This is a genomic window from Olivibacter sp. CPCC 100613, assembly GCF_036959255.1.
Classification (GTDB): Bacteria; Bacteroidota; Bacteroidia; order Sphingobacteriales; family Sphingobacteriaceae; genus Olivibacter.
Genome location: NZ_JAWMTI010000005.1, coordinates 288,358 through 346,028 on the forward strand (window position 1 = coordinate 288,358; position 57,671 = coordinate 346,028).

Genomic DNA, 57,671 nt, shown 5'->3' on the forward strand with positions numbered 1-57,671 from the left:
ATAATCACATCATCCAACTGTTGTCTTCCAAGAACTACATCCGAGAACCCGGCAGTCGATTCTGTTATCCCCATCATTTGCGCCAATTTTGGCTTTCTTAAATCAAGTTCAACAAAAACAACCTTCTTTCCAGTTAAAGACAGTGCATTTCCGAGGTTTAACGACATGAACGTTTTGCCTTCACCATTCACACTAGAAGTAACCATCAGGGTCTTAGATGCCTTCGATTGTAATGCATAATAGAGATTGGTTCTCAAACTCCTGAATCCTTCTGATAAGACTGTGTTTGGCATTCCTCTACCGATCGCAAGTGTCTGAGGAGACGCATTATGAGCAATTTTTCCAATAATCTCAATGTCAGTATATCGCTCGATATCAGATTCAGAATTCAACTTGGTTCTAATAAGCTCTCTTCCATTTATAAAGCCAAATGGCACAATTAATCCTAACAAACCGGCCATTATATAGATAATACTAGGTACAGGTTTAACCGGACCATTTGTACTTTTTGCTGCATCAACGATTTTGGCGGATTGGGCATTAGCAGATTTTGCAATGGTTGCTTCCTCTCTTTTTTGCAGTAAGTAGACATACAACTGTTGTTTTAGCTCCTGTTGCCTGCTAAAATTGACGAATGCACGTTCGCGTGCCGGCACCTTGCTAATCTGACTATTATAACCACTGTTTTGTCTCCCTAGCTCAGAACTGGTCAACTGCAGCTCCTTTCTGTATGAGCTTATATTTTGAAGCAAATTAGTACGTTCAGATGCAATCTGACTTTTTAAATTTTGCAACACAGGGTTTGAGTCGGTATACGATAATTTCTTTTTCTCATAATCCTGAATTAGCGCATTATATTGATTTAAAGAAGATGCAAACGACGAATTCTGAATAACTGTTGAACTAGGAATACGTTGGTTCTGCGGATTTTTCACATAGGTTTCAAGTTCACCCATTACTTTAAGCTGCGCTTCTTGTTCCTTTAATCTATTATAATATTCATTCGCATTACCCACTAGCAATCTTGATTGCTCCGATAAATCAGTTATCCTATTGCTACTCCTGAAGCTTTCCAATTGCGCTTCAACATCGTTTAGTTCAGAAGCGACCAGCGCCAAGCGATCATCTATAAAGACAAGCAAACTATCAGCGATTCGAATTTTTTCATCTCGATTATCCACCAGATAACGCTCCATTAAGCTTTGAAGAATCTGTTCGCCACGCTTGGGATGCGGATAATAGAGTTGTAAGTTTACGGTTGTTGCTTGCTTATCACTTAGCTCAACAGTATAACTTGACAGTAGATTGCTGATTGCTGTGTTTTCGGACACCACATTGATCAAAAACTTTCGTCCCAATGGTAATTTTTGAATAGTTGGCTGCAGTGTTAAATCGTATTGAGAGGTTTGCACGGTCTCATTTAGCCCGACTGTCTTCTCCATTTGTTCTTCCTCGCTTGAAACACGAACTTTATTTCCCGGTAAAAATTCGATTTCAAAATTCCGTTCTTTGATCGAGTCCGTTTTAAAACTAGCAAGCGATGCATCAAAAGGGGCCCGATCATATAGTTCTACGAATTTCGGACCATCTTTCTCTCCGATTTTTATGTTAAGCTTTAACTCTTTGATAACTTCCCCAGCAAGTTTTCGTGAGGTAAGTACATCTAGCTCATTTAATACATTCTCACTCGGTTTCAATAATGCAGAAAGTCCATTATCATTAGCAAATGTAGTAACAGCCTTGCTCTCAGCCATGTTTTTTTGATCTTTCAACATGATAATACTCGAAACCAAATATTGAGGTGTTGTGTATTTCAGGTAAAGAAAAGCTAGACCTACAAAAATCACCACACTTAAAATGAAAGCTTTCCAATAACTTAATGTCCGTAAAATGAATGATTTTATACCTTTATCATTTTCCATGCCACTTGGGGTTTTAATATACATATTCATTATAGACTCAATACTTAGCGCCAGATCGCGATACCAAGGGAAATCAGCGAAATAAGAACACTTAGATACCTCGTAGAAGCTGTATCAGCATTTAAAAGTTTTGACTTAGCCGGCTCAACATAAACCACATCGTTTTGCTTCAAATAGAAATAAGGTGATTCAAAAATTTCTTTTGAAGTCAAGTCCATTTTTACAGCTACAGCTTTCCCCTGTTCATCTCGTCGTATGAGCATCACATTATTCCTTTTACCAAACATGGTTAAATCACCCGCGAATGCGACCGCATCTAAAACAGATGTTCTTTGATTAGGAATTACGAACATGCCAGGATTTTTGACTTCCCCCAGAACGGACATTCTGAAGTTGGCAAAACGCATACTAACAGTCGCACCTTTAAAAAATTCTTCTGCACGTTCTCTTACTTTGGCAATTGCCTCTGTCATTGTCAATCCAGCAACCTTGATATTCCCCAAAACCGGGATATCAACGGTTCCATCGTGCGCTACCATATAACCAGTTATCATCTGATTCGTTCCACTCGTGCTAATATTACGTGCAATTCCCGGGGTTACATTATTCCCGTTGTTGATAGCTTCCGAAGCTTCCAAATCAACCGTATTGATTCGAATATTTAACACATCGTCTGATTGGATCTTTACTTCTTCGAATTTTGTCATGTTAAACTCTGTTCCTGTCTTCACCTGCGGCATATCTTGAAAATATTTGAGTTTTTTAGAGCTGGAACACGATGCCACAAGAAAGGCACTTAATAAAACAAGTAGTTTTAACTTATTTGCTTTTGTTTTCATATAAGATTTCATTTTTATAGGTAGAATATATTAAACAGTTTCATGCTGCATGGATACTTCTTTGCTAAACAGTTGTAAGTACATTTTATTTATGCGCTTGTTAGAAAGGAATTCTGCGGCCAAATCAGCATTTTTTTTCAAGTCAATTGTCTTAAAAATTGAGTCGACCTTTTCAATCATTTCAATATCGAATATTTCAATTCCCATAGCTCTTAGATAGGGAAAGACCAAGTTCCTTCTGTTCATGAAAACGATCTTACCCATTAAGAGGGCCATCCAAATATTCCCCATTCCTACGGGCCGTATCGAATTGCTTATAAAAACATCATATTGATCAAAAATTTCGATGTACTCTATAAAGCTCACGTAGCTATCGAGATACTTTATGTTAGTAGCTGTGTGCTTTTTTTGAAGCGACTCTTTAAGAAGACCGATATATTTTTCGTTGCCATAGCTAATAGGGATAAGTATTTCCCTAAGTGGTAAGTCGAGCGTCTTTTGAATCGCATCGAGATGATTATTGGAGGCCACTCCTGAATTACCGAGAATGCACCGAAGTTCTGACACATTCTTTCGAAATGGTTGAATGTGTCGGAAGCGCGCTCTCAGAACCCTGGCATCCATCTCAAACATATACGCAAACTCTTGATGCTTAGCCCTTAATCCCTTGATGTTACGAATAGCATATTCATACTCTGGTTCTATCCAAGTGAGTACATTATCGAATTTGCTAAAAATCCGAGGCAAGTTTACACGTCTAATAACGTTTTTGGGACGCCAATATCCCAAATTCAGAGAAAATCGATGATTGCTTATTTTTTTCACGATTTCTTTCGTGTGAGCTTCATAAAGCGGATAACTCACCAAGTCTGAACTATAGAGTTCTTTTCCCCAAATCATCCAATTGAGTTCTTTAAACGAATGTTCAAGAACCCAATCGTACATCTCCGCGGTAAAACAATGGATGAATACTTTACCGTATTTCCGCGTATCTCCTATAAGATGTTTATCACACATTCTACCATGCACTAAATCTCGACGTCTAATAAATTTAAGAGGGCCGCATTCTTTAACTATGAAGATATTATTTTCGAGCAAATCAAGAGCTTCGAGCTTCTCGACAAATGGGTCGAAAAATTTTTCATCGTCTATTAGATGTAAATTCATAATATATTGTACCGTGAAGATGACTAGGTGCTATTTAAGCATTTACCTTAATTTGTTTTAGTATGAACGATGTCATGGACACAATGCGTCTTAATTAGTTATTCTGAACACGCAGCAATATGCGACAAACAAAATCCACTTCTTCAAACGACAAATTGTTATATAGCGGTAAGCATAATACCCGCTTTGACATATCATTAGCAATAGGACACGATGACGCATCCACATAACGGAGTGTATCTAATGACGGATAAAAATACCTCCGAGGATAAATTCTGTTGTTATTAAGTTCTTCAATGCTCATTAATAGCTTCTCTTCATTTGCAAATACAATGGGATAATAAGCATAATTAAATGTCGCTTTGGGATTTAATTTTAGTCGCCGAACTTCTAATGTCGAAAGACGTTCGTCATAGTAACTGTATAAGTCCTTCCGGTATTGACTAATGGAATCTAGATAAGGAAGGTTCGCCAAACCCATAGCTGCATGAAACTCTGAATTTTTGCCGTTAATTCCCAAATCACTAATTTGGTCAACATTGCTAAACCCAAAATTTCGCATATAAGCAATTTTCTTTAACAACTCCGCAGTTGACGCGAAAATTGCACCACCTTCAATCGTATGAAAAGTTTTGGTAGCATGTAAACTTAGGGTGCTTATATCACCATAACTAAACACCGACTGTCCCTTATAAAGAGTTCCGAAACAATGCGCGGCATCATAGATAACTTTGAGATTATGCTTATTAGCAATAGCCTGTATTTGATCTATTGCACAGGGATTACCGTATACATGCGTAGCCAAAATCCCAGTTGTTTCGTTCGTAATAGCAGCTTCAATTTTACTCGGGTCTATATTGAATGTTTCTGGATCTATGTCTACAAAAACCGGTTTGCACCCTTCCCAAACGAGTGAGCTCGTTGTTGCCACAAATGAAAACGGAGTTGTTATTACCTCTCCTGTAAGCTCTAAAGCCTTTATCGCAATCTGCAACGCTGTTGTGCCATTGTTTACAAACACCATATGCTTAACATCCAAGTGCTCCTTGAGTCTCAGCTCTAAATGGTTAACCAAAGGACCATTGTTTGTAAGCCATTGCCTATCCCATATGTCTCTAACATAGGCAAGATACTCTTCGATTGGTGGCAAGAAAGGTTTGGTAACTTGAATCATAATAGTGAATTTCAAATGGGGTATCTTATATTAACTGAATGTGATGAGATCACCTTCCAAGAATCAGTTTCTTTACATAATATTTTGATCGTTGAAATAACTGTGGCCTGCCAGAGGTTTTCAGGCCCAAATCATGCATCACAGCATGAACCTTGTCGATAGAAGCACCTTTACGGTTGAGCATCATTTCGTACAATTTTTCTGCGTACAAACTTTTAAGCTGTTCGTTCCATATATCCTTTTCCTTAAGATAAGAAGCTATTCTTATCCGCAGATCTACATAATTGTTAACGATACGCTCCATGCCTTCTTTGCTACGGGGCCGTGAGACAGAATCTGACTCCTCATAGATACGTGCTCCTAAACTCGAGTCATAGATCACTTCAGCACCTGTTTGAAGTATTCGAAATAGAAGATCATATTCTTGAGACGATGTCAAATTCACATCCCATCCGCCAACTCTTATCAAAGCCTCTCTTTTATACAGATTGGCGCTTGTAATTCCTGCATTCGAACGGAGAATCGCCTGCCAGATACTTACTTCGCTAGAAGTAAAAAAATCCTCTTCTTTATTCAAAGCTACATACACCCTCGTAAAAGCACCGATCACCACTTCTATGTCAGTTTTTACCAGGTGTAATTGTCTTTGCCACTTTCCTGCAAGTAGTTCGTCGTCAGCATCTAAAAACTGGATCCACTCACCTTTTGCTTCCTTCAATCCCTTATTTCTAGCATAGCAAGCACCTTTTCTTTCTTCCATCATAGAAGAAATCTTATCCGGATATTTCTTGGTGTACCGTTCAATAACTTGCTGCGTGTTATCCACAGAATTGTTATTAACTAAAATCATTTCCCAATCGTTAAACCCCTGCCCTATTACGCTTTCTATTGCTCTTGCAAGAAAACGTTCGCAATTATAACAAGGTATTATTACACTAATCATCGAGAATAATCTTAACTTTTAATTTTAAAACTAATGTTTATGCTTGCCCTATTTTCACCCTACTCGAGTAAATCAATGCAGAGCTTCGCCATTCCACTTACAGTGGTTACTTTCCGATAAAGCCAATTTCACATAAAACTTTACCGTTTTGTTGCGATGCAAAGATTATCAAATCATCAGTAAAAACCGCGCTCCCAAGGCATTATGATAACAAATAGCGCATATAAACGAAATAATGTAGACAGTTTCACAAAATAGCACGAAATAGCACAGAAGGCGTGAAATAGAGGAAAAACAGGGGTTAAACGAGTTCAAGTTCGTTTATGGGCTTGCTCATTAATAAAGCTTTATCAACGAGTTCAAATTCCAGTTTTTGTTGACTTATATAGCCAATGGAACTCAAACTTCTATTAGCCATTGCTGTCGCTAAAAGATTCAATTCTTTCAGCAGTTCCTGGTTTTTCACAATGAGTGTTTGACCTGCGAGTAAAGTACCTATATAGGTATCACCGTAATAAAGCTGTTCGAATCCAAAATCATCTGATTTGGTAAAAAAAGATAATGGGCCTACATCATCCGTAAAGATTGCATTTGCAACTGCAGATTTTAAATCATACCAATATGTGCAGTCAAGTGGTTCCATCCCAACGCTTAAATACCAACTAAGTGCCCGGCTATTTTTTTCAAAAACATGAAGTTGAAATAGGTGATTACTAATTGACAGGGTACTCTTGATATCAGCCATTGCACTGTTCAATAATATTGTCCCAATCTTATTCCCGCGAACGCGATTATCCACAACAATATGCTTAAGAAAAACAATTCCCTCTAAGAATTGGAAACAGGCAAAGCCACAAAGTTCGGTCGTAGCCGTGTCATACACATAGTAAGTAGCATACGAAGGATGATCAAGTACTGACTTAAAAAAATTAAAATAGCCCCTATCTTGATGAACAAAAAACCGCGACACGTTGGGATCATAGGCGGTTTTCAAAGATTCACATATCGCTTTAACCAAATTTCTGTCAGACCGTTTTAACCGACGAACCTCATACATAACTTTCAAGAATTATATCACTAGCATGGAAAGTAATAGTAGATTTCCAAACTAAGCAAGTATAGTGCAGCTTTTTCAAAAAAAGATATACATTTCTAAATATGTAGAAAAAACGTATACATCTGCACAGATAATCACGAATTTACGCCCTAATTCTAATAAAAATAAAACATCGAATCACACATGCACATTATTCCGTGACATCTCACACAGAATTAGGCCAAAGTACACACATTAACCATAAAATAGGCTACAAAACACCAAAAACCAGTTAAAACACGCCAATAACAGGCTAAATTTGGCTTAAATTCTTGTTTTACAGGTATCAGAATTCTGGTTCAAAAACACGGCAACATAAAAGTTAACATGAAAAATCAAAGGCAATGGATAGCCATTTATACCAGACCCAAATGGGAAAAGAAGGTTAATCAATTTCTGCAACAGCAGGGAATTGCGGCATTTTGTCCCTTGATAAAAACAAAGAGACAGTGGGCGGACAGAAAGAAAATTGTCGAAATACCCCTATTTTCCTCTTATGTTTTTGCTGAAGTTAATCAATTAGAGCAATACCAAGTAGAACAAGCGGCTGGAGTTGTTGGAGTGGTATATCATTGTGGAAAACCTGCAACAATTACAGAAAATGAGATTAATCGAATAAAAACCTTGCTTCGAGAGAACTATGAAGACTTAGAGTCCATTTCTTTTGATCATGTGAGTCCCGGAGACCGTATTAAAGTGAAAGCCGGCGTCTTGTCTGATTGGCAAGGTGAAGTAATAATGGTAAAAGGTAAGTCGGTTGTAATGGTTTTGGAACAATTTAATTGCGCATTAATTGCAAAAGTCGATGTTTCTCAACGAAACCTATTACTTACTTAAAACCCTACACTTAACTTAAAATATTAGAAATATAAGCAAATCTAACCTAATGCAAATCACAATGGAGAAACACTATGGCCATATCATAGAAAGAATTATCAGACGTAATGGTTATAGCATCAGTGAGTTAGCACGTCTAACGAATGTAAATAGACGATCTATTTACAATTGGTTCAATCAAAAAAATCTAAAACCGGAAATAATTTTCCGAATAGGTTGTGCATTGAAACACGATTTCTCAGAAGAATTTCCCGAATTATTTACTGAAGATGAATTCCAAAAAGTAATATCACCGGAGAAAACCTCAACGGATGAAACTTTGACCCTCAGCGAAGGTAGTAGCAATTATTGGAAAGACAAGTATATCAAGATCTTGGAAGAATATAACCGTCTGCTTGTCAATCAAGTAAAACAAGACCCTAAAGGCAACAAATAACCAAAAAATAAGATTTTATTGCTTTTTTTTTAACGATAATTAATTATTTTGCAGATTGATTATTATTTATATAAAGTTACTTAAAACGACGTTTTTTATGGCAATTAGCAGCTTAGATTCCTCCGTTAAACAAAAAATCGATGAGTGGTTAACAGGCAATTACAACCAGGAGACAAAAAAATCAATTCAGAATTTGCTTGAGACTGAGAAATGGGATGAATTGAGCGATTCATTTTATAAAGATCTTTCATTTGGAACTGGTGGTTTACGAGGCATCATAGGTCCGGGAACAAATAGAATCAACATTTATACTGTTGGAAAAGCGACACAAGGGTTATCAAACTATCTAAAAAAGACATACCCAGGGAAAAAAATCAAGGTAGCAGTTAGCTACGATAGTCGAAATATGTCGTCTACGTTTGCTCAAACTGTTGCTGATGTATTTTCAGCGAACGATATAACAGTTTATTTATTCAGTTCTTTACGTCCAACACCCGAATTATCCTTCGCTATCCGCGAGCTTGGCTGCCAAAGCGGTGTAATGATAACTGCATCCCATAATCCAAAAGAATACAATGGCTATAAAGCATACTGGTACGATGGCGGACAACTTGTTTCACCTCACGATAAAAATGTGATTGATGAAGTGAACATATTAACCATCGATCAGGTATTGTTCTCAAAGAAGACAGAGCTAATTAAGGTGATCGATCAAGAAATAGATAATCTCTACATTGATAAACTAGTAAGCCTATCCTTAAAGCCAGATGCTGTCAAACAAGAGAAGGATCTTAAGATTGTGTATTCTTCTATCCACGGCACTGGTATCACAATAGTTCCGGAAGTGTTAAAAAAATGGGGCTTTGAAAACATTCATATTGTTGCGTCTCAGGCCGAGCCAGATGGGAATTTTCCAACGGTGGTTTACCCAAACCCAGAGGAAGAAGAGGCCATGTCCATTGGATTAAAAGAAGCAGAAAAGATACATGCTGACCTTTTATTGGCTACAGATCCTGATTCGGATCGTGTTGGCGTAGCAGTCAGAAACTTAGAAGGAAAGTTTATTCTATTAAATGGCAACCAAATCGGTTCCCTTTTAGTAGATTATGTATTAAGTTCAAGAAAAGAACTAGGCCTTCTTAAAAGTAACGACTATACTTGCAAAACAATTGTTACCACCAACCTAATAAGTGATATTTCAAGCAACTATAAAGTTAATTGTTACGAGGTTTTAACGGGTTTCAAATATATAGGTGAACTCATGACAAACCTTTTGGAAAAAGAAACCTTCCTTGTCGGTGGAGAGGAAAGTTACGGCTTTTTGGTAGGTGATCTTGTCCGCGATAAAGATGCTGTTGTTTCCTGTGCTTTTGTAGCTGAGATGACGGCATATTATAAAGCCAAGGGCAAAACGCTCTTCGAAGCCTTGGTTTCGTTGTATATTAAATATGGTTTTTATAAGGAAAAACTTGTATCACTAACAAAAACAGGTCAGCAGGGTGCAGAGGAAATTAAAGCTATTATGTTTCGGTTACGAACAGCAACACCTAAAACTTTAGGGACGAATACCGTCACATTACTACAGGATTATGAAAATCGAATTACAACAGATCTAAAAACGGGAACACAAATATCGATTTCGTTACCTAAATCGGATGTACTTCAGTTCATATTGGAAGACGGCAGCGTAGTGTCCGTTCGGCCGTCTGGAACCGAGCCTAAGATTAAGTTCTATTGTAGTGCTAAATTGCCAATAAGTTCCGTTGAAGATTTTGATATGGTTAATCATGCTTTAGACCAAAAAATTGAAAGCATGATGAGCGATTTATTGAAATAAACTATAAGGAATGAATTATTGGATAGCTTACTTTGTAGGCTATCCAACTTAGTTTTTAAGTGGTGGTGAATAGATAAGCTATGCTCTATTAGCTACTTTTCCGAATACGACTTTCAATTTCTCGAAATTCATTGTGTGCCTGATATAGAATCGCAAAAAAAATACTTTGAACTTTTGATAAGTAGACAAACTATTTCCATATGCTTTAATCATATGGAGTGTATAAGAATCTGGTTCAAAGGTTTTTAAATAGTCTTTGATTGCAGCAATCTTGTTGCCTCGCAACATATGAGCTGTTCCCCCACCAACACGTTTAGCTTTCTTCACCAATTCCTGCATGGTCTTACGAGCTGGATGAAAGATTTTTACGGACTCGCCGTATTCAATATTAAATCCCCCCTCAGACGCACGCCTAGCCCATTCATAGTCTCCTCCGGAAAATAGCGTGTCATTAAACACACCTACCTTGTCAAAAACATCTCGCTTAGTAAACATATTTCCTGTGACACAAGCGCCAATCGAGTTCACTGTTTCAGCCTGTTTAAAGGCAAACACTTTCTCGTAAAGTTCTGCATTAGTAGGACTTGTTTCATCCTCATAAAAAATTTGTATATCCCCCCCGATGCGATCACATTTCTTCTCGTCAAACAGGTGGACAGCATTGTAAATCCAGTCTTTATCAGGCAAACAATCCGAATCGGTAAATCCTAAAATTGGTCCTTTCGCCAACTGTAATCCCTTATTTCTTGCAGCATAAGATCCCGATTTTTTTTCATCTATTATCTGCCAGTTTTCAGGTAATGAAATGAAAGATGGTACCGCATCTTCCGGGTCATTGTTTACAACAATAACTTCGAAGTTCTCGCCTGGAAACGTTTGTTTTGATAACGCATCCAAACACAAGGAAAGCCTTTGCCAGTCTTTATAAGTTGGGATAATAATCGAAACGAATGGCTCTGTAAAATTCATGCGTCCTAATTAATTGTTGAAAACACCAGGCTCCACATTTCGTTTGCCAACTCCTTTTGTTGCATAGCATTTTTGGCTAGCTTTTCATGTATATTGGCGGCTGATGCTTTATTTACTACCATGTTTATCTTGTTCTGCAACATGGTGTCATTTTTTAATTCATCATCTAATAGCAATCCTTCACTATAGTCGTAGTCTTCCATCAGTGCCAAATATTTATGACTCCAACCGACACAGAGACAAGGTACAGCTTGCGCTAAAGCACTGACCAAGCCATGAAAGCGCGAGGTGATCACCGCCTCAACACTTCCAATAATCCCTTTAACATGCAAGGGATTATCCTCTTTAAGAATTGGAATATCGAAGGAAAGAAGTTTATTTACCTCCTCTGCAATACGTAAATCCTTTACTCCTTCATGAATTAGAAAAAATGGCGTTTTTCCATGAAGCGTTATCAAATTACACACATTTACCAAAAAGTCTATATATTCACTTCTATCCTTAAAAACGTTTGATTCTAGTAGTTTATTATTGGGAATTATTGCCACTTGGTACTTATTCGAATCGAAAGATTCAGGTACTTTACCTTTGATAAGATTTGTAAAATCCGGGCGTAACCCTATACTTGTTTTCTTCCCGTCCAGATCATGTAGATACTCATAAGAGTATTTATCTCTAGCAAAAACGAGATCAGCATGATCTAAAATTAGCTGCATTTTATTCCGAAGCTTTAAATCGCTAAAGGCACCGAAGGCTTGTGGTAATAAAACAATTTTCTTTCCTTCCTGTTTCCACTTAACAATATGGTCGGCCAGCCGATCTCCGGCTTTCTTTGCTCCCCAAAAATCACCAAATGCAAAACCCGACCCATCAAATACCGTGTTAATTTCTTTTTCTAGCACGAATCCCATATTGCGCCTTATTGATTTTGGCAAGAAGCCTCCCCATATAGCCGAATTTATTCCAAATTTCTTATGATTCATTTTGGTATATATACCCAATTCGCGCTGTTTATGAACAGGAGCTGTTTCGCGTGCTTCCATTACAAAAATTGCATCAGGAGCAACCTGCCGCACCTTATCAAGAATCGCGTGCAACATCAGTTCGGCTCCTTTATTGTGGAATTCAACTCCTCTTAATTCGATAATCAATTGACTCATATTATTTCGCTAAGCTATATTTTAGTTAAATTTTCTAATTTGAGATAAGGGTCTTTTTTCCGAATAAGCAACCAACCCTTGTGGATCAGGATACCCCACTCCTATACACATAATTGGTCTTTGAAACTTTTCCAGTTTTAGAAAAGACTCCATTTTTTTTTCTTTTTCTTCAATATCAGGCCAATTGATGGAACAACTACTCAATCCCATCGTTTCCAATGCTAACATAAACGACATAGATGCTAGAGACGCATCTATATATATAATATGCCTATCTCGTTCATCAAAGTAGGCATCTAAATTCCCTACCATGACAATTAACATAGGAATAGAATGCCCATACCCCTTAGTTCCCATAGGAATCTGTACCACTTGGTTAACTAATTCAGGGTTGTCAAAAATGCGGAATTCATAGGGCTGTCGGTTGCAGGCGCTCGGCGACTGATTAGCTGCCAAAATAGCCTGATCAATTAACTCTCTTGGTACTTTACGATTTAAAAACCACCTAACAGATCGCCGCTGTCTACATAGTCGATAAAATTCATCATAACTAATTGCAGTCTTATTTTCTTCTACCCGATGATAGGGTATAGATGGAACTTGGGCCTGACCGTCCATCGATTTAGTGTCACCATTGATAATATGATTAAATCGAGCCTTTTCCTTACGTATAAAGTCATCTTTGTCATTAACAACCTGAAAATACTCGACTAACACATCATAAAACCACTTCATTTGCGGATTGCTCTTATCATTTTTAGAAGCGTTCCATACCCCTTCAAAATTATCGACCGTTTCGCGAAGGTATTCTTTACCGAATATTTCTTTCCGAGGACGCATCAAAAGTCCTTTCTCAATCCGATGTGTATTTCGCACCAGTAGAAAATAATTTGATTTCAATCGCTGTGATTCTTCGAGATGTTTTACCCGACCAGTTAAAACAGTCTGCAGTTCGCGTGAAAAGGAACGATCAAAAAGAAAGTAATAAATGGAAGTTAAAATTCTCGATTTGTAACATTTTTTGGGAAGGACTTCACGTATAAAATGTCGATTAATAGCCTTTAACCTATTCATATTAAAAAGTATATATTCTTACTATCTTATAACCTATCAACAATATCCAGGGTAACATCGAAGGTCATTTTTTGCTTTCAAAGGAGTTATGATGCTCGCTTACTCTTTATAAAATGAACATGGGCCATTAGTTCTGCTCCCATGAATTTATAAATTGACAATGCAAACACCAGCAGGACAACCGGTCCAACAATTAAAAAATTAACATGAAAGTAATTCAGGAGTACGCTACCGATGATATAGGAAAATAAAGTAGCCAACACCGGTCCCTTAATCTCACGAAAAAGCTCGGCGCTTGATACTTTCACAGTGATCAAGTAGTTAAAAGTATATTGAGCGATTAGCACATTGAAAATTCTACTAAAAAGAACTGCCCATGAGGCACCAACGATACCGTACTTATATATACCAAAAGCCAATGCAGGTAGATAAACCGCCGCCTTTATCAGCTGAAGCTTGAGTTCCAAACCAGGTCTTCCTAAAGCTCTTATCAGAACTGTATTGCTATTAACTAACATCTGAATCATTATAGACGCCGATAGTATTTTTAAAGGGAGGATAGAATTCTCCCATTTACTCCCAAAAATGTTAAGAACAAAAGGTTCGGCTAGTATAAATAAGAGAAGCATAACAGGAAAAACAATTACACAGTTATAACTAACTACTTTCAAATAATATCTCTTCATGGCGTCTGGATCGCCCTGCTTTTTACCATAAAGGGGATACATCACGTTGTTGATAACCGCCATCAATCTACTTCTAAAAGTATCTGTCAAAACAAAAGCAAACGAATAAGACCCGAGTAATTGGGCAGACAATAGTTTTCCGATTAAAAGATAATCGACATTATTAACAAAATAATTAATCACATTCGTTCCAGTAGCAAAAATTCCGAATCCAAAAATATCTTTAAACGCTTTACGACTCCAAGAAAACTTAGGAAGCCAATTGGTGGCTTTAAAGTAAAAGGGGATAGCAAATACAATGATTGCTGTTGAGTTAAAAGCCAAAGACCAAACACCCGCACCCCATAAAGCAAGTAAGATAGCTATAACACCTGCAACGATATTACTCGCACTTTCAATACGAGCTATCTTTTTAAAGTTCATTTGCTTAGATAGCTGAGCACGGTTGACCAAATTAATAGGACTTAACAGGATACCTAAACTGATAACAGGTATCAGTTGCTTAAGAATATCTTCATTGTAAAATTTAGCCGCCAATGGTGCCACAACAAATCCCATAATTAAATAAAGCAAGGCCGACCAAGCAATACCTGTCCAGAAAGCCGTATTATAATGCGCGGGGGTCAGCTCCTCTTCTTTCTTTTGGATGAGTGCAGCCCCAATTCCAAGCTCAGTCAAAACAGAGACAAATCCGGTAAATACAGTTGCCATCCCAACCAATCCAAATTGCTCTGGTAATAATATCTTCGCTAGAACTAATTTGACGATAAAAGCAAATCCCTGGTTAACAATTAACTGTATTGCATTCCAAAAAACTCCCTTTAAAACCAAACCTTTTGAACTATCCATTCTTGCTTCCTTTTGTATCTCAATTTCGGGGTAAAACTAAGCGTTAAATTTGGAAATAAACACAGTGAGAAATGAACGTTCTATTTACGAGAAAAACGATTGGTTATAGGGTACAAAAGTGTATAAAATACACACAATATCATCAGTTAAGATTTAGCATTCAGGTGTCAAATTGGAGCAAAAACCATCTTTTAAAAGCTATTAGCACCCTTATAGGAAACCTACACATCATTTTTTCACCTGCGACAAGAAAAAAAGTTATTAAAAAATTTAAATCCAGATGTGAAAACTAAAACCGAAGCGCATGCAAACCATATCTTGGCATTTTCAAGCGTATAATAGCGTCATTCGATCGCTTAAAGTGAAATTATAATTAAAAAACCCCAATATTGCTCACACGATACCCATTAATTAGACAACTTAAGTACAAGTTATGACTCTGCCCCTCAAAAAAGTTATGTTTGCAATGTAATTGAATAATGAAGTACGCTCTATCACAGAGCCAATTAATGATCTCATTGTAAAAATTAGCTCTCTTTAAGGCTATAAGTTAAGATTAAACATGGAAAAGAACAGTAACAGACTTCAATTTCTAGATTGCTTGCGTTTCCTTGCCGCTTTATCAGTTATAATTCAACATGTATTTGAACGCTCGTCAGCACAATTCGGTTGGATTAGCTCAAATTATTTTCAATTTGGAGTTTTTGGTGTGAGTCTATTTTTTATAACCAGTGGTTTCATCATTCCGGTTTCAATAGAAAAACACCAATCAATAAAGAAATTTGCGATAAGTCGTATTTATAGATTATATCCCTTATTTCTTGCAAGTCTGATATTAAAAACGGCGCTCATTTTAAATGGGAACATCCATGGTGTAGACCCTAATTTCATGGTCATCTTAGCGAATGTTACCATGCTGGCAAAGTTTATTGGACAGCCGCTTATCGAGATGTCTTATTGGACGTTAAATCTCGAAATGGCATTCTACATTATTGTGGCGGTGCTATTTAAATTAAACATGCTTCAACATAGCGTTAAATTAGCTCTTATTGCTCTTTTCGGCAACCTTTCTATTGGTGTGATAGCAATACATTTCTTACATCTGTTTAACGGGGGCATGTTGTTAACCTACTACCTTGCTACTATGTTTGTTGGAACGGTATATTACCGCAATATGAAGGGTTTGGTGTCAAACAAAACGCTTTCGTTAACAATTATTTTTTCGCTATTTGTTCTGTTTACAAATGCCTACCTAACATTTGGTGATCACCCATCCAACCCAAAGCTTTTTGGAGGTGATAGTTTTTGGCCAGTAGTTAATGCCATCGCATTAGCATATCTTTTGTTCACTTTAGGCTTTATCTTTAGATCGAAATCGTATCCGAGAATATTGACCCACTTTGGGACAATCAGCTATTCTCTTTATTTGAATCAAGGGATCATCATCAGACTAGTAATGCCAGCTATTGCAAGCGCTATGTTATCCAGCATTGCCGCAATTGCTGTTACTTTTTTTATTTCTAATTACACCTATAAATTCATTGAACTTCCTTTTATCAATCGTAGTCGAAGAATCATTAAACGGATGGGCCAACAAGAAGAATCCAGTGCGGCAAGCACTGATACCGGCAACATATTGAATACTGAACCTAACAGAGTAGTTACTGAGCCCGCTGAGGTCATAAAATAAAAAAACCCCGTTATTTCTTGTCTTCAAAATAACGGGGTTACAAGGTTAGTACCCAAATTAACGCTCAGCTAGCATTTCAGCATGCAAAAAATCATCATACGCTAAAGCAATTCCCTCTTTTAGTTCGATACGATGTTTCCAACCTAAGTGATGTAATTTAGCAACATCCATCAATTTTCGTGGTGTTCCATCAGGTTTAGAGGCGTCATAAGTAATTTCTCCTTCAAATCCAACAACCTCTTTCACTAATTGAGCCAGTTCTTGAATACTTAAATCCTCCCCGGTACCTACATTTATCAGTTCCTTATCCGAATATGTATTCATTAAAAAAATACAAGCATCCGCTAGATCATCTGCATACAAGAATTCACGTTTTGGCGTCCCTGTTCCCCATATCGTTACAGAAGAAGCATTGGCTACTTTTGCTTCATGGAATCGTCGGATAAGTGCCGGCAACACGTGCGAGTTTTGGGGGTGATAGTTGTCCCCTATTCCATATAAATTCGTCGGCATTACACTTATAAAATCGCATCCATATTGATCCCTATAGGTCTCGCATAATTTTATACCCGCTATCTTAGCAATTGCATACGGTTCGTTGGTCTGTTCTAAAGCACCTGTTAAAAGATAACTTTCCTTTAACGGTTGCTGCGCCATTTTTGGATAAATACAACTACTTCCCAAAAACATAAGCTTTTGAACATTATGTTGATATGCGGCATGTATGATATTACATTCCATTATCAAATTATCGTAGAGAAAGTCTGCTCTATAGGTATTATTGGCAATAATACCGCCAACTTTGGCAGCAGCCAGAAACACATAATCTGGTTTTTCATCTTGAAAAAAGGCATGAACGGCGTCCTGATTGCGAAGATCTAATTCCGAAGAAGTTCTTGTGATTAAATTAGTATGACCTGTTGATTTTAGATGACGGGTGATAGCTCCACCAACCATACCACGATGGCCTGCGATATAAATTCTTGAATCTTTTTCCATATAAATCAATTTTATTAAAAGACTAAACGAGATACCGTTCTTCCTATTAAACCTGCTCTAATTAGCAGATAACGCAACAGCATTCAACTGTCTTGGAGAACCGTCCGGTCCGACAGCAATAATATTATCAAAAATGACTCTTGTTCCCGGCCCAATTCCATTCAAAGCTGATTTCATTGCAGCACTTAAGGAATTACCACTCGTTGATAAAACGACCGCGTCTGCCCGTGGTTTTGCTAATATCATTGTAAATTTGGTAATATTGAACTTGGCATCAAAATCGAAATTCTCCAGACTCGCAAAGAGCGCATTTTGCGCCTTCAATGCAACCGACGCCATCGTACCACCGGACTTTCCTCCAAATTTTGCAACAGGATCGGGAATTCGCTTCACTCTAAAATCTGTAGAACTTAAAGTCTGCACTTTACCCGGTGCAACCTCCGCTGATACGGATATTTTTGCTGTTCCGGGAGACGAAACGCGCGCAACATACTTTCCATTCGATCCCGATAGGCTACCGCCACTCATATTTACCTTAATTTTATCCGCTGGAGTGCCAGGTGCCGATACCGATAATGGATTATCTACACCGATATATAATACGTTCATCTTATCAGGAGATACAACTGCTGACGGTCGGGAAACCTGATACCGCTGTTCAGGGGTTCTGTATTCCTTTATCGTCCCGTCTGTCTGTTTCACTTTAATAATACCTGTCCAGGTATGAATCCCTTCCTGAGAAGTATTTACAGTATACACTCCTTTACCATTGCTTACCTGTAAAGCGCTTCCATTGACGGAAATCGAAGGGTCAGACTTTGAATCATAGGCGGTTAAAAACACTTCGGCCGTATATGGTTGCCCCTGAATCAAGTAAGAAGAAGGGGCCACGGCGACTGCAGCAAACTGATCTAAATTGACCACAGCTTGGTCCATTTTGCCTAAAATACGCTTAACTACATCTGATTCGGCATTTTGCGCGTCTGTTTGAATTTTAGTTAAAATGGTCATCGCGGCTGTTAGCGGGGTACCATCTCCAAAATTGATCTCCTCCCATTTTTTCTTCCCATTGACTCGCTTCTCCGGATCACCGGCCTCCAAAGAGAAGGTCACCGCTCCTCGATCCTTTTCATCCAACAAGGCCAATAATCGCTCCCTCGTATTATTTATTTTTTCTTTTAATTCGGCCCCTTTTTTCTTATTGATCATTAAACCGGGTGCTATATCCATATTATCACGCTGCGACAGATCTCCCGTATCCTCTTCATACCCACCTCCTTGCTTTTCAAATTCTTTCTTCAGCGAATTGATGTATTCATTCAATTCGCCTACAATTGCTCTTGCCTGTTTTGCTTTTTCGTAAATAGGTCTTGCCCGTTCGGGTTCCTCTTTTAGTTTTGTATTCTCAAAAGCCATGAATAACTGTTCGACGGAGTTATTTACATTTGACCTGGAGGTTTCCAAACTATCGTTGATATTTTTAAAGGCATCCAATATAGTATCTGATACATTTAAAGCCAACATGGCTAATAATACCAGATACATGATATTGATCATCCGTTGCCTTGGGGTCTCTTTTCCTAAAGCCATTAATTACGTATTTAAATGTCAATGAATAATACCTGGAAAACTTACATGCGTGGCTGATTCATAGCACTTAGCATATTGCCGTAAACAGCATTGAGCGCTGCCAGATTTTTAGCTAATTTGTTAACTTCATCCTTAAACATTTTTGAATCGTCCAACGATTCGTTGAAGTTCTGCATAGTAGCGCTAAGTTGCTCGTAGAATCTATTCATTGATTGTAAATGCGCATTTGAGTCTTTCAATTCACGCTCATACATTGCATTTAGAGAACTCAGATTTTGGGTGAGTTGTTGTACCTGATCATGATAACCGCGCGTATCCGAATCAGCCGAAGACATTGCAACCAGATTGGCTGATGCTTTTTCGAAAGCGGCACTTAAACCATCAAATTTTGATGACGCCAAGCGTAGTTTTTCCGTAAACTCATTGGCAGCAAAAGAAGCATCGGAAATGTTGCTGATAGCCGTCACTTTATCATTAAAAGATCGTAATCCTTTTCCCAGACTGGCAATGGTTTCAGGTCCGACCTGTGCATCGGCAAAGATCTTATCTAAAGCAGCCGTCGTTGAAGTACCCGGGTTTTGTACCATCTGTCGTGCAGAAGTTTTGGGTAATTCACCGCTATAATTTTCCGCTAGCTCCGGATAGACCCTTTCCCATTCGGGATCTTTCGGCGGGGGATTAAATCCCATTAAAAAAAACAAAAGTGCTTCTACACCTAAACCTGCACCGATCATGTAATTTGCCATGGCTCCTCCGATGTGGAGTATCTTAAATAGCGCCCCTAAGATTACCACACTTGCACCCCAAGAGATCGCGACGTGCAGCCAATTTGAATTGTCTTTCTTCTTCATAATTAATTATTGGAAATATTTATTATAACTGTTTTTAAAAAAGATATAGGATATTCCAACTTGTACATTTACCCCAGGTGCCATATTGTATGGGAAAGAATCTAAATCGTCACGTAATTTTGGTATATCAACTGGATCTTTTTCATAAATTTTTATCACTGTTGATTCCAATGGGATATAATACCCAACATTTACCGCCATATTCAATCGCTGTGAAAGCCTTATCCCATTTATTCCCGTTCCAATATAAGGTCGTACCTTTCCCCATTCAACCCCGTAATCCTTCTTTTGGTCCGGCTCCTTCTGACTCCCCACATAACGTTCAAATTTATTCTCAAAAAAGTACCCAATACCCGCGCTGACGATCCATTTCCGAGCTATCCAACTATCTTTACCCAAAAGAGGTTGCCAGTCCGCTAATAAGGTTACATCCGAACGGTTTATTTCAAAAACCCGTCTACGATATTTCATCTTGGATGAAGGGAAAAAACTGGCCCCTAAACGTATATTAAATGCCTCGGACACCGGGTAAGCTCCTTCAATCCCTAATCCTCTCGTCCCTACATGAATGCCAACAGAAGGATAAAAGCTAGAATATTCTTCCCAAATCTGCGCTTTTACTTGCAGACTAGCAAGTGCTATAATAAAAAATATGAAGATTTTTTTCATCTGTTTAATCTGTTCTTCAATAGTGATGAAACCCTGCCTACCGTCAGTAGGTGTCATGATGTAATCATTTTACTGCAATGTGATTTTTGAAAATCATGACGGTTTCACTAATAAATGTTTATCTGTATCGACTATACCAATCGTTTGGTATTATATACTTCAGTTTATCGCAAAAATATTTATAAATGACTTAATGCTCTTTTCTAATTATTCGATCAAAAAAGATGTTCAAAGAAATTACTGACTGCTTTCCGCTCCCTCTTCTTTTGTTTCCTTCAAACTTGCCTTTTCCTTCCTTTTACTACTTTCTTGCTTCTTATTTCGTAAATAATCCTCATCTTTCGAAACCAGCTCATCTGGATTAACTCCTTTCGGATTTTGCCATAGACGTGTTTTATATTGCTGGATTTTATCTTCAATTTCCACGGCAGAGGTGTCCTCTTCCCCTTGTGCATATTGCATTTGTTGACTTGGGGACGATTGTCTCACAATTTTGCTAGCGAACTTACGCTGAACGAACAAATCATCCATTGTCATGTCATAGAGCTCTTTGTCCGGATCGGAAACATCCATTTGTACCAGGGTGTATCGCAACTGCGGGAAATAAAGCCAAAATGCCGGTGTTTCTCCTACAGACTCGGCCAATTCAGCTGAAGAATTTATCGTCATTAAAGGTGCCACCCCTATAATTCTACTTTCTAATTTACCTCTTTGCTTATCGAAAAAGATATCCTCTTTTATCCGAAACTTCGTCACCTTTTCTGGATTGAATTCATTGAGGGTCATCTTTGCATCAATCTGATTACCCTCATTATCAAAAATAGGCACCAAAACGCTGTCTGTGAATCGAGCCTCTCCTTCTTTAGCGGTTAATCTTGTTTTGAAACCATCATCTTCCGGATTATACGGAGTCAATTTGCCTTCCTTTATACCTTTCATGATAGCCTCCATGAGCGAAGCTCCAGGGATTGCGAAGATATAATTCTCTTTATCTTTTAAGTCAATATCTCTCCACACCCGTTTATAAAATCGAATGTTTTTTGGATTGACTTTTGGGTAAGCAAATGGTACAGCATCATGTAAATCATTTACTTGATAATATCCGTCCATTTGAGGAACAGTGTCAACCAACAATGTATTACTTTTACCTAACATGGAATCGGAAGCAACCCGTCCCAATCGTTCATCGGCCATGGTCGTATCTGGTATTTCTTGTGCCAGCAATGTAGTAAAGCTGAAGAAACTTAATATTGCGATCAAAAACGTTTTCATATGATAATCCTTTTTCAACAAAATAGTTTTAAATTTCGGTATATACATCGTCATATAACCGGAAATCATTTAATTTTTATACTTCCTGGTTTTTACCTGCGGTGTTGTCATTTCAAAAGCCGACATCACGCACCTGAAGCCTATATAGGAGTGTGCATCTTGCTGTTGCTCGTAACTTCTTGCATCGCTGTTCAACATACTTCCATTATCTTTCCAAGAACCTCCTCTTACAACCTTACGCTTCAAGGCATAACTAGCGTTATCATCTGCATCGTACAATAGAACTGGATTTAGATCGTTCACGAATTCAATTGCAGACGGACTGAAAGCATCCAATGTCCATTCTGATACATTCCCCGCCATATTGTAAACGCCAAAAGCATTCGGTGTATACGCTTTCACCGGAACCGTAAAAGTTGATCCATCTCTTGAATAGGTTCCTTCTTCTTGCTTGAAGTTAACAGCTAATCTTTTTTTGTCAGATTTCCGATCACTTATTGTCAGCCTAGTTCGTTGGATAGTATCTATAGGATCGAGTTTCCCTTCGGCGGCATACTGCCATTGAGCTTCAGTCGGCAAGCTAAACGTTAACTGGTAACCTTTCAAGTAAGAATTTTTCTGCAAACTCGCCATAATTTCTTTTCCTCGCCAATCAGCATATGCTCTCGCCTGCTTCCAGCTTACACCAACTACGGGATTGTGATCAAATGATTTATGGGAAAAATAATTCGCATCCATAGCATTCATCTGTGCATTCGGAAAATCTTTCGACCATATATCTTCTATTGGCATTACGCCCACCGTATCGGTCACATATTCATCGTTTCTCCTGCCGTCCATCTTCAAATACGAGAAACGATATTTAAGTAATTCACTATTCAGCACCCTTTTACCAGCTTTCATCGTTAGCATAGGTCGTATTTTTTCTTGGATTTCGGCATTTTTACTCTGCCACAGAGGGGATTCTTTTTTTATCTTTTTCCAATCTATTAGCCTTTCCGCATCTATATTACCAGCTTCATTTGCATCGTTATTCGGCTGTTCAAGGAAATACTGATCATCTTTTATGTAATCAACTACAGCAACCGAATCGGCAACCCAATTTACAAATTCTCGATACTGCTTGTTAGTAACTTCTGTCTCATCAATAAAAAAAGCACTTAAGCTTACATTCTTTCCAACATTGCTACTATCCTGAGAACTCTTATAAAAAATAGTTCCAGAAGGGATGTATACCATTCCGGGAGGCGCCGGCAACCTGTTTCCTCGAAACGAGGAAACTCGTGGAGAATCATATAATTTATTCGATTTACATGCGGCCATGAATAATATCACTGTTATTAACCCGCCAAACGTAGCACCCTTAGCGATCCAACTAAACCTGTTTAAAACTCTCATTTCAATTATCATTTTTTAATGGCGACGGAGAACGTTCAATAAAGAACATCCCCATTTATTTTATACTTTTTCTATTTGTCACTAGGTGATTTTACATTTTTTTTGATGACTCCTATGCAAATACCGCCATAAGCCATCAAAATAAATTGATCTTTCTTTAAATGCACTATTTTCTCTATAAAATGTGTATAAACTCACATTTTTATATGATAAATAATAAGCCATATCGTGTCGATGCAATTGCACTCATAAACTATTACCAGCTGAATCAGGCCATTAACTGATGGTTTTTTATCGTAATCCGGCTCCCTTTATTGTTCTTCCTGTGGGAACTACTATGCAAAAGTAGGTATTCAATTAAAAGGTACCATACTCGTTTTCTGATCTATTTATTCACACGTATAGACAGGATTACACATTAGTTTAACAAACAAATTCGGGAAATGATTGAATATAGGTCTGCTAAAAACTCTTCCGATGGAGTTGTATACTTGAAATATAATAGAGCGCAGCCCTATTAAGTTAGTTTTATAAGCTGGTTAACTTATGTTTACAAATTTGTGTCTAATGGCTTGCAAAACAAGACCGGTTCTGCTTTTCACTTTGAACTTAGCAAAAAGACTAGCTCGATAGCCATCGATTGTTTTGATTGATAAAAACATCCGTTTTGCAATTTCATGATAATTCAAATCCGAACAGGCTAAATAAAGAAACTCCTTTTCCCTATCGGTAAGTTCTATTTGAAACGCTATATTCTCCACACTCTTCTCTGTTAAAAATGAATTATAATAACCTTTGGCCCAAATTTCCGTTAAGGCCAAATTAAGTTCTAAAACGTTCATATTTTTTGTGAGATAAGCACAACAACCTGCACGAATCATTTGAAGCACGCTTATCGAATCACTTAAAACAGAAAGTGCAACTAATTTAATATCTGGATAATCGAACTTAATTTTACTTGTAAGCTCTGCTCCACTCATGCTAGGCATTAACACATCAATTAATAAAATATCCGGATAACTTTCCTGGCGTCTTAGCTTATTCAACAAATCATGGCCGTCGGTAGCATGCATTGTCACTTGAAAATCGGCCAGATTATTAATAAGCATAATTAATGATTCCAAAACAAGCGCATGGTCATCTACGATACCTATAGTTGCTTTCATAGTAAACTACTTATAAATCAGTTTCTCATCTATCTCCAGAAATCCACGTTATTTTCATGTATGATTATCTCCACAGAAAACAGAATGCATGTTCAATATATCTACCTAACACCAGGGATTTTCAGGCCTTTAACAAAGATGATGAAAAAAAATTTTATACTCTTTTTTCCATCCGTAAAATACTGTATAATAAAGACACAATCACTTCACATCATAAAAAAAATACAGAGACACATATTTAGACACACCAAAATAAACAACTATTTAACAATGAGTTAAAGCAGAAGATCAGCAGGGATGACAAATGATCAAAAAACCTTTTCTTGAGAAAACGGCAGATTAAAATGTGAAAAAATTGTTAGTCAAATCATTTATATAAAAACGGAATGGCCGAATTATCTTCGGCCATTTTAATCACTTAATTTTGTATTCGATAAAAGAAATCCACTTATTACTTATCTCTAAGTGTAATAGCTAGCTCCCAATCGGACATACTTTGAAACCAATGCTTTCGAGCTGGGCTCTATCCAAAATATTTCTCCCATCGAAAATATGAGCTGGTTTCAACATATTATCATAGATTCGCTTCCAGTCATAGTGCTTAAATTCATCCCACTCCGTAAGTACAGCCACCGCATGCGCACCCTTACATGCTTCGTAGGGATCATTATGTATTTGCACGAGTTTACCATTTTCTTCGGATGATCTCGTTGCCAGGTAATCCAAATCCACATAAACTTGTTGTGCGGGTACTTTTGGATCGTATACAGCAACTTGTGCTTGCTCATACAATAAATGATCAGCCACATAAATTGCTGCAGACTCGCGCGTATCATTCGTATCTTTCTTAAATGCCCACCCTAAAAACGCAATTTTCTTTCCATTTACCGTATTGTAGAGGGTTTTAATAATTTTATTTGCAAACCGCTTTTTCTGGTGATCGTTCATAATGATTACCTGCTCCCAGTAATCCGCAACTTCTGTTAGACCGTAGCTACGAGCGATATAAACCAAATTCAAAATATCTTTTTGAAAGCAGGATCCACCGAAGCCTACCGAAGCCTTCAAAAATTTTGGTCCAATCCGACTATCTGTTCCGATTGCGCGTGCTACCTCATTGATATTAGCCTCCGTATGTTCACATAGTTCCGATAAAGAATTAATCGATGAAACACGCTGTGCTAAAAAGGCATTTGCAGTTAGTTTAGACAGCTCAGAAGACCATACATTGGTCGTTAGAATTCTTTCTCTTGGCACCCATCGAGCATATACAGATACTAAAGCTTCGATCGCCTTCTTACCCTCTTCGTTTTGATCTCCACCAATCAATACCCTGTCAGGTGCTAACAAATCTTCTACAGCGGTACCTTCCGCCAAAAATTCAGGATTAGAAAGAATTTGAAATTTAACTCCATTTCCAGTGTGCTGCAAAATATCTTTCAAGGTACTTGCAGTCCGAACCGGAAGTGTTGATTTTTCGACTACTATTTTATCCGTTTTGCTAACACGTGCGATTTGACGAGCACATAATTCAATCCATTTCAAATCAGCTGCTTGTCCTTTCCCCGCACCATAAGTTTTTGTCGGTGTATTTACAGAGATAAAAATCATATCCGCGTCATCAATCGCTTTATCGACATCTGTGGAAAAGAATAAATTTCTTCCACGTGCTTCTGAAACCACTTCACTCAATCCAGGTTCATAAACCGGAATCTTATTAACATCTTGATCATTCCATGCAGCAATACGTGCTTCATTGAGATCGACTACCGTAACTTGTATGTCTGGACATTGTTTGGCAATTACCGCCATCGTTGGACCACCTACATAGCCTGCACCGATGCAGCAGATTTTTTTTACAGTCATTTTGCTAGAAGAGATTTTAATATTATTAAACTAAATTTTACATTTAAGAGCTTTCAGCAAAGATAGAGAAAGAATATTCGCCCGCTACGTACAACTCGTTACAATTATTACACGAAAATTGATCAAGGCACGCGTCCCTACAATTACCTTTGACTATTCGGTTCATTGATAAGCCTTATACCATGTATTATCAAAACACCTAAAATAGTCCCTATTGTATTAAATATCCAATCGTCTATATCCGGAATGCCAACCCCAAAAAAATATTGGCAGGCTTCGATACAAAAACTGGACAGAAAACCTAAACCGATCATCCAGCCATAGTGCTTAAAACCAAAGACAATATATAAGAACAAAGGAAGCGGAGTAAACATCACAATGTTACCAATTATATCCAGATAAACACTGCTTACATCACTTGCATGCCTATAAAGATACCATTTTAAACGGAAAGGTTGAAAAATTGGGCCCGTACGATGTTCTCCCCATGCCGGATTTGGCCTTCTTCCCGAAAAAAAAAACCACGTAAAATAAAATAACAAAGTATAGAAAGCACCAAACTTTCCATACTAATTTCATTATAGCATTCAAAAAACGTTTAGATATAATTTTCGCCAAACTGTTTCGCTGCGTCAGCAACTACTTGCTTTACCTCCTGTTCACTATCAATTGGGCATATAAGAAGTGTATCATTGGCTTCTACGACGATATAATTATGCAAATTTTTTAAGACGACCTTCTTATAACTCGGAACATTGACCATACAATTACTACTATTGTACAAAATTACGTTTTTCGCATCGGGTATTAATACATTACCCTCTGTATCCCGCGGGCTTAATCCATACACGGAGGTCCAAGTACCTAAGTCCGACCATCCAAAATCAACGGGTAAAACATACACGAGTTCACTCTTCTCCATAATTGCATAATCGATAGAGATATTCTCGCAAGTAGGATAGTAGGTTTGCAGAAACTCATCTTCATCTTGCGTATTATACTTACCTTTACCCGCTAAAAATACGGCGTTCAATGCGCTTTCATATTGCTGCAATTCGCTGAGAATTGCTTTTACATTCCAAACAAAAATCCCGGCGTTCCAAAGATAGTTCCCGCTTCTTACATATTCCTGAGCAACCTGTAATACGGGTTTTTCCCTAAAAGAAATAACTTTTTTAAAATCAGAGAAATTTGCCAAATCATCGTCACCTTTCTGAATATAACCATAGCCTGTATCTGGTCTTGATGGTTTGATACCTAGGGTAATCAGTACATCGCTATTTTCCGCAGCTTCCAATGAAGCTTTAATATCTGCCAAAAAGCGTTCCGTATCCTGTATAAGATGATCGGATGGTGCAATAACAAGTGTTGCATTCGGATTTAAAGACTCCAATTTGTGGCAAGCATAAGCAATACACGGGGCGGTATTTCGCATAGCAGGCTCACCAATTATTCTATTGTCATCATTAATACCTAACTGCTCCTTCACCAGTCCCACATATTTATGGTTGGTTAATACATAAATATTTTCTTCAGGTACAATCTGCTTAAATCGATCGTAGGTACTTTGAATCAGTGTTTTTCCTAAGCCAAGGACATCAATAAATTGTTTGGGGAGTGATGTTCTACTAACCGGCCAAAAACGGCTTCCTACACCACCCGCCATAATTACAACATAATGGTCTTTATTCATATATAATTTTTTTAAACCCACGTAAGGTTAAACCGCCACCCCATTCCACAAATTCTTCGGATAAACCCCTTTCTCCACAAGTTCGGAAAGTTCATTTTTCACTAAAGGCTTATCCTCTTGATAAGTCACTCCAAAACAGGGTGCGTCAATAGGGATTACCTTAAAAGCAGCTTTCCCTTGCTGCAACAAAATCTGTGCAGCCTCCGGTATTAAAAATTCGGCTTTGGGATCCTGTTTATTTTGTTGAACAAAGGTAACAAACAGCGGCTCAAGCAACGAAAATATTGCAGGAGTAAAACCCCAGAAATTCATCGAAACCAAGTCTCCATCATTCAACAAGCCTGGTGTCCCATCCGGTTGAACAAATTCAATTCCACTTTCAGCATTTCTATAAACCTTTGCCCGCTCGTCTAACCTTTTCAGTTCGCCTGTATCCGAAACTGCGCAAACTCCCCGTGTTACCGGCCCACTGTCTGACAGGGTTTTACCTATTTTGTACCCCAATAATGCAAAATAATCATCATTTGCGTCATTTGCTAAAAAATTTGCCATTTGCTGAAAAGCAGTTAGGCTATAAAAATCATCTGCGTTAATTACGGAAAAATTCTCCTTTACGGCTCCTTTTGCTGCCAAAAGTGCATGTCCCGTTCCCCAAGGCTTACTTCTTTCAATATATTCGTCAAAACCGTATTCGGTTAATTGCGGTTCTTGAAATGCGTACTCAACTTCTACTTGCCCATTTATTGATTTAGCAAATTTTTCTTCAAATACAACTTGATGTTCTTTTCTAATAATAAAACATACCTTTCCAAAGCCTGCACGAATTGCATCGAAGATAGAATATTCCAATATCGTCTCGTTGTTCGGTCCAAAACCATCAATTTGTTTGTTTCCACCATAGCGGCTCGCCATTCCAGCGGCCAAGATTACTAGAGTCGGTTTCATTTGCTATTAATTTATCAACTATAAAAAGAAACTAATAAAGTACCTCACCATTAGGTGATTTTACTATTGAACTTAATGTCGGGATGAATATCGGATAAATAATATTGTTTCTGAGCGGAATGTCCTTAAATTGTATACAAACGGAACGCTTTTGAGTATTATTATCCATTCATAATCACCCTGTAGTGAAAATAGCGTTTCAACAACTACAACAGCTCTGTATTTTTTATAGTAAGATGGCCTAAGTCCTTGTAAGCTTGTCCACTTTTTATATATTTAGTTATTTTACTTAGCTGCTGAATATGGTGCAGATCCGTCCCTAAAAAATCATACATGTTATTTTTTACAAGATAATGTGTTACAATAGCGACCTGCTTACCATAATATCCAGTAGGTGAGAGTAAATTTAATTGCAATAAACACCCCATCTCTTTCAACTCATGATACTTTTTCATTTGTGACGAATAGAAATTATACCGTTCGGGGTGTGCCATAATTGGTTTATAACCCTTTGATATAATACGTTCTATTGTCTGTTCTAATTGAAAAGGTTCCGCTAACCAAGGCATTTCAACTAACAAATAATTGGAGGGAAAAGGTCGCAAATCTTCCTGTTCTAGTAAAGAGTCAAACTTTTCACCTAACATATACTCCGCTGATGAATGTGTATAAACGTCTGCAAGACCGGTTTGTTCCATCTCCAAGTATAATCTGTCATGTGCACGATCAATCGTTTGATGTGTATTAGGAAACACTTCATCGTATATATGCGGAGTTAAAATAAACTCTTTCAAGCCAAGTGACAATAACTTTGTTAAAAGCAAAAGAGATGTTGTAACGTCAGCAGCACCATCATCTATTCCAGGTAAAAGATGCGAGTGTATATCCGCCCCAACCCATTCTAAATTTGTATATCCACTTTTTCTAAACAAATTAAACATCACCAATATCCTCTCAACATAAACGATTTTCATCGTATATATATTGCGTCAACGTATTACACCGATTTGATATATATCTTTTGGAAAATCCCTGACAACGATGATCAACTATTCCCAATCTTTCGTGTAATTACTCATTTTTATATCAGTTCCTATCCATTACCACAATTAATTAAAAACCCCAACTTAACTTTGTACTACCATGACCGATACCTCTTTTAAAATCGACTCCTCAAGAATCTCTATCCTCGATATACTTCGAGGTTTTGCTTTGTACGGAATTTTATTAGCCCATGCCGCAACCATATATCTTCTTGAGCTACCGATAGAAGGAAAAGACATACAAAATGAAACAGATCTTATAATTAAAACAGTCTTAAATTTATTTATTGAAAGAAAGTTTTACTTAATATTCTCCTTTCTATTTGGGCTCAGCTTCTATATCCAGTTTAGAAACGCAGAAAAAAGAGGACATCCTTTTACAATAAAATTCATCTGGAGGCTGTTTATTTTGTTTGTTATCGGAATATTACATCACCAATTTTATCCGTTCGATATCTTACATATTTATGCCATTATGGGTTTGCTTCTAATCCCTATCAGACGATTGGAAAAAAAGTATCTTTTAATCGTAACAGTAATTATAATTAGCGCTGCCACCGTATTTTCAGAGTTTGGTCATCAGATCAAAAGTTCTTCATCTATGACACTGATGGCTGATTTGGGATTTCCTCAACGTATTATTCATCAATTATCATCGGGTCATTTTCTCATGATTTTAGGATTATTCTATTTTGGCTACTGGGTGGGACTCACAGGCATATTTGACACCAATGATATACACCCCGATTTAGCTCTGAAAATTACGCTTTTTTGTACAATTACGCTTTTCTTAACTGTGCTCATTGGTAGCAGCATATACAATGATATAACACTTGGTCCATTGAAAAGCCTAAGCCTCTCATTTTGTTATATAGGGATTATTTGCTTGCTATACGCTCACGGGGGGAAAAAGAAATTTATCTGGATTGCGTTAGAAAACTTGGGTCGCATGGGCCTAACAAATTATGTATTACAGACACTTTTTTTCTTCGCTCTTTTTGAGTTTGCATACGAAAACATAAGAAATGGCCAACTACTTTCGATTGTATTAATAGCGAACCTCTTTTATTTTATTCAAATCGCTTTTTCTATATTTTGGTTCAAGAAGTTTAAATTTGGACCGTTGGAGTGGCTCTGGCGTAGCACTACGAATTTATATAAGACAGCAACACCTGCAAACAAAGGACTTCGAACAATTGTAGAACAGGATGTCCCATTTCACCAATAGACAGGACGTTGATTGTTCCGTGTCTATTGTGTAGTTTTGTCCTACATGTCATCTATAATAAACGGGACAGCCTTACCGATTAAGCAAATCATTCCGCAAACCCGGGATTTACTAACGCAATATCCCAATTTACTAGTTAGTGCCCAGCCTGGAGCAGGAAAAAGCACAATCCTTCCTTTATCATTACTGAATGAATCCTGGCTCAATGGCAAAAAGATCTTACTATTAGAGCCACGCCGATTAGCGGCAATTACTATCGCTAAGCGGATGGCGTCCCTCTTAGGTGAAGAAATAGGAAAAACCGTAGGCTATCGCATCCGCTTTGAACATAAAGTAAGCAATAGCACACGAATAGAGGTGGTAACAGAGGGTATATTAACACGTATTATTCAAGATGATAACGCACTAGAAGACTTCGGGTTAATTATTTTTGACGAATTTCATGAAAGAAGTATCCATGCAGATACTGCGCTAACACTTTGTCTGGAATCACAAGCGATTCTGCGCCCAGATCTACGATTGATGATTATGTCAGCAACACTTGATCTACCTAATCTAGCTCAGTTTTTAAAGGCCCAAACGATTGAGTGCCCGATGAGAATTCATCCAGTCGATATCATTTATACCACTGAACAAAATTTGGAAAAACTTCCTTCTTTATGCGTTCAAACCATACTTCGTGCGCTCAACGAAACGGTTGGAGATATATTGGTATTCTTACCGGGACAGGCAACGATTAATTACGTCAAGGATTTATTAGGTACTAAGAAAATAGCGGCACTTGTCCATTGTTTGTATGGACAGCTTTCATTAGAAGCGCAACAACAGGCTATTTTTCCTGATGCGAATGGTTACCGGAAAGTCATATTAGCAACTTCTATTGCAGAAACAAGCCTTACTATAGAAGGCGTTCGTGTGGTAATAGACAGCGGCTTCACGCGCCAATCCATCTTCGATCCTAAAACAAATCTATCAAGTTTACAAACGGTTAACATCAGTCTCGATTCAGCGACTCAACGAAGTGGCAGAGCCGGTAGAACTGGTCATGGAACCTGTTATCGCATGTGGTCCAAAATGCAAGAAGCTAAGATGAAAGTCTATCGCAATCCCGAAATTGTTGACGCCGATTTAATGCCCTTAGCTTTGGAACTACTCAAGTGGGGAGCTTCAAGCGTAGACCAGTTAAAATGGCTAACACCTCCACCCTCAGAACGGTACTTGCAAGCGCAAAACATGTTAGTTCGCTTTGGCGCCATCATAGATGGTAAGATAAGTCCTTATGGCAAAGCTCTACATTGTTTGCCCAGCCACCCGCGATTGGCTCAGCTGCTATCCAAGGCAGCGATAGAAAAGACATACTTGCATTTAGCGACTGATATCGCGGCTCTATTAGAGGAACGTGATCCTTTAAGTCATCAAGATGAGACGGATTTCAATTTGCGAATAGAAGGCTTGAGAAGGGCAAGAAAAAATCACATGCCCTATAACCCCTTCTCCAAAGTCATTAAAATTGCTACTCACTACAGAAAAATATTCGGTATTGAAGAAAATAATGAACCTTTTGATCCTTACCTAAGTGGCCGTCTTTTGGCCTATGCCTATCCCGATCGCATTGCGGGTCGTGTTACGTCAGGCAGCAATCGCTTTATGATGACTATTGGACGAAAAGCGGGACTTCCTCTTACAGATAGCCTATGCAATGAGGATTTTCTAGTAATTGCCCATGTTGATCTTCGACGAGGAGAAGGTAAGATTTTTCTTGCAGCACCTCTGAAAAAGGAGGATATTCTAGATTCCACAATAACTAATACAACCATTCAGTGGGACTCAAGTAAAGGTATTCTTCTTGCCAGAGAAGAATGGAAAATCGACAATTTAATTATTCAAACAAAACCGCTGCAAGAAATTCCCACCGACCTAGCAATCGACGTTCTACTAAAGGTCATAAAAAAAGAAGGATGGCATTTATTTAATTACAGTGCAGAGGTCGAACAATGGCAGAATCGGGTTACGACTTTAAGCGTTTGGGATCCGGAAACAAACTGGCCTAACGTGGATACGGACAACTTACTTAATTGTATGGAAGAATGGTTAGTTCCTTATCTCACCTCATGCCGAAAAGCAGATGATTTAAAGAAACTAGACCTCGCCTCAATATTAATTCATTGGCTCCCCTTTGAGTTACAAAACAGGCTGGAAGAACGGGCTCCAAGGAAGCTTACCGTACCCAGCGGATCTCAAATTACGCTTCATTACTTATCTAATGGCGAACCGCCCATTTTAGCCGTGCGCTTGCAAGAAGTTTTTGGTTTGCTGGAAACACCCACCATTAATCAAGGAAAAACCCCGGTATCTCTTCATCTACTTTCCCCTGGTTTTAAACTTGTTCAAATAACCGCTGATTTAAAAAATTTTTGGAACAATACTTACTTTGAGGTTCGAAAAGAGCTTAAAAGACGATACCCTAAGCATGCTTGGCCCGAAAACCCTTTAGACGCAATGGCCGTTCGCGGAGTTGTTAAACACAGACTTTCTTAACTATCAATCATTCAAGTCACAATAAATCGCTTAAGCATTTGAAACAGATTTCCAAATAGCACCACCGCCCAAGGTTATCATTGCTCCTACAATCACCGCTATCAACCCATCATCTGCCACTATACCTAACAAAGCAATTCCTATCCCAACAAGTGCAATTGAAAAGCCAATAACTTTTACACCAAACACATTTTGTTTCATGGAATCTTCCCGTTCTATATATTCATCCATGGATACTTCATTTTTCAAAAATGTTGCATCATGTTGCTTTCTGTTAATCAGCTCAAATAATGCCAAAATAACTAACGGTAAACCTACCCCCAAGCAGGTTTCCAAAAAACGATCCAACTTTAGCCCCATGACAGATGGTGCACCGATTTTCATCCATATACTTACTACCAAACTAACAATAGATGCACAAACAATCGATTTTGCCGTTTGCCTTTTAGAAAACAAGGACCAAATCAAGGGAGCGAAAAGAGAGCCACCTGCTATTGCCGCAGTACTTAGTACCATTTCAACAATTCCGCCTACTTTCGGTATTAATATCGCAATGATCATCGTTAGTACACCAAAAACCGCGGTAAAGATACGTGCAACCCATACCAGTGTTTTCTCTGATGCTGTTGGAAACAGTAATTTTTTATACACATCATTGGCGAATACGACAGCCACTAAATTTAACGTTGTATTGGCTTTACTGGCGGTAGCAGAGATCATACCCGACAAAACCAATCCTATCAAACCAGCTGGTAAAACGCGTTGGGCCATCATCATGTAGGCCCCCTCTGCCTCTATTCCTTGCAAACCAGGATTAATAACGCGGTATAACATCGGAGGCAGCATCCATATAAAAGGACATACCAAATAAAGAGCAGCAAAAAGAAATGCCACTTTACGAGCATTCTTTTCATCTGATACGCTTGTATATCGTTGCACATAAGGCCAGTTCCCACCAATGTAAATAGTTTGATAAAGCAAGAATGCAAAGAAGAACCCGACACTGTATTCACCGTCAAAGAAATCGAAAAAATGAGGTGGCACCTTGTCAATAAACATTGCTATCCCTCCTGCGTCTTTCAAAGCAAGTGGAATAACGATCATAACAGCGGCAGATAAAACGACGAACTGTACAACATCTGTAACCAAAACTGCCCATAGCCCACCGGCTGCTGTATATAAAATGATAATTCCTCCAATAATGAAGACGCTGAGTTCAATGGAAATACCCGACGCAACGTTCACCATTTTACCTACTGGATATAAAACCGCCGCTACCGAAAACAAACTATACAAAAGTGTTAATGTGGTATAAAACTGTTGGGTTTTGACACCAAAGCGAACACCAATATATTCGGCTGCTGTCAAGGCACCGGTTTTCTTCCATCTATGTGCAATAAAAATAGCCGTAATTACACCTCCAAGCATCATGGTGAGCTGTATACCATTCGCTACAAAGCCAGCCTGATAGGCAATAGATCCCCATACAACGAACGTACCCGCTGAAAAGTAACTAATAAATAAAGACAGGCCGTTGATCCACCATGGTGTATTACCACCAGCTTCAAAGAAGGTAGATGTATTTTTACTCCCGGTATACGTAAATACCATTCCTATACATAAAATCAGAAAGGCAAAAATGCCCATTACCAAGTAGTCAATTGTACTCATTTTTTTGAGGGTTAAATCTGAATATAGCTAGATGGAGTACTATAGCAACGAACCGCAAATAGGGCAGCCGGAATATAGACTGAAGGATGTTCCATTTTTATAATCAATCTATTGGTTTCTATTGGTTTTTCAAACGTAATTCGATTGATGGTTTGATAATTTCCCTTTTTCGTATAGCAGACCTCTTCCTTATCGTCAAGTAACTCATAATTCTTCACGCAAAAAGGCATTTCGCGTTCTGGATGCGTCATTAAAACCGACTCCATAGGATGGTCAAAATCGGTATCAAAAAACAAAACGATACTGCTTAGTCGCTGTTTTTTCGGCCACGACAATTCAATTGTTGGTGTTGTATCGGCAGGATCAGCTACCCAGGCATTACTCTGTATAGTTGGTCGCTCTATCCCGTTACGAAGGAATGTGGTGTCAAATATAGAAATAGGCTTTGATAGACTAAAGCATATATTTTGTCCTGCTGGTCTTCGTTGAGGACACCAAAATTCAAAAGCCTCTACCCCCATATTGGGTGGCGGTTCTTGTCTCCCAAAATTAGATACTGCCCTATTTTCACCGTTAAAAACAGATACAAGCCCCGTAACCCGTTGCTCTGTGTAAGGTATAGACACATTTTCATTTTCTCTAAATATAAGAAATACATAACCTGGCTGATCAAAACTGACGTTGAAGCCTATATTTACCTGCTGTCTCCCGTCTGGCAACGCCAGCACTTGCCGTTCTAATAAAACATCAGGCGTAAAGTTGCCCGCTAAACTACTTTGAAACAGGTCAACAGTTATAGAAGTTGGTTTACTTGCTTTTATCGATAAACTAAAAGAAGGGCAAGGGCCCACTGGCATTGGCAACAACTGTCCTGAAGCAATTGTCAAAGGCTTCCATTGAACATCGATGGCTTCGAAACCTTTAAAACTCCATGTTGAAGATGTTTTAATGTTAGCAACCTGTGCCAAATCTGCAGCATCACGATATATCATATTTGGTATATGGTGTCCAACCTTCATCAAATGTTGCTGCAGAAGTAAGATTCTCTTTTCCTCAAGAAGTTCCTTTGGTTGCAAGTCGAGTTGTTTGCATAAAGCAGCGGCCATACCAACAGCTTCACCCACATAACCACTTGTGGCCATAACGCGAGTTGCCCCAAAGGCCACGTGACTTACACTAATGATACGGCCGGTTAAAAAGAGATTCTTTATATTTTTGCTATACAAGCAACGGTAAGGAATTTGGAAAACCCCCTTGCTATGCCACTGGTCACAGCCCCCCTGCTCACTGAAAACGCCATCAGCGGGATGTAAATCAATCGACCACCCTCCATACGCCACCGCATCTGTATGTTGTCGCTGCTCAACGATGTCTTGCTGCGTTAACATATAATCACCCTCAAAGCGCCGGCTCTCCCGTTTACCTGGAATGGTACCTACCCATTCTAGGGTCATTGTTTCTGCTTCAGGAAACTTACCTGAATTCTTAATGTAATCCCATACACCATAAACAATTCGCCACAAATCCCATTTAATTTTTTCGCTATCATATACGGTGTCCATACGCCCCCCGTGTTCTACCCACCACAATTTGCAACCAAACTCACGAGCATTGAAATTGCGGAATCGTGGAATTTCTTTCGTAATATCCATCGCAAACGAAGGAGGAATAAACTGAACCGGTTTACCGACATCTTTACTATAAAAATATAAACTATGTCCCAGGAGCTCTCCATAAACAGCATCCGGAGCCATCAATTCACCGAACTCATCTTTACTCTCTGCTCCCATTCTAAATGCCGCTCCGGCAAGAAAAGCGATAATGCCATCACCCGACGCATCACAAAATCGAGGCGCTTGCAAATGATAGGCCGTTGAATTTTGGCTGCAAAAAGCCTTTATAAACTTAATACGATCTTTTCCTTCCTTCACTAAATCATATACCACTGTATTGAGAAGCAAAGTAATATTCGATTCATTATAGACTTTCTCCAATAAGATCATATCTAATATGAGTGGATTCCCCTCTGGGTTCCGAAACGTATTCTCCACTAAAATTTCATCCACTACTCCCCCCTCTCTGCTCCATCGATTATTATTACCCATATGAGAAGTAGCACCCAAGATCCACAACCTAATTTCGCTGGAGGCATTCCCTCCTAGTATCGGCCGATCCTGAACAAGGATCACACTAATGCCTTCACGCGCCGCTGTAACAGCCGCACAAACACCAGAAAGCCCTCCACCTGTAACAACGAGATCAGCCTGCAAAACCGCTGTACGTTCTCGTCTTCCACCTGCTACAAATTCTTCTTTAAACTTCATCTGATAATATTTATTGATTTCTTATTCATTAATCGGTTTCCAATCCCATCAAAGATTCCTTTTTATAGCTATCGATAAGTCGTGATTGTTATCCTGTTATCTATTTATTTTCATTCTCAATTTCATATTGATGCCCAGGCATCAATCGGAAACTGTTACATTTATCGCCTTTTTTTAATTTTAGTTTAAATTCTTCATTTGTATTGAGATCTGTTACTTTAATATGCTCATGGAGAACACCTTCCGTTTTTTTATGAATAATGGTTTTTTCATCACTAGCTGGAAAATAACATTCATAGGTAAATGGATCCTTGCTTACAGGATAGATATCTGCATAAAATTCCTGATTCTGTTCCCTGACGAGAACTCCTTTTCCACCTATAAACAAGGGCAGTTTATCAACAGGGAGTTCATAGTTCGGTAAGATACAGGGGCCATTAAAAGCCGTTCCCTTTTCATAGTCTATCCATCTTCCTGCGGGCAGGTAAACATTTCTTGAAGTTGCCGTAGCATAATCATTTCCATATAAAGGCGCAGCCAATAAAGATTCGCCCAACATCCAGCTATATTGCTTATGCATCTTCCCAGCTAAATAGTAGGTATTTGTATCCTGCGAAAAGGCAATCGGTAATGGTGTCATTGTATAGGGGAAGCCTTCATGAAAACTTTTAATCGCAGCGTTATAGAGATAAATTGCATATTCAGCATGCCAATCGGCCGCTTTCTTCACTGCTTCCCGATAATGTGATTTCGTTATGTGCCACGGTCCAAGCCCCATCGCCATTACAGGGCTCACAGCTGCCAGCATGGCATTTCTTACAAAATAAATTTCTTGATCGTCTGTAAGAGGCAGTTTTAGATACTTACCGGCCACAATATCTAAGTAGACCGCAGCTACGCCGCTTGCCGCATAATTCAATCCATTAATAATAGGCCTATCCTGATCATAACCATATTGGGTATCCTCCAAACGTAAAATGTCTCCCGGTACAGCATAAGCCCCATTCCGAGCCATGATTAAATACCCTTTCTTCATCAAAGACCTATTCACATCGTCAGCCTTTGCATCGTTGTTAAGTTTAGCACCATCGAGTAACATGAGGTCCTCCTTAAATCCTTTCACACCCCATTTATCTACACCCCTCACATACCAGTCGATTGCCTTTTTATTCTCACTATTCAATAGGAATACATTACCTTGTGGAAAATTCACTCGAAACGTACTCGGTTTCTTAGCATCATCTACGGCCACAAAATAGTTTGAATCCAGTCCCTGACGGGTATATAGGCCATCATTTCTTTCGCAATAATTACCATGAAATTCCTGAGTAGCTTTGAAGTTAATACGTAACCCTAGCAACAAATCAATATTACGCTTATTGAAAAATTCTTTAAACCCGCTTACATAGGGATATCGTGGAGAAGGCAAACCATCCCTTCTTCCCGCCTGTGGTTCGTTATCCCATATACCAAAACTCGTGGTACTGCCTTCATTCGGACCCCTTCGTTCACCTTTCCAAAATCCGGAACCAACCACCCCCCATTTTAATTCGAATCCATGCTGCAAATAATGATCAATATCCTCTTGTACCGATTGTTGAAAAGTATTCCATCCTAAGGAGCCGAAAGCTTCGTATCCAAGTTTAAAAAACCGGTATTTCGGTTTAACATCAGGATATCCCTCCCGAATTTTTATCTGCTTATAATTGCTATAGATTAATTTGGTCTCTCCAAGGAAGTAATAAACGGTGGCTTTCTGAACACCTGTGGCTCCTAACCGATTTTCCCTATCAGTGATCGCTATTCGTTTTGTACGCTTTTCAAAGAGGACCTGTGCAAATTTATTTGATGGAAAAAAAGTGAACGTGGATATGAAACGATGCTCGTTATCTCGATTACCAAAATCATTATCTATAAAATGATCGATAGCGGTAGATTCACCATAACCTCCGTGATCCCCCAACCCATAACCGGGCTTTGTGGCAGCGGTGCAAAAATCAATTGTAAACAAGGTATCAGTGCTCTTGCCTTCGCATGAGTCCAATTTTATAGAAATATAATCCGGGAACAAAAGCACGCTTAGCCTCGCTCTTGTTCCCTCTTCATTTTCAACTTCCAGTTGACACTCATTCTCGTTCTGTTTTAATACAACAATCGCATTGCTGATAAGTGGTGATTTGTTGACACCCTTAACAAAACAAACACCGCTAAGAGGGTGGGGTGATATACTTGATTCTCCCCTTAATTGAACACCGTAACGCAGTCCTTTTGATAGGAGAAAAAAAGTATACTGATTTTTTTTAATAAATAGTGTATCCGGTAGATCCGTTGCTTCAACATAGCAATAAATACAACAAAACAACAAAGCAAAAATTTTACTTTTCATTCGATAGATTTCCCTTTACTAAAACTTTTCCTATGTAGATTTGAGAACGGGCGTATTTTTCAGGGTGTTCGGTAATATCCTTCAATTGATTTGCACCTAAAATCAGTCGTTTATCAGGTATTTCTTTATCGATGCTAAAAATTACCTCATGCTTTCCAGGTGTCGTTTGTATTATAAAAAACTGTCCCCGATAACGGTTATTACAGTTTATGTTAAATCGATTAATAGCGATATCGCCGTCTTCTACAATTTTATAACGGGTTCCTTTATCGACAAGTAAATGCACATTCTTCCCATCTAACTCAACCGCAAGCTGTCCAACTTCAGGTCCGCCGATATCAAATAAACCAATAGCTTCTCCTTCAAAGCGGATTTTACAGAACGCACCTGGTTTATCGGCAGTCATTACAGTAGGAAACCAGGCCGAGAATTGTTGCAGGGGTCCTGAAGTCGGAATCTCCTTCCAATCATCCGAGAATATTGCTCCTTCTTTCGGATCCAGCCATCGCGCGTTTTCCCATTGATCTTTGTACAATGCCATTGGCAAACCGGTCACGCCGGTTTCGTCTGAAACGGGGCACTTAAGTGCCGCAGTAAACATTCTTGCGATCGCTGCTCCATATAAATTGCCCCCACTTTGTAATGGGTGAACCCCATCTTCGGTAAAAACCGGTCTTCCAAATTTATCCTTAGCATCACCTTTTGCTATTAGCTTTTTCTGTTGTACCATCCAAGCTGGATATACCGCCATATGTACTGAAGGTAATTGATAATGATCAGCTAGCTGTTCCAACAAAGCAATATGAAGCAATAAGTTCCCTCTTTGATAATCGGCTAATTGACTTGCCGTCGCGACATACAACAAGCATATGTCTGTGTGAGGGCTGGCTTTTTTAACTTGCCTAATAATTCCTTCCATACCCTGAGGGAATCCACCATTGGCTGCAAACTCTATAAAAACTAAATCCGGTCGTTGTGACAATAATTGTTCCGCGACTCTACAAGCTCCGAGATCGGCATCTGTTCCCGGTATGCCAAATCCCAGTTCAACAATTTTATTATTGGGCAATAATTCGCTTATATATTTTGTTGTCTGCTTACGATATCCCAGATCCGCTTGTGTAATACTTCCCCCTAAATAACCCACACGTATCTCTTTATTCTCTTTCGCTCTTTTAAAGAAATTGGACAATCCCTTTCGCAGTTTAAACTCTTCAATGCCCGCGATCCGCATGGCTTCCGACATAGGCAATGTTCGTTTAGGTAAGTGAAGTGTATGAATAATTTTAAATGCTAAAGAATCGCCTATTTCATTCAACCCATCTTGATTATAATGAATATCATCTATCATCAATCCTCTCCGTGCAAATAGATCCGTCCCTTCAAATGCAATGTACACGCCATTCATTTGTTTTGCCACCCGATCTTGACAAGCTCGTACTTTATCAAACCCTTCCCTAGTATGATTTTGATAATAGCCTGTTTTTACGATGAAAAATGCGGTACGCGTTTTTAATTCAAATCTAAATCGTTCGATCAGATTACTAAGACTACGCTCGTAGTTTTGTTGATTTAACTGTCCCTGGTTAATGGCATTGGCATCGCGCTCTCCTTGCATCCAAAGAATACCACTAAGTGGTAGACCCGTCTTTTTCATAGCAGCTCTCACCTTCAAGAGTGCATTATTGAACAAGGTGCCGGTTGGAGCCCATGTATCGTAGTTACGCAGCTCGGCTTTTTCATTGCAGGAACTGCCTCCTCTTGCAGCAGACACTAATATGATCGTATCGCCCGTGTATTTGTAAAAAGTATGAACGAGAGCAGGCCACGCGCTTCCAGACTTGGCCGACTCGAAATTCAATTCACTAACACCAACGGGATCGATAACAGGTTCTATAGTATCTGATTGATAGCTATATTCATAGGCTGTACCAGGTATTACAGCAGGAGCTAAAGTGGCTTCACCCTTTCCAACGCCATTGCTCTGCCCAGCCACCAAAAACAAATATTTTGCTGCTTGCGCCTTCCAAACATAGCAAGCCAAGAATAACAAAATATAATAACCTTTAAATCGCATTTTTTAATGAATAGTGATTGTTTCCATTTTACTAAAATGTCCAAAACCATAAGAAAAGCGGAGTACATCTCCCTTCTTTAATTGATAGGATAATTCCTCTAGCTTTAATATCTTTCCAAAGAACAACGCATCCGGCCCTTCCTCCTCTAGGACGATCGTTCTTTCGTCTTTGCCATTTTTAGTCACATGCAATTTGGCCTTCTCCTTTAACAACGGGTTCATATTCAACGGGGCAGCGAGTTGTAATTCAATTTCTTTATCCTTTAATTTACCAAGCACACGCAGTTCAGTTAAATCATAATTTCTATAGGCAATACCTTCCATCCAAGCGGTGTTAAAGGTCACCCACCCTTCTGTATGGCCAGGATCTCCCCCATAGGGATTGTAAGGATACACATCTTCTTTTGGTGAGCCATCCAATACCCCCCTTACCGTTTGTAGCATGCCCGCCCCACCTTCGTACTCCTGAAACCAACCAAGGTCTGCACCCTCAAAATCCAGACAGGCATCATAGCTGTAATGTCTGCCTGTAGGATTTCTTCCAAACACATTATCAATATGTCCTACTGCCAGTTCATCTAATCTTTGATTTAGCTTTTTCTCAAGTAACACTTGCTTTGCCGCCAAGGCAGCTGCCGGAAACCCAGCAATATTACCTGGCTCGTTAAAGCTGCCGTTCGGATTAAACGTTGGATCATTGGATGGTTTAATATCAGGTATTACCCACTTATCCCCTTTATATTTTCTAAAATCCCATAGATTATCAGATCGCTCGACTACAACTTCTGCCCAAGACTTTATCTTTTCAAGCAGCCCTTTCGGTGCTTTATCAGGATACTGTTGCAGAAAATAGCTCAGCGATTGTAGGGTTACATATTCGTTCATACGTTGCCCCTTTGTAGTAGCAGGGTCCTCCCAGTCTAAATTGTCAATGAGCCAACGTACTTGTTTATCTGCAGCGTCCCAATAACGGTTGATGTCCTTTCTCCCTTCCCTTTTTGCAACCTCATACAACATCAGATTTGGCACAATGGAGTGTCCTGGAGGAAACTGACCTTTTCCTGTTCCTATAACGGTATACGTCTGAAAAAGATCTGCATTATGTTCAATATCATGCCAAGCCCACCGACCATTGTCAGGATTAGCCCACATGGCAAACACGTAGTCACGCGCTTTTTCATACACTTCTTGAGGGATGTATTTACTCAAATAGGGATAAGCATATAAAAAATAGGCCAGCTGTTCCTTCAATAGGGTGTGATTCACCTTACCCCTCATATAAATATCTACCGCATAATATATGAGGCGAACAATTTCTGGTGTATTTGCAGGAAGCTCTTTCGTCAGGCCCAAGTATTGACCTTCAATAGGCATCCGTTCTATTTCAAACGCATCCGGATTAGAAAAGTAAAGATTAATTAAGGCCTGCAATTCAAAAGAAAATTGATGGCTATCTCGCCAAGCTACTCCTAAAAAGGGACAACCGGCGTTTTCTGCAGTTGGGGTATAAGCGCTGGTATTTCCGTACCAGCACCTATCATCTATCATAAACCGCAATGCGGGTTTATATGAAACTCGTTCAATTAAATAGGGAGCTATAATAAAAGGAAAAGATTGGCCTGTATGCTGACCTTTAACGACTACCTTATAACTGAAAGTCCCTGTCGGATTAAATGCAGTAAAATCGCCTATTTTATCTTTTATTATACCTTTAAACAAAATCTTCTCACCTTCTGCTTCCACAATATAGAAAGGTGTTCCGTCCTCAGCAAGCGGTGCCGTAAACCGTTTTACAGCTCCCGTATTGTAACCGCTCTGATTCACCATCACGGGTTGTAGTTCCTTCGCAAAGACCTCCAGCTCTCCCATTAGTGTTTTATCCTTCGGCTTGTATTCAATAATTAGCTTATTAGCGCTAACAGGCGTAAAGCTAATCAGCTTTCTTTCCGGCAACACCCCAACAAAAGCTTTCTTTTTTTCAGTCCCGTTAATGGTATAAATACGGAGTGTGTCGGTTCCCCTGAAACCCCTTAGCAGCACTCGATCGATATCAAATACCCCTTGTAAGTCTACCTCAACCCTATTAATCGGTGCAGCTGGATAGGCATAAAACTGGGTAGCATCATCTCCGTCAACAAAGTACTTTCCAAGATTATCGGAAATTCCAGGAGTGACTAAAACAGGCTTTCCTTTTACTAGATTAAGCATTTGGGCTTCAAGTTTACCGTAAAACAATACGCTTAAAGACAAGAGACTTATTATTAACTTTGTGTTCATCATTGGCTTCATCAATCAAATTTTATAACGCGCAAACCACAGGCAGGAATACGTATACTTACTTTCTTTTCAATGGGTGCGCGCGCTAGTAAGACAGCTCCACGTTGATCTAGCAAAACGGCGTTCTCAATTGACTTCTTTCGGTTGAATTCATCGAAATGGTTAATCGTTAAATGAGCGTTTTGTTCAGTAACGCTATTATTCATCAACACAATATAATAGCTATTTTTGGTCAAACCTTTGGCGCAGAAAAAATCAATTTTTTCATTATCTAAAAAAATCCTGTTTTTAGGAAAATCCAATTCCACCTCATCATTAAACAGCTTACCAGGTGCAAAACCATAAGGTTGATGTGGCCCAACCTTTGGGGTTAAAAATCCCCTCGGAAAATTGATCAAATGATTTGTTCTTAAGGATGCTTCAGAGAGAAGGTAATCCATGATCCACCCGATTTGCCACCAAGCATGATGCGGAAACGGCCCGGGACCTGCGTTCATTGTACTCCAATAATAAGAAGCGACATGGCTGGCGGGATCTATGAAGGCATCTCTTCCCCAAGCTGCAGCACGAGCCATATCAATAAAAATTGAATCCTTCGTAAGGTCAAACATCCGAACAAACATGCCGGCATGACTAGCTAGCAAAATTGGCCCGGAGACATTAGCAGAACCAAAAATCCCCCCATGTTCAAAACTTAAACCCACTTGGCTAATCTGCCAGTCCTGCCATTCAATTTCTCCCACGTGTTTTTTGATCGTCGAGGGGATGGGATGTGTGTAAATGGATGTAGTATATAAACGAGCGGTTTCAATAGCCGCTTTAAGATAGGTTTCTTTTTTTGTGATATCATACAAATCAAGAAATGCTTGTGCCGTCTGTCCCGTAGCAAAGTCAGGTGCAAAACGAACATCTCCGCAAACTCCTAAAAATGAGCCCCTATTAACTGCCTCCTGCATCAACCACTTAGCACCTTTTTCAGCACCATCCAAATACCTTTTGTCTCCTAGTAAACGATAGGCTACCACCAATCCATAGAAAGTAGGTCGTCGGTCTGTCAATTCCTTAAACACCGGATGTGTTGTCTTACGATCATAAGCAACTTCCCATCTTCCATCTGCCTTCTGCCAGCTCAACAACTTATCGCCACCTACTCGCAATCGTTTTAAAAGTGCTGAATCTTGCGGTTCATATAATAAAATATTACCAAGATCAATCATCGTATAATACGTAAGCGCGATCGGTTCTACGTAATTCCCCCATTCTTCTGTAAACTGCTTTCCTTTCCATAAATAATACTGGCCAATTGCGGCACCTTGAAAAAAACCCGGATCCTTTTGCTGTTGAACCAATTTGAAATTACGTGCATAAGGAAGTCTTTCTTTTTGAAGTACGCTATCAGCACTTAATTTAGCGGTCATCCACATCGCACCATAGTCAGAATTTTTAACCGCATCATGATCGGATCCGGCAATAGGCCCCAAATAAGCTTGAGCACCAATTTTTAATCCTTGATAATCGTATACATCCCACAGAGATGTTGAGTCGTTCTTCAGATAGTCGACCATGGCACTAATACGATGTGTAAGTGATTCTTTCGTGGTCTTTAATCCCAGAAAATCTTTGAACCGATAAATATCATATACAGCATGTTTGTAGAGATCGAACCAGTTAACAGCATTTAACACATATCTAAAATGAAAAACGCGTTGTTCACCAGGCTGCATATACGAACCCTCCTGTCCTAAAACAGGGTGATATAAGGTTGGTGAAAGTTGACCTTTACGATCCATTAACGACAAACCCAACTTCCACTGTTGCTGTGTAATCGTAGTAGATTCCCAAGGATCCCTACCTGTCCCAGGTGCAGGTATCACAGCGAGGCTTAATCCGTTTTGATGCTGAACAATCGGTGCTAAAGTACTAGCTACACGCTCACGTACAACAACTGGCTGAGCCGGTATCCCCTGTCCATATCCATAAGCTAGCATTAAGTTTGGTTCCAATTTTCTCCCTTGGAAATAACCTGGAAGAATTGCCCATTTTAGTTGATTCTCTTCTACGGGATATAGGGTTGGGCTAGCTATCGCGTAATATCCAGCTTCTTTTGCTGTAACACGTATCTCTACCAAGATATCGCCAGGGTAATGATCATCCAATTGCCATCGTGATTCAAGAGAAAGTACATCGATATTTTGCTTAAAATGCAATTCTCCATCACGCTCATCAACTTCTTTAGGAAAAAAAGAGAACGACTTACCTGCAGTATTTAAAGGAACGGGCAGAAGTGCTTCTTTCCACATCTTCAGATTATGGGGATAAGCTTTTAATAGATCCATCTGATAAGCCCGCTCGGAGACATTGTTTGTATCCGGTATATTCTTGCTGAATAATATGGTGTATTCCCCCAGCGGTTTAGGCACCGATTTCATGCTTTGTTCGCCCTTCAAAATGAGTTGATTCAAACGATAGCCTTGTGCTGTTTCTTTCCACTGCAGCTTAAGATGCTTATTTTCCAAATCTACATCCGATTGCGCAAAGCCAACTAGACTTATAAAAAGTGAGCTAATACAAACAAATAAGCGATATTTCATGCAAACTTCTTTTTTCTCCATGTCAACATACCTTAATTCCAGTCAGGGTTTTGTACTAATTCTCTATTGGCATTTATTTCATCCTGTGGAATTGGAAAATACCGATATTTTGCCTGTATGTTTCGTTGTGGATATACGTCGTTCGTTGCCGTTGGGATAACCGTCATAAATTTACCTGTTCGCGTCAAATCATACCAACGATCCCCTTCGGCAAAAAACTCCCATGCTCTCTCTTGTATTACCGCATCAATAAAGTCTTCATTTCCTAAACCAGTTGCCAACTCCTTTAGACCGGCACGTGTACGAACAGTATTTAGGTAGGAATAAGCCAGTGACGTCGGCCCATTTAGCCTCGCCTCCGCTTCCGCTGCAATCAAATACACATCAGCTAAACGTAAAATGGGGATATTCCGAATTGTACCGGTCGTAGATACTGGATCCTGATACTTTTTAATTAAAACCGCTTGTGGTGTAAAGGGAGAAATATTTTTTTGTGGAACCCATTCTCCATCTCTATTCAAGTAGGTCGTATCTAATAACTGTCTCCTTTTATCTGTAGAGTCAAATGACTCAAAAAACGACATATACGCAAACATAGAACCAAAGGATGTGCGAGCATATTCCACCCCTGCGCTCCCTGAAGGACCGCAAAGTCCAACTAATTGATGTCCATTTCCCGGTGAAATAGGATCACATTCGTAAGACCAGATCATTTCTTTTCGCGCCTCATCTTCCTTTGTGTAAGCGTATAAATCCACTACATCCGGTATTAGTGAATAGGTTCCTGAACTTATTACCGATTGTGCTTTTTCCAGTGCGGTCGACCAGTCTTCATTATATAGGGCTACTTTAGCATAAAGAGCATGAACGGCTTCCCGTGAAGGCCTTCCAGCCTCTATAGAAGGGTAAGAAGGTAAATTAGCGGCATAAGCATTATCCAAATCACTATATATCTGACTGTACACATCGGGTACTGCGCTTTTAGGTGTATAAGCATCTGCCTCCGTTACACTGGGGCTAATTTTTACTGGAATTTCGCCGAAATTTTTTGTGAGCATCCAAAGATAAAAAGCCCGCAAAAAGTAAGCTTCACCTAAAATTTGTTGTTTCCTAGCTTCATCCATAGTAACTTCCGGCACTTTCGTAAGCACCCAATTTGCTTGTTCAATACCGCTATAGCAAGACGTCCAGATTTGCTGTGGCGATTCATTTAATCTACCCTGACTTCGCTGGATTGTATACGTTGGATCGAGCGTGAAAAGTGTCAATGAATTTCGCCCAACCACAGCACGTGGAAAAACCTGATCACTGCTCAGATCAGGTACCAAGGTCGCAGCAGGACCTCCATATAAAGGCCCCATCGCACCGTACACAGCTAAAAGACCTTTCTCAGCGTCTGCCGCTGTTTTATAAAACGTTTCCGTTATAATGGAAGAATAGACATCCTCATCCATGGAACATGAAGTATAAGCGGCACATAAAACCAGCGCCGAAAACAACTTCGCAATATTTTTATATTCAAAAGTTTTCATCTTATTATTTTCTTTTTTATTGCTGATGAGAGCTCGAGTAAATAATAATTGTCAATATTATTTACATCTCGGTTTCATCTATTTAATTTTTCAAATAACCATAACATAAGCCCATTCTGCTTAAAAATTCACCTGCACACCCGCAATAAACGAACGTGCTTGCGGATAAACCAAATTATCAACACCAATTTCCTTATTCGAACCCGCAAAAGTGTTAACCTCCGGATCATAGCCCGAATAATTAGTAATTGTAAAAAGATTATTGCCGCTTACATATACCCTAACATCACTCAACACGCCCTTTAATCCCGATAAGCGATATCCCAAGGTTACATTTCGTAACCGTAAATAAGAACCATCTTCCATAGCGTAATCGCTTATAGGCAATCTCCCTCCTATAAATGGACTGGAATATTGATTATTGTGATTCTCCGGCGTCCAACGATTCACTACGCCTTTAAATAAATTCCGTTGCCCGATGGGGTTCTCAAATGACAACCTACTGATATTATAGATATCGTTTCCTTGCGTTCCCGACAAAAACATACTCAGATCAAATTTCTTGTAACTCAGATTTGTTGAGAATCCATAAATAAATTTAGGATTAGGGTTTCCGGTAATGATCTGGTCGTTCGCATTGATAATCCCATCATTGTTAATATCCTTCACTTTATGTCCACCCACTCGACCGTCATAACCCGGAACAATTTCGTCTACACTTTGGTTGATCCCATCAAACACATAGGTTTTAAAAACACCCAAAGGTTCTCCCACTTTAAGGAGTGTGTAATTCGTAATAAACCTTTCATTCGTAACACCCCCATCTAAATCCAGTACCTTATTTCTGTTTATTGTCATATTGGCCGCCACTGACCATTTAAAATCACCTTCAAAAATTATCGCATTCGCCGCTATTTCTACCCCTTTATTCTCCAAAGACGCAAAGTTTCCTATCATCGTCGAGTATCCGGAAGAAAGAGGAAGTGCTTGCACATATAGCAAATCATCGGTACGTTTATGATAATAATCGGCTACAAACGATAATCTATTACTGAATAGGCTTACATCCAATCCGATATCCAATTGCTTGGATTTTTCCCAGCGCAAATCCGGATTCGCGATACCCGTCGGTCCAATAGCTGTCAGCCATGTATGATTGATATTATAGCCGCCATTAGAGGCCACCGTTGCGAGCGACTGATAAGGAATAATACCACCGGCGTTGCCGCTGACTCCATAGCTGGCTCGGAGTTTTAAGTCAGATATTGTTTTTATGTCCTTTAAAAAGGGCTCTTCAATAATTCTCCAGGCACCAGAGACTGCTGGGAAAAAACCATATTTATTATTTGCTCCAAACTTACTCGACCCATCTATCCTTGCCGTTACATCCAAAAAATACTTGTCTCTAAACCCATAATTAATCCGCCCCATGTAAGAATCCAATCGTTGAGAAGTTTTTTCGCTTGAAACCGTCCGGTTTAAGGCTAACTGCAAGGCTTCATTTGCAGTCGCATCATTCGGAAATCCCGTTGCACTGATCCTGTTCATTTTATAATTTTCCATCTGCGTGGCAAATAAACCGGTAAATTTCAATGAATGATCGTCTCCAATTTTGGTCGTATAGGTCAATAAACTTTCATGGAGCAAATTTAGATAGTCACGATTCTCCTTTGATGCCGAACCGGAATTCTCATTAACATCTGCCGCATTCAGAATGGATAGGGGAGAATAATTGTCATACAAACGGTTCTCAATATCCGAATTAAATGAGGCCCGATAAACCAGCCCTGGCAAAATAGTATATTCGCCAAATAAATTGATTAAGGTCCTTTTAATGTTATTTCGCTGTAATATCTCCGTAAAGTTAAGCGGGTTTACCACCTCTCGATATCGACCATTCCCTTGTTCACCGAAGGGAAAAACAGAACCATCTGTCTTATAGGGCTGTAAAGTCGGTGGAGCACCAACCGCGGCTCCCAAAACACTTCCGGTTACCACCCCACCACCGTCTAGTGTTTCAGCGCCGGCATTAACGCCGTTATTTGTAGAATAACTGCCTAAAATGCTCGTTCCTATTTTAAGACGATCGTTAATCTTATGATCAACGTTTAGACGATAAGAATAACGTGTGAAATCAGAATTTACAATAATCCCATCTTGCTTAAAATAATTTAAGGATAATGATAACTGCGTCTTTTCATTTCCTCCATTTATAGCCAGTTGTTGGTTATTAATGGGTGCACTTTGAAAGATTAGATCCTGCCAATCGACCCCTTCTCCGAGAGATGCAGGATCAGCATAGTAATTATCTTTAAAGACTTCATTCTCCAAGGTCGCAAATTCAGCTGCATTTAGTAAATCGAGCTTTTTACCCACCTTCTGTATCCCATAGTAACTTTCCAGCGCAACACGGGTAGCGCCTTCCTTACCTCTTTTTGTAGTAATCAGCACTACACCATTTGCGGCCCTTGCACCATATATAGCAGAAGCAGAAGCATCTTTTAGTACTTCCACCGATTCAATATCGTTTGGATTAATTGTCGAAAGCGGACTAACATCGTTAATGCCTCCACTGTTTGAAATCTGAATTCCGTCTACGATATAAAGTGGTTCGGAGTTTCCATTAATAGAATTCGTTCCACGTATCCGCACACTCACATTTCCACCTGGTGAACCGGAGTTTTGATTGATCTGAACTCCCGAAACCCGAGATTGGAGCCCCTGTGCTACGTTCACAACTGGCATTTGTGTCAACTCATCCGCTTTTACAGATGCAATAGAGCCGGTAGTTTCAATTCTTCGCTGCGTTCCATACCCCACTACAACAACCTCATCTAATGCCTCCTTTTTTTCATTCAAAGCGACTTCAAGTATCTTTTGATTCTCTTCAAGTGCATGGGTATGTGTCTCATAGCCCACTAAAGAAAATTGCACTGATTTGTCGGATGGATCTAGTTCGAGCACATACTTCCCGGCTGCGTCTGTTTTCGTTCGCTGCTTGCCAACTACTGATACAGTAACACCTGGTAGTGTTTGTCCAGTTACTTCATCACGCACGAGGCCCGAAATTGTTCGTTTTTTTTGCGCCGAAACGGTTCCCACCCCGATCAGGACGCAGAGAAAGGTTAAAAAAAGCTTATACATGGTTACATTAATTAGTTTTAATTGGTATGGTCTGGTCTGGTAAACAAATCACGAGACAATAATAGGAAATACATTTCAATTTCCAAACATTTTTTTATAATTTCGCTTATTGCCATCTATTTACGGACAAAAAATCCCTACATAAACTGGTCTGCTTTGGTAAGAAAACAACATACTATGTCTATTGAAACGAAAAATCCTGAGGAGAACAAAGAAGCTTCTGCACAACGCATGAAATACCTACAGCTTGTGGATTATATATTACAATTGATAGAAAAAGGCGAGCTGCAGTTAAACGATCGCCTGCCTTCGCTCAAACAATTTGAGCAACAGTTTAGAATAAGCAAGGAAACTGTTTTAAAGGGGCTAAACTATCTGTTGGAAAAAGGAATCATCGAATCCGTTTACAGAAAGGGGTATTATGTGCGTAAAAAGTCGGTCGATCATAGTTTCCGTATCTTTCTTTTGCTCGACAAAATGAACCTCATGCGCGATAAGTTATATCATACATTATTCGAAGCCATTAAGGACAAAGCGGATATTGATGTTTATTTTCATCATCATAACCCAAAAGTTTTTGAGAAATTAATTATGGAAAACCTACATAGTTACACCCATTTCGTAATCGCAGCTTACCTTAAAGAAGATGTATCCACTGTACTAAACCAAATACCTGCACCTAAAAGAATACTGATAGACTTTGACCAAGCAAACCTTCAGGGCAATTATTCATCCATTTATCAGGATTTCAAATCAGATATTTATGACACTTTATCACAAGTTGCAGCGCCATTAACAAAATACAAGCAATTGATACTTATTGTGCCCACTGAAGCTTTTCATGCTCGTTTAGTGATTGAAGGGTTCTTGCAATTTTGTCAGGAACATCAATATCCTTACATTATTCAACATGAGATTTCATCAGCCAATTTCCATAAAGGCAATGTATACATTACCTTTAGCCGATATGACACCGACGATGTAGCGCTTATTAAACTGGCTCGCAAAAAGAACTACCACCTGGGAAAGGATATCGGCTTAATCTCTTATAACGACACGGATGTCAAAGAAATTTTAGAGGGCGGTATTACGGTGATTTCGTCTGACTTTGAAGTGATGGCAAAAAAGGTGGCAGAAACCATCGAAGAAAAGAAAATAATTCGATACCGCAATCCAACAAAATTAATCTTGAGAAGCTCCCTTTAACAGAACCAGATCCCTGCTTAACATCTCACATAAAGTCAATTCCACGCAATAGAAAAACAGCTCGCTTTTTTGAGAAATAATGTCCCAAAAGTGTTGATTGACAAACAATTTCAAACAGCTACATTTGTTTACCTAACAAAATGTGATGCTGACACTATTTTATATTTATATGCGATACAGGGGAGAAGTAACGGTGGTACTTCGTGAAGTAAGAGCGGACGAGGTAGACAATCTAGTGAGCGCGCTTAACTTATTAAGCGACAATGGCGAGATTTATTACAAAAAACCCGTAACAGTAGGGATCAATTAAATGATTGACATTAACCAACCTTACATATAGGGAGCTGCAAAATCAGCTCCCCGCTATTAGGTTGAAACATCGATTATAATTTTAAGCGGACATGCATACGAGTTAAGCCCCAGACCAACCCGATCATCGCAAAAGCCCATGCGACAGATCCACCTACTGCCAATAATTCATTAGACGACTGCTTATAAAAAAAAGGAATTCCTAAACCCCAGCAGCTAAAATAAATTATATCCGGGGCCAAATAAATCGTTAACGAGTTTCTGCCGGCAAATTGAAACAGGCTACCCCAATATACGGTCCTTCTAATGTCAATTAAGAAATATAAACACGCATAAACTAAAAGGCTTATACCATTACAAACGCAGACCCAACTTGGTGTCCCATCAATCTTTGACAAAATAAACCAGTGACGAAGAATGATCCCCAACACAAGGCTGACCACACCCATCAAACCAATAAAAAGCAGATTTTTTTACTTGGCTTTTTTTCACTTCTTATCAGAACCCCTACTACCAAACCAGCCAATACAATAGAAGGGATGCTTCCTTCCAAGACGACATTGAAGACCGAGCCAAATAACCCAGACCATGTCAATATACCCAATTGGGATAATATGTTCAACCCTATAAAGAAACCCCATATAAAAAGAAGTGGAATTTTTCTTTCGCCGAAGAGCAAATAGGCTAAAGTGGCAACGAAATAACCCCACCCTATCAGACCTAAAATACCCCACCAGCTAGTTGCCAACCATAACACCTTCCCTGGTTCACCCGCCTTAAAAACGGCAGCAAGTACAATCATAGTTATCAATCCCAGTCCTTTCAAACATAAAAAAAACCGCGGCCTTCCTGTACGACGTGGATAATTGTTCCAAATCAAAAAAATACTCAGATAAAGTAAAATGGCCCAGCAATATTTGTTCATTCCTGTAAGCGCCTCATTTAAACGCTCAATATTTACCATATATACACCTATCAGAAGCAGGCTTATCGTACGGATTATAATATGCCCCATTAAGCGTAATTCCGATTCACCATTATGAAGTCTCGAACGAATAGCGTAGGGTACAGATACACCAACCATAAATAAGAACCCGGGAAAAACCCAGTCAGCCAAACCCATACTATCCACGTTGGCTGGCGCATGAAGTAACCAGAAGGGCACACCCGGTTCATACAAATCATTCACAAACAACATGAGCAAAAGCGTAAACCCACGCATTATATCAATTGATAAAATTCTTGTCGAATGACCTTTTTCTAAATTCATGTGACATTGTATAAACTAACGGAATTGCTTATTCCCGGAATGACGATCTTTTTTCCGCTTACTCTTCCATTCTTTCGGTTGCCAACCATATGTATTAAATCGATAAGCAAGGTTATAAAATAAACCAACCTGTATGTTTAATGAGGTCGCCAAATGTGCCCAAACGCGATTATATCTATCCTGCTCCATTTTTTTGACCTGAGCAATAGAACCCGGGTCATATTGTTCTTCATTAGCCATCTCAATCCGGGTCCTAGCCGTCGGAATAAAAAAACCGCCATTCAGATTAAGAAAAAGATGTTTTGAAAGCGCCAGTCGTGCAATACCCATACCCACATAAGGTCTTATCTTGCTAAGATCAGCTTCGTAATATTTTTCCCTTGGTCTACCAATCACCCTAGATTCTCTAAAAGTACCCATACTATGTTTCATAAAATAATAAAAACCAAGGCTAACAAACCATTTGCGAGCCAACCAGCCGTCTCCACCGAAAAGCGGTTGCCAGTCTATATTTAGTCCCGTCAATGCACGCTTTGGCTGATATATTAAGCCGTGATAATGTTTGCGCACTTCAGGTAAATAACTCGCATGTAATCGAACATTTAAATCAGAACGAATTGGATAATTAAATTCAGCACCAACACCCGCAGTCCCTACTTGCAAACCGACGGAGGAGGAGAAGGCACTATGTTCGGGATATCGATTTTGGGCTGTACAAATAACACACAAGGAATGAAATAGAAACATACATAAAAAGATTCGTAACATGGCTTTCATAATTATCTGATGAATATACTAATAACTAGTTTATCAAGCAATTAAGGGTTAATTTTTTTTCTTTACTGTTACAATCATTCTCTTTATGCAAAGAGATCTTTTTACTATCTTTGTATTGATATGCTATGAATGCTGTTTATGCCTAGAATAGATCAACATATTCTTTATGAAGACGAGCATCTAATTGCCATTAATAAACCTCCCGGTTATTTAGTGGAAGCCTCTGTCAAAGAAAAAAGAGCCCTCGAGGAAATTCTCAGTGACTCTTTAAGCAAGAAACACCATAAGGATATACAAGTACGAGCGGTGCATCGACTTGACAGACGTGTGAGTGGATTACTACTCTTTGCCAAAACTATGGAGGCGCTAGAGGCTATGATCCTACTTTTTAAAACGAGACAAGTCAAAAAGACCTATTGGGCAATTGTAACGACCCCTCCAGCGGTTCCTTCCAACAAATTAGTTCATTGGTTAACACGCGATAAAGAGCAAAACATCACCTTCACTCACGAAGAAGCACAACCCGATAGTGTAAAAGCAGAATTAGCGTATCGCGTCTTGAAAAGGATGGATGATTTTGTTTTAGTAGAGGTATACCCCTTTACCGGCAGAACCCATCAAATCAGGGCACAGCTGGCGGCAATCGGCTGCCCTATCGTAGGAGACTATAAATATGGTTTTCCGAGAGAGAAGCCAAGAAGAGCGATCGCATTACATGCAAAGAAGTTGCAGTTCTTGCACCCCATAAACCAGCAAGTGATTCATTTGGAAGCGCCTATTCCAGATGCACAATTGTGGAATAATTTTGAACAGGCCTCCTCCTCTATTTAGTTTATTGTAATACCAAATGCTTACCGATTACTACGATAAGCACTGGGCGAAACCCCTGCAAGTCTTTTGAACACTTTGTTAAAGTAAGAAGGGTCTTTAAACCCTAATTCAAAGTTGATCTCCTTTATTGAGCGCCGTGTAGTTCCAAGGAGTCGCTTAGCTTCCAACAAGGTTCTTGCTGACACAACATCGTGTACAGACGAACCTAACACCTGCTTAGCAATTTTATTTAAGCGCCAGAGCGGCACATTCAACTCTTTCGCATAGAACCGAGAATCTTTATGTTCTTTGTAATGTAATTCAACACTTCTTTTCAATTGCCTCATTAAATCCCAGTCTTCCTTTAATGATCTGTTATCTTTACTACGTATGTGAATTGCTTGCGGATAAACCCAGATTATATTTATTAATTTGGCAATTAAAAAGTCCAATGATTCTTGCATCCAGTTCCGTTCCAATATTTCCCAAAAAGATTTGAAATCTAACAACTGTATATCATCAAGATCGAAAAAAACCTGAGGTATTAACAACCATTCCAGCAGCGTATTCCTCCCTTTGCTTTCTACTGAATTAATAAGGAAATCCTCTGAAAAATGCAATAGATATCCTGCTTGAGGTGGTGACAAAAATGAGGCCCTCTGTCCTGGCGCTATATAGAACACACGATTAGTCACTAACTCATATTCTTTACAGTCTACTTTCAAGACTCCTTTACCACCCGTTACCCAAAGAACTATATAGAACTCCGTATCAAGCACTAGGGTTTCTTTTATCCGATTCTGTCCTTGAATACGCGTTAGCCTCGAATTTAATGGCATAGATTGAAATTTATATTTTCGTTAAAATAAAAGAAAAAACAATCATCGTGCTAAAGAGTTTGAGAAGCGAGGAAGGCTCATAAAGTGTCCAAAATTTGTTTATCAAAACAAATAGGTGCTTAGGAAAGGGAATCCACAATTTATATATAAAAAAGTAAAATTTCTACATAAGCACTTCATTAATGATCCGATATTCTAAAAAAGTAATCTTATCGCTATAGTAAACAGCGTCATTTTTCGCTTGATAGATAAGCTCACATAATTGAGCCTCACTCCAAACACCATACAAGAGTGTAAAAACTGTTATCTTCCTGATTGACATCATCTGTAAACAAATAGCCGCCAATAAATTAACTCCCGATCGCGCATCTATTTGCAGGCCAAATTGAATGGCCAGCTTTTGTGCGAGGATGATACCATCGTTGTTGGCCAATCGTATTAAATCTTCTGTTTCATTGGAGAGAACGGTATCTGAACAAGTCCAAGGTACAATAAGTTCCCAATTCTTCTGTCCGGAAAGG

Annotated in this window: 43 protein-coding genes (2 of these 43 only partly in view); 9 read left to right on the forward strand and 34 right to left on the reverse strand. The window is 39.0% G+C overall.

Features of this window, described 5'->3' with window-relative positions; genetic code table 11:
- The 6 genes from RYH73_RS17450 to RYH73_RS17475 form a co-directional block, all read right to left on the reverse strand.
- Positions 1-1,922: the 5' portion of a GumC family protein gene (locus RYH73_RS17450; RefSeq protein ID WP_335314737.1), read on the reverse strand. 409 nt of this gene lie to the left of the window's left edge; the window shows 1,922 of its 2,331 coding nt (coding positions 1-1,922); its start codon is at positions 1,920-1,922; the stop codon falls past the left edge of the window.
- Positions 1,923-1,966: 44 nt separating this feature from the next.
- Positions 1,967-2,761 (reverse strand): polysaccharide biosynthesis/export family protein, encoded by a 795-nt coding sequence (locus RYH73_RS17455; RefSeq protein ID WP_335314738.1) that lies wholly within the window; start codon positions 2,759-2,761, stop codon positions 1,967-1,969.
- 30 nt (positions 2,762-2,791) lie between these two features.
- Positions 2,792-3,928, reverse strand: a complete 1,137-nt coding sequence (locus tag RYH73_RS17460; protein WP_335314739.1) for a TDP-N-acetylfucosamine:lipid II N-acetylfucosaminyltransferase — start codon at positions 3,926-3,928, stop codon at positions 2,792-2,794.
- A 94-nt stretch (positions 3,929-4,022) separates the two neighbouring features.
- Entirely contained in the window at positions 4,023-5,102 is a 1,080-nt protein-coding gene (locus RYH73_RS17465; protein WP_335314740.1) for a DegT/DnrJ/EryC1/StrS family aminotransferase, read from the reverse strand.
- A 49-nt stretch (positions 5,103-5,151) separates the two neighbouring features.
- Entirely contained in the window at positions 5,152-6,045 is an 894-nt protein-coding gene (locus RYH73_RS17470) for a glycosyltransferase family 2 protein (protein ID WP_335314741.1), read from the reverse strand.
- 301 nt (positions 6,046-6,346) lie between these two features.
- Positions 6,347-7,039 (reverse strand): GNAT family N-acetyltransferase, encoded by a 693-nt coding sequence (locus tag RYH73_RS17475; RefSeq protein WP_335314742.1) that lies wholly within the window; start codon positions 7,037-7,039, stop codon positions 6,347-6,349.
- A gap of 429 nt (positions 7,040-7,468) precedes the next feature.
- On the opposite strand from RYH73_RS17475, the gene RYH73_RS17480 reads away from it, so the two are divergent.
- The 3 genes from RYH73_RS17480 (at position 7,469) to RYH73_RS17490 (ending at position 10,251) form a co-directional block, all read left to right on the forward strand.
- Entirely contained in the window at positions 7,469-7,978 is a 510-nt protein-coding gene (locus tag RYH73_RS17480) for a UpxY family transcription antiterminator (protein ID WP_335314743.1), read from the forward strand.
- Positions 7,979-8,039: 61 nt separating this feature from the next.
- Positions 8,040-8,414 (forward strand): helix-turn-helix domain-containing protein, encoded by a 375-nt coding sequence (locus RYH73_RS17485; protein WP_335314744.1) that lies wholly within the window; start codon positions 8,040-8,042, stop codon positions 8,412-8,414.
- Between the two features lie 97 nt (positions 8,415-8,511).
- Positions 8,512-10,251, forward strand: coding sequence for a phospho-sugar mutase (locus RYH73_RS17490; RefSeq protein ID WP_335314745.1), 1,740 nt, complete (start codon positions 8,512-8,514; stop codon positions 10,249-10,251).
- A gap of 78 nt (positions 10,252-10,329) precedes the next feature.
- Here the strand turns inward: RYH73_RS17490 and RYH73_RS17495 are convergent, their stop codons facing one another.
- The 4 genes from RYH73_RS17495 to RYH73_RS17510 form a co-directional block, all read right to left on the reverse strand.
- On the reverse strand, positions 10,330-11,220 hold the full coding sequence (locus RYH73_RS17495) for a glycosyltransferase (RefSeq protein ID WP_335314746.1): 891 nt from the start codon (positions 11,218-11,220) through the stop codon (positions 10,330-10,332).
- 5 nt (positions 11,221-11,225) lie between these two features.
- Positions 11,226-12,380, reverse strand: a complete 1,155-nt coding sequence (locus RYH73_RS17500) for a polysaccharide pyruvyl transferase family protein (protein ID WP_335314747.1) — start codon at positions 12,378-12,380, stop codon at positions 11,226-11,228.
- A 21-nt stretch (positions 12,381-12,401) separates the two neighbouring features.
- Positions 12,402-13,454: a nitroreductase family protein gene (locus RYH73_RS17505; RefSeq protein ID WP_335314748.1), complete on the reverse strand. Its 1,053-nt coding sequence runs from the start codon at positions 13,452-13,454 to the stop codon at positions 12,402-12,404.
- Between the two features lie 86 nt (positions 13,455-13,540).
- Positions 13,541-14,989 (reverse strand): lipopolysaccharide biosynthesis protein, encoded by a 1,449-nt coding sequence (locus tag RYH73_RS17510; protein WP_335314749.1) that lies wholly within the window; start codon positions 14,987-14,989, stop codon positions 13,541-13,543.
- Positions 14,990-15,551: 562 nt separating this feature from the next.
- On the opposite strand from RYH73_RS17510, the gene RYH73_RS17515 reads away from it, so the two are divergent.
- Positions 15,552-16,679, forward strand: a complete 1,128-nt coding sequence (locus RYH73_RS17515) for an acyltransferase family protein (protein WP_335314750.1) — start codon at positions 15,552-15,554, stop codon at positions 16,677-16,679.
- A gap of 57 nt (positions 16,680-16,736) precedes the next feature.
- On the opposite strand, the gene fcl is transcribed toward RYH73_RS17515, so the two are convergent.
- The 12 genes from fcl to RYH73_RS17570 form a co-directional block, all read right to left on the reverse strand.
- Positions 16,737-17,693 (reverse strand): GDP-L-fucose synthase, encoded by a 957-nt coding sequence (gene fcl / locus RYH73_RS17520; RefSeq protein WP_335314889.1) that lies wholly within the window; start codon positions 17,691-17,693, stop codon positions 16,737-16,739.
- A gap of 42 nt (positions 17,694-17,735) precedes the next feature.
- Positions 17,736-19,268, reverse strand: coding sequence for a type IX secretion system motor protein PorM/GldM (porM, locus tag RYH73_RS17525; RefSeq protein ID WP_335314751.1), 1,533 nt, complete (start codon positions 19,266-19,268; stop codon positions 17,736-17,738).
- Positions 19,269-19,309: 41 nt separating this feature from the next.
- Positions 19,310-20,119 carry a type IX secretion system motor protein PorL/GldL gene (porL, locus tag RYH73_RS17530; RefSeq protein ID WP_335314752.1) on the reverse strand — a complete coding sequence of 270 codons (810 nt, stop codon included), beginning with the start codon at positions 20,117-20,119 and terminating at the stop codon, positions 19,310-19,312.
- A 6-nt stretch (positions 20,120-20,125) separates the two neighbouring features.
- Positions 20,126-20,845 carry a hypothetical protein gene (locus RYH73_RS17535; protein WP_335314753.1) on the reverse strand — a complete coding sequence of 240 codons (720 nt, stop codon included), beginning with the start codon at positions 20,843-20,845 and terminating at the stop codon, positions 20,126-20,128.
- A gap of 180 nt (positions 20,846-21,025) precedes the next feature.
- Entirely contained in the window at positions 21,026-22,060 is a 1,035-nt protein-coding gene (gene porN, locus RYH73_RS17540; RefSeq protein WP_335314754.1) for a type IX secretion system ring protein PorN/GldN, read from the reverse strand.
- A gap of 69 nt (positions 22,061-22,129) precedes the next feature.
- Positions 22,130-23,458, reverse strand: coding sequence for a type IX secretion system lipoprotein PorK/GldK (gene porK, locus RYH73_RS17545; RefSeq protein ID WP_335314755.1), 1,329 nt, complete (start codon positions 23,456-23,458; stop codon positions 22,130-22,132).
- 539 nt (positions 23,459-23,997) lie between these two features.
- On the reverse strand, positions 23,998-24,624 hold the full coding sequence (locus tag RYH73_RS17550; RefSeq protein WP_335314756.1) for a response regulator transcription factor: 627 nt from the start codon (positions 24,622-24,624) through the stop codon (positions 23,998-24,000).
- 474 nt (positions 24,625-25,098) lie between these two features.
- Positions 25,099-26,490, reverse strand: coding sequence for a UDP-glucose 6-dehydrogenase (locus RYH73_RS17555; RefSeq protein WP_335314757.1), 1,392 nt, complete (start codon positions 26,488-26,490; stop codon positions 25,099-25,101).
- A gap of 143 nt (positions 26,491-26,633) precedes the next feature.
- Positions 26,634-27,032, reverse strand: a complete 399-nt coding sequence (locus RYH73_RS26705) for a VanZ family protein (RefSeq protein WP_442946112.1) — start codon at positions 27,030-27,032, stop codon at positions 26,634-26,636.
- Between the two features lie 56 nt (positions 27,033-27,088).
- Positions 27,089-28,183 carry a mannose-1-phosphate guanylyltransferase gene (locus RYH73_RS17560; protein WP_335314758.1) on the reverse strand — a complete coding sequence of 365 codons (1,095 nt, stop codon included), beginning with the start codon at positions 28,181-28,183 and terminating at the stop codon, positions 27,089-27,091.
- 27 nt (positions 28,184-28,210) lie between these two features.
- A complete protein-coding gene (locus tag RYH73_RS17565) occupies positions 28,211-29,128 on the reverse strand; it encodes a nucleotidyltransferase family protein (protein ID WP_335314759.1) in 918 nt (305 codons plus the stop codon).
- A gap of 206 nt (positions 29,129-29,334) precedes the next feature.
- On the reverse strand, positions 29,335-30,102 hold the full coding sequence (locus RYH73_RS17570; RefSeq protein WP_335314760.1) for a tyrosine-protein phosphatase: 768 nt from the start codon (positions 30,100-30,102) through the stop codon (positions 29,335-29,337).
- A 169-nt stretch (positions 30,103-30,271) separates the two neighbouring features.
- Between RYH73_RS17570 and RYH73_RS17575 the strand changes: the two genes are divergently transcribed.
- A complete protein-coding gene (locus RYH73_RS17575) occupies positions 30,272-31,399 on the forward strand; it encodes a DUF418 domain-containing protein (RefSeq protein WP_335314761.1) in 1,128 nt (375 codons plus the stop codon).
- A 45-nt stretch (positions 31,400-31,444) separates the two neighbouring features.
- Positions 31,445-33,937, forward strand: a complete 2,493-nt coding sequence (gene hrpB / locus RYH73_RS17580) for an ATP-dependent helicase HrpB (RefSeq protein ID WP_335314762.1) — start codon at positions 31,445-31,447, stop codon at positions 33,935-33,937.
- Positions 33,938-33,967: 30 nt separating this feature from the next.
- On the opposite strand, the gene RYH73_RS17585 is transcribed toward hrpB, so the two are convergent.
- The 8 genes from RYH73_RS17585 to RYH73_RS17620 form a co-directional block, all read right to left on the reverse strand.
- Positions 33,968-35,608, reverse strand: coding sequence for a sodium:solute symporter family protein (locus RYH73_RS17585; protein ID WP_335314763.1), 1,641 nt, complete (start codon positions 35,606-35,608; stop codon positions 33,968-33,970).
- 11 nt (positions 35,609-35,619) lie between these two features.
- Positions 35,620-37,932, reverse strand: a complete 2,313-nt coding sequence (locus RYH73_RS17590) for an FAD-dependent oxidoreductase (protein WP_335314764.1) — start codon at positions 37,930-37,932, stop codon at positions 35,620-35,622.
- 100 nt (positions 37,933-38,032) lie between these two features.
- Positions 38,033-40,318: a hypothetical protein gene (locus tag RYH73_RS17595; RefSeq protein WP_335314765.1), complete on the reverse strand. Its 2,286-nt coding sequence runs from the start codon at positions 40,316-40,318 to the stop codon at positions 38,033-38,035.
- Complete coding sequence (locus tag RYH73_RS17600; RefSeq protein WP_335314766.1) at positions 40,308-42,395, reverse strand: sialate O-acetylesterase; 2,088 nt, start codon at positions 42,393-42,395, stop codon at positions 40,308-40,310. Before RYH73_RS17600 ends, RYH73_RS17595 begins: the two co-directional genes overlap by 11 nt.
- A gap of 3 nt (positions 42,396-42,398) precedes the next feature.
- Positions 42,399-44,603, reverse strand: coding sequence for a hypothetical protein (locus tag RYH73_RS17605; protein WP_335314767.1), 2,205 nt, complete (start codon positions 44,601-44,603; stop codon positions 42,399-42,401).
- Positions 44,604-44,683: 80 nt separating this feature from the next.
- On the reverse strand, positions 44,684-47,263 hold the full coding sequence (locus tag RYH73_RS17610) for a glycerophosphoryl diester phosphodiesterase (protein WP_335314768.1): 2,580 nt from the start codon (positions 47,261-47,263) through the stop codon (positions 44,684-44,686).
- A gap of 32 nt (positions 47,264-47,295) precedes the next feature.
- Positions 47,296-48,795, reverse strand: a complete 1,500-nt coding sequence (locus tag RYH73_RS17615) for a RagB/SusD family nutrient uptake outer membrane protein (RefSeq protein ID WP_335314769.1) — start codon at positions 48,793-48,795, stop codon at positions 47,296-47,298.
- A gap of 120 nt (positions 48,796-48,915) precedes the next feature.
- On the reverse strand, positions 48,916-51,939 hold the full coding sequence (locus RYH73_RS17620; protein WP_335314770.1) for a SusC/RagA family TonB-linked outer membrane protein: 3,024 nt from the start codon (positions 51,937-51,939) through the stop codon (positions 48,916-48,918).
- A gap of 177 nt (positions 51,940-52,116) precedes the next feature.
- Here RYH73_RS17620 and RYH73_RS17625 point away from each other — a divergent pair, with 177 nt between their 5' ends.
- Positions 52,117-53,145: a GntR family transcriptional regulator gene (locus RYH73_RS17625; RefSeq protein WP_335314771.1), complete on the forward strand. Its 1,029-nt coding sequence runs from the start codon at positions 52,117-52,119 to the stop codon at positions 53,143-53,145.
- Between the two features lie 145 nt (positions 53,146-53,290).
- Entirely contained in the window at positions 53,291-53,455 is a 165-nt protein-coding gene (locus RYH73_RS17630) for a hypothetical protein (protein WP_335314772.1), read from the forward strand.
- Positions 53,456-53,902: 447 nt separating this feature from the next.
- Here the strand turns inward: RYH73_RS17630 and RYH73_RS17635 are convergent, their stop codons facing one another.
- Entirely contained in the window at positions 53,903-54,724 is an 822-nt protein-coding gene (locus RYH73_RS17635) for a DUF5009 domain-containing protein (RefSeq protein WP_335314773.1), read from the reverse strand.
- 15 nt (positions 54,725-54,739) lie between these two features.
- Positions 54,740-55,471, reverse strand: coding sequence for a hypothetical protein (locus tag RYH73_RS17640; protein WP_335314774.1), 732 nt, complete (start codon positions 55,469-55,471; stop codon positions 54,740-54,742).
- 168 nt (positions 55,472-55,639) lie between these two features.
- Between RYH73_RS17640 and RYH73_RS17645 the strand changes: the two genes are divergently transcribed.
- Positions 55,640-56,332 (forward strand): RluA family pseudouridine synthase, encoded by a 693-nt coding sequence (locus tag RYH73_RS17645; protein ID WP_335314775.1) that lies wholly within the window; start codon positions 55,640-55,642, stop codon positions 56,330-56,332.
- A gap of 20 nt (positions 56,333-56,352) precedes the next feature.
- Here RYH73_RS17645 and RYH73_RS17650 read toward each other — a convergent pair whose 3' ends face one another.
- Entirely contained in the window at positions 56,353-57,150 is a 798-nt protein-coding gene (locus tag RYH73_RS17650) for an AraC family transcriptional regulator (RefSeq protein WP_335314776.1), read from the reverse strand.
- Between the two features lie 163 nt (positions 57,151-57,313).
- Positions 57,314-57,671, reverse strand: partial view of a hypothetical protein gene (locus RYH73_RS17655; protein WP_335314777.1) — the 3' portion only. Its footprint extends 317 nt past the window's final position; only the last 358 of its 675 coding nucleotides appear in the window; the start codon falls outside the window, past its right edge; its stop codon occupies positions 57,314-57,316.

Bases quoted from the DNA above. Each gene is read 5' to 3' on its own strand.
- RYH73_RS17455 (WP_335314738.1), bottom strand. From the start codon at position 2,761: ATGAAAACAAAAGCAAATAAGTTAAAACTACTTGTTTTATTAAGTGCC.
- RYH73_RS17460 (WP_335314739.1), bottom strand. From the start codon at position 3,928: ATGAATTTACATCTAATAGACGATGAAAAATTTTTCGACCCATTTGTC.
- RYH73_RS17465 (WP_335314740.1), bottom strand. From the start codon at position 5,102: ATGATTCAAGTTACCAAACCTTTCTTGCCACCAATCGAAGAGTATCTT.
- RYH73_RS17470 (WP_335314741.1), bottom strand. From the start codon at position 6,045: ATGATTAGTGTAATAATACCTTGTTATAATTGCGAACGTTTTCTTGCA.
- RYH73_RS17480 (WP_335314743.1), top strand. From the start codon at position 7,469: ATGAAAAATCAAAGGCAATGGATAGCCATTTATACCAGACCCAAATGG.
- RYH73_RS17485 (WP_335314744.1), top strand. From the start codon at position 8,040: ATGGAGAAACACTATGGCCATATCATAGAAAGAATTATCAGACGTAAT.
- RYH73_RS17490 (WP_335314745.1), top strand. From the start codon at position 8,512: ATGGCAATTAGCAGCTTAGATTCCTCCGTTAAACAAAAAATCGATGAG.
- RYH73_RS17495 (WP_335314746.1), bottom strand. From the start codon at position 11,220: ATGAATTTTACAGAGCCATTCGTTTCGATTATTATCCCAACTTATAAA.
- RYH73_RS17500 (WP_335314747.1), bottom strand. From the start codon at position 12,380: ATGAGTCAATTGATTATCGAATTAAGAGGAGTTGAATTCCACAATAAA.
- RYH73_RS17505 (WP_335314748.1), bottom strand. From the start codon at position 13,454: ATGAATAGGTTAAAGGCTATTAATCGACATTTTATACGTGAAGTCCTT.
- RYH73_RS17510 (WP_335314749.1), bottom strand. From the start codon at position 14,989: ATGGATAGTTCAAAAGGTTTGGTTTTAAAGGGAGTTTTTTGGAATGCA.
- RYH73_RS17515 (WP_335314750.1), top strand. From the start codon at position 15,552: ATGGAAAAGAACAGTAACAGACTTCAATTTCTAGATTGCTTGCGTTTC.
- porM (WP_335314751.1), bottom strand. From the start codon at position 19,268: ATGGCTTTAGGAAAAGAGACCCCAAGGCAACGGATGATCAATATCATG.
- porL (WP_335314752.1), bottom strand. From the start codon at position 20,119: ATGAAGAAGAAAGACAATTCAAATTGGCTGCACGTCGCGATCTCTTGG.
- RYH73_RS17535 (WP_335314753.1), bottom strand. From the start codon at position 20,845: ATGACACCTACTGACGGTAGGCAGGGTTTCATCACTATTGAAGAACAG.
- porN (WP_335314754.1), bottom strand. From the start codon at position 22,060: ATGAAAACGTTTTTGATCGCAATATTAAGTTTCTTCAGCTTTACTACA.
- porK (WP_335314755.1), bottom strand. From the start codon at position 23,458: ATGAGAGTTTTAAACAGGTTTAGTTGGATCGCTAAGGGTGCTACGTTT.
- RYH73_RS17550 (WP_335314756.1), bottom strand. From the start codon at position 24,624: ATGAAAGCAACTATAGGTATCGTAGATGACCATGCGCTTGTTTTGGAA.
- RYH73_RS17555 (WP_335314757.1), bottom strand. From the start codon at position 26,490: ATGACTGTAAAAAAAATCTGCTGCATCGGTGCAGGCTATGTAGGTGGT.
- RYH73_RS17560 (WP_335314758.1), bottom strand. From the start codon at position 28,183: ATGAATAAAGACCATTATGTTGTAATTATGGCGGGTGGTGTAGGAAGC.
- RYH73_RS17565 (WP_335314759.1), bottom strand. From the start codon at position 29,128: ATGAAACCGACTCTAGTAATCTTGGCCGCTGGAATGGCGAGCCGCTAT.
- RYH73_RS17570 (WP_335314760.1), bottom strand. From the start codon at position 30,102: ATGAAAATCGTTTATGTTGAGAGGATATTGGTGATGTTTAATTTGTTT.
- RYH73_RS17575 (WP_335314761.1), top strand. From the start codon at position 30,272: ATGACCGATACCTCTTTTAAAATCGACTCCTCAAGAATCTCTATCCTC.
- hrpB (WP_335314762.1), top strand. From the start codon at position 31,445: ATGTCATCTATAATAAACGGGACAGCCTTACCGATTAAGCAAATCATT.
- RYH73_RS17585 (WP_335314763.1), bottom strand. From the start codon at position 35,608: ATGAGTACAATTGACTACTTGGTAATGGGCATTTTTGCCTTTCTGATT.
- RYH73_RS17590 (WP_335314764.1), bottom strand. From the start codon at position 37,932: ATGAAGTTTAAAGAAGAATTTGTAGCAGGTGGAAGACGAGAACGTACA.
- RYH73_RS17595 (WP_335314765.1), bottom strand. From the start codon at position 40,318: ATGAAAAGTAAAATTTTTGCTTTGTTGTTTTGTTGTATTTATTGCTAT.
- RYH73_RS17600 (WP_335314766.1), bottom strand. From the start codon at position 42,395: ATGCGATTTAAAGGTTATTATATTTTGTTATTCTTGGCTTGCTATGTT.
- RYH73_RS17605 (WP_335314767.1), bottom strand. From the start codon at position 44,603: ATGCTTAATCTAGTAAAAGGAAAGCCTGTTTTAGTCACTCCTGGAATT.
- RYH73_RS17610 (WP_335314768.1), bottom strand. From the start codon at position 47,263: ATGAAATATCGCTTATTTGTTTGTATTAGCTCACTTTTTATAAGTCTA.
- RYH73_RS17615 (WP_335314769.1), bottom strand. From the start codon at position 48,795: ATGAAAACTTTTGAATATAAAAATATTGCGAAGTTGTTTTCGGCGCTG.
- RYH73_RS17620 (WP_335314770.1), bottom strand. From the start codon at position 51,939: ATGTATAAGCTTTTTTTAACCTTTCTCTGCGTCCTGATCGGGGTGGGA.
- RYH73_RS17625 (WP_335314771.1), top strand. From the start codon at position 52,117: ATGTCTATTGAAACGAAAAATCCTGAGGAGAACAAAGAAGCTTCTGCA.
- RYH73_RS17630 (WP_335314772.1), top strand. From the start codon at position 53,291: ATGCTGACACTATTTTATATTTATATGCGATACAGGGGAGAAGTAACG.
- RYH73_RS17635 (WP_335314773.1), bottom strand. From the start codon at position 54,724: ATGAATTTAGAAAAAGGTCATTCGACAAGAATTTTATCAATTGATATA.
- RYH73_RS17640 (WP_335314774.1), bottom strand. From the start codon at position 55,471: ATGTTTCTATTTCATTCCTTGTGTGTTATTTGTACAGCCCAAAATCGA.
- RYH73_RS17645 (WP_335314775.1), top strand. From the start codon at position 55,640: ATGCCTAGAATAGATCAACATATTCTTTATGAAGACGAGCATCTAATT.
- RYH73_RS17650 (WP_335314776.1), bottom strand. From the start codon at position 57,150: ATGCCATTAAATTCGAGGCTAACGCGTATTCAAGGACAGAATCGGATA.